The following is a 57,671-nucleotide window of genomic DNA, read 5'->3' as shown; positions in this document are numbered from 1 at the left end:
GCGGAGGGGAACTTCCTGCACACCCCCGCCTTCTTCGTGCCGTTGCGCGGCGCGGAACGGCACGATCCGGCGCCGGTGGCGCTCGGCGGGGTGCCGCAGCCGGCCAGGGGGAGCGATCTGTTCCAGTTCCTGCTGTCCCTGACCCGGGCCACCCTGGACCCGCAGGAGGCGTACGCGCTGTGGGAGCGCGAGGGCAGGCCCCGGCGGGAGCGGTACGGCGTCACCGTCGGCGGCGAGCACGCGTGGGCATGGCTGGACGACCCGGAGGGGCCGTACGCCTGGCCCCTGCCGGGTTAGGACGGGCCCCCGGCCCGTCGGTGGTGTCGTCGTCAGCCGCGGCGGATGGTGATCGTCGTCCAGGCGCCGACGTGGACCCGGTCGCCGTCCTGGAGCGGTACCGGCACGAAGGGCTGGATCGGCTCCTCCGAGCCGTTGACCGTGGTGCCGTTCGTCGAGTTCTGGTCGACGACCGCCCAGCTCCCGTCCGGCTGCTGCACCAGCACCGCGTGCTGGTGGGAGACGCCGGGGTCCTCCGGCGGCACCGACAGGTCGATGTCGGGGGTCTCACCGGTGGAGTGGCGGCGGCGGCCGATGGTGATCTGGTTGCCGGCGAGCGTGCGCTGCTGCTCCGGCGAGTAGGCGGGCAGGTTGAGCCCCGCGGCCTCGGGGCCGGAGCGCTGCATCATCGCCATGAAGTACTCGCGGTCCGGCCCTATCGTCGCCGTCCAGGTGGCCGGCTGCTGCGGGAACGCCGGGCCGGGCGGGGGCGGCGCCTGGGTGGCACCGGGCTGCGGGTAGCCGTAGCCCCCGCCCTGGGGGCCGCCGGGACCGCCCGGGCCGCCGGGGGCGTTGTGGGACGGAGGGGAGATCACCCAGTCGTCGTCACCGCCGAAAGCCCCGCCGGAGGGGCCGCCCGGCTGCGGGCGGCCGGTCTCCTGGGGGAATCCGGGCGGCGCCTGCGGACCGGACGGCTGGAAGGCCTGCGGAGCGCCGGGCGCGGCGCCACCGGGTCCACCGGGTCCACCGGGTCCGCCGTGCGGCGGGCCCGGCCGTGCGGGGTCGCCGCCGAAGCCCGAGGGGCCGGCGGGCGCACCCGGACCGCCCGGGGCGGTGGGCTCGTGTCCGAAGGGCGGCGCGGGGGGCCGGCCGGCCGGCTCGCGGCGGAAGGGGTCCCCGGACGGGCCCGAGGGCTCCCGTCCGAACGGGTCCGCGGACGGCCCGGAGGCCGGACCGCGTCCGAACGGGTCGCCGGGCGCACCCTGCGGACCACCGGCGGGACCTCCCGGACCTCCCGGACCTCCCGGAACGCCTGGTTGCCGCCCGAACGGCTGCTGACCGCCCGGAGCACCCGGACCGCCCGGGCCGCCCGGAGCACCCGGACCGCCCGGCTCATGTCCGAACGGCTGCCGGCCGCCGCCCGGGCCCGTGGGCCGCGACGGCTCGCCGCCGAAGGGCGGGCCCGGCGGGATCGGCTCGGCGGGACGGTTCACCTGGGACGGACGGGAACTCTGGTACTCGAAGGAGTCGCTGCCGCCGAACGACGGCGGCGGCTGGAACCGCGCACCCGGCCCACCCGGCCCGGCACCGGGACCACCGGGGCCGGCACCCGGACCCATGCCCGGACCACCGGGACCCGCGCCCGGCCCGCCCGGCCCGGCACCATGGCCGCCCGGAGCACCGGGACCACCGGGACCACCGGGACCGCCCGGGCCGCCTCCCGGCCCCGAGGGCACCGGCGGGCGCGGGGCGGCCGGGGTGTACGAGGTCGCCGTGTTGGTCAGGAAGTTCCACCGGCACTCCTCGCAGAACGGCGCACCGCCCTCACGGGGCGTACGGCACTGCGGGCACAGCTCCGGCTCGGCGTTCGGTACGGAGGACAGGTGACGGCCGTCGGGACGGCCACCGGGGCCGCCGGGGCCGCCGGGGCTGCCAGGCGGGGGCGGCGGGAAGCCGTACCCGCCACCGGCCGGGGGCGGCGGCGGGGGAGGGGGCGGCGGTACGGCACCGGCCATGCGGTGACCGCAGACCTCGCACCAGTCGTCGGAACCCGACTGGTGTCCGTTCGGGCAGGTCGGCATGTCGGCGCGTCCCCCTTTCCTTCCGTGTCCCACCAGGGTGCTGCGGCGGGTGCTGCTGGGTCACTTCTTTACACGAACAGTCTTTGTGGACCGGGTCTCGAGGGTCATCTCGTCGGCCTCGGCGACCTTCGCCTTCAGTCGCACAGTACCTGTCGTGGCATCGACGACGTCCACCACCTTCGCAAGCAGTTTCGCAGTATCGGCGTTGCCCGAGACGCTGGCGAGCTGAACCGCCCGGCCCAGTTTGGCCGTTGCTCCGTCCATATCGCCCGCTTTGCGAAGGTCCAGCCCCTGCTGGATGACCCGGGCCAGTTCGGCCTGCCCGGTGTAGTGCGCGACCTGCGGGTTGATCGAGGTGGAGGCGGCCATGTCGTCCGTCCACACGGCCCGTACGAGACCCTGGGCGCCCAGGTTCCGCACCGTGCCGTCGGGCTGGGGCACCACCAGCGACACCCGGGCGGCCAGCATCTCCTGCCCGAGGTGGGCGGCGGGGACCTCGACGCACAGGTGGTAGTCGCGGGACTCGTCGCCCCAGGAGCCGGTGGGGTAGTCGCCGGAGCGCGGACCGGACTCGGTGCGCCGGTCGGTCAACTCCTCCACGGTGGGCGCGACTTGCTTGACGAACTTGACGGTGGTGCCGACCGGGGTCCACAGCCGCAGGGCCACGTCCGCGACCTCCTTGCCCATCGCCGTCTCCATCATCCGCGTGAAGTCGGCGGCGAGGCCGGCCGGGTCGGCGACGATGTCGGCGGTGCCGAGCAGGGCCGAGGCGACCCCTGTGACTTCTTTCACTTCCCAGTCGGTGCCCACGCCGCGGGCGTCACAGGTGAACCGCCCGGCGCAGGAGTCCAGGGTGGCCTTGAGGTCCTCGGGTGACTCGTGTTCGTTGCGGCCGTCGGTGAGCAGGATGCCGTGCCGGATGGCGACGTCGGCCGAGGACAGCAGCCGGTCGGCCAGGCGCAGCCAGGTCCCGATCGCGGTGCCGCCGCTCGCGCTGAGCCGGCGCAGGGCCTGCTTGGCCTGTTCCCGGGTGGTGGCGTCGGCGACCGCGAGGCGCCCGCCGCCCGGGTAGACCTCCGTGGCCACGTGCGTGCCGCCGATCACCGCGAAGTGCACGCCGTCGCGGAGGGTCTCGACGGCGGCGGCCGTGGCGTCACGGGCGTTGCGCATCTTGGTGGGCGGGTAGTCCATCGAGCCGGAGCAGTCGACCATGACCGCCACGGCGGCGGAGGGTCCCCGGCCCGGTGCGTAGAGGTGCGGGGCCGCGACGGCGCTGCCGACCGTGCCGCCGCCGGTCGCGGTGACCGTGACGATCGCGTTGACCTCGCAGCCGCCCTCGGGCAGGTACTCGTTCTGGTAGACGTCGACCGAGAACTGCGGCACGTTCGACTTCGAGAAATTGGCCATGCCTACTCACATCCCCCTAGTCCCCACGGCCGTGGGGCGATGACGGTGGGCGGACCGGTCCCCTCCGGTCCGCCGCTGCTTCCCCGTGTGCGGCGTGTGCGAAGCGCTGTGCGTGGCCTCAGGCCGATCCTGCCCCCTGCGCGGGGGCGGGGAACGGCAGGACGGCCACTGTTACGTTGTCGTGCCCGCCGCCGTCCAGGGCGTGTCCGACGAGCACCCGGGCGGCGTGCAGCGGCCGTACGGCGGCGTCGAGCGGGAGCACCTCGGCCATCTCCTGGGCCGCCTCGGCGTAGTTCCACAGCCCGTCGGTGCAGACGACGACCACGCCGGGACGGTCCGGCTTGAAGGACGCGGTGTGCGGCTCCAGTTCGTAGGCGTCGGCGCCGAGCCAGCCGGTGATCGCGTGGGCGCGGTCGTCGGCGTAGGCCTCCGCCTCGTTCATCAGGCCCGCGGCGACCATCTGGGCGGCCCAGGAGTCGTCCTCGGTGAGCCGGGCCGGGGGCGCGCCGCGGTCCGCCGGGACCCAGTAGACGCGGCTGTCGCCGACCCAGCCGACGACCAGCAGGCCGGCGGTGACGACCGCGCCGACGAGGGTGCAGGCGGGGGCGTTCTGGTGCGGGGCGTGCTCGCGGGCCGTGGCGGGTTCCTCGGCGAGGGCGTTGACCGCGTGCGAGGCGGCGACGATCGCGTCGTGCATGGCCTGCTGCGGGTGCGTGCCCTGCGGCAGGGCCGTCAGCAGCGACCGGCTCGCCGCCCGGGACGCGGCGAGGGAGGCGTCGTCCGGGCGGGTCGCGGAGGACACGCCGTCGCAGACGATCGCCACGGACACGGGGGTGCCGTCGGGCAGCGCGGTGTGGCCGACGCCGAACGCGTCCTCGTTGCGGTGGTGGCGCAGACCGCGGTCGCTGACGGCGGCGACGGGGCCCGACTCCTGCTCCATGTGGTCCCGTTCACGCGGCTGGGCGTGCCCGCAGTTCTCGCAGTAGCCGTCGTCGTCGACCCGGCCCGCGCGGCAGGCCACGCACACCTTGCCGCTCCCGGCCACCGCCGCGGCCTCGGCGGCCACCCGCGGGTCGGGCGCCTGGAGCGGGTACTCCTCGGGCTCCGCGGGCCGGTCGAAACGGACACCGGAGGAGGGCGCGGCGGGCGCGGCGGGTGCCCCGGGCACGGCGGGTGCCGCAGGTGCCGCGGGAGGCGGGAGCGGTGCGCCCGGCGGCACGGGCGCGCCGGGGGGCACGGGCGTGCCGGGGGAGCCGTGCCCCTCGGGAGCGCCGAAAACGCCCGGAGCACCGGAGGAGCCGGGAGCACCGGAAGCTCCGACAGCACCGGAAGCTCCAACAGCGCCGGGAGCACCGACAGTGCCGGGGACACCGGAAGAGCCCGGAGCACCGGAAGAGCCCGGAGCACCGGATGCTCCGACACCGCCCGGAGCGCCGAATGAGCCCGGAGCACCGGAAGCACCGAATGCGCCCGGAGCACCCGGAACACCGGGCCCACCGGCGGTCTCCGCCGCGGACGCGCCCCCAGGTTCCGGGGAGTTCATCATGAGGGTCGGGCTGTCGTCCGGGCGGGGCGGTACGGCGGACAGGTCGCATCCGCACGCTCCGCAGAAACGGTCACCCGCGTCGAGCGGCTCCGCGCAGCTCGGGCAGGTCGGCAGGGCGGCCTGCCGGGGCATCTGGGACATCAACTACACCCACGTCCGGGGGCGGTAACGATTGGCACGTTCCACCAGGTCGATCCTCTCCTCACCGCCGGTCGCCAGCCGGGCCAGCGTGCGGTACGAACGCTCCAGGCCGAAGCGGAGCCCCCGCTCGTCCAGGTCACTGCCGAGCAGCACCCGCCGGTGGCCGGCGCCGGCGTCCTGGCCACCGGAGAGTATCCAGTCCAGGGCACTGCCGAGCACCTCCGCGGACAACTGCTCGCGCCGCGTCGGGTCCAGCCCGTACGCGTCCAGCGCCTCGACCTGCGCCGCGGCGGCGGTGAGGTCCTCCAGGAAGGGTACGTCGGCGGCGGCCGCCGTCCGCTGCCGGAGCCGGGCGCGGACGGCCGCGACCCGGGCGGCCGTGTAGTGGATGGAGGACTCCGGCACCGACTCCAGTGTCCGTACGGCGCCGGCCCGGTCGCCGGCCGCGAGCCGGACGCGGGCCAGGCCGAACGCGGCGCTCACATAGCTCGGGTCGGTCGACCACACCAGCCGGTAGTACTCGGCGGCGTTGTCCAACTGGCCCAGCACCTCGGCGCACACGCCGAGCGCCAGCTTGGGCGCGGGCTCGCCCGGGAAGGCGTCGTAGATCGCGTCGAAGGCGAGCGCGGCGATCTCGTGGTCGCCGGTGACCAGCGAGGCCAGGCCCCGGTACCACACCACCCGCCAGTCGTCGGGCCGTTCGTCCTCCAGCTCGGTCAGGGTGGCGAGGGCCGCGCCGGCGTCGCCGTTCTCCAGCCGGGCGCGGACCTGGCGCAGCCGGGTCTCGACGGACGGCGCCGGCGCGGCGGCCAGGGCCGTGAGCAGCTCGGCCGGGGCGGAGGCGGACAGACCGGCGAGGAACCCCGCGTTGGGGTCGCCCGCGTCGACGAGCGGGGCGGGCAGCGCCAGGGAGGCGGCGGGGGCGTCGACGGGCCGGACGAGACCGGGGGCGGCGGGGACCTGTGCGGGGAGGGTGGCGAGCGTCGGCGTGGGACGGCCCGGCGCGGGGGCGGCCGGGAGGGCCGCCGGGCCGCCGGCCGCCCGGCGCGCGGGGGCCTTCCGGGCGCCCAGCCGGGACACCTCGCCGTCCAGCCGGGGGAACAGCTCCCGGTCGGTGACCTTGACCTCCGGCCCGAACAGCGTCGACAGCGCGGGCCGCGCCCGCCCGCTCTGGAGGGAGACGACCTCGCGCAGCACGCCCGTCAGCTGCTCCGCCATCTCCTGCGCGGAGCCGAACCGGCGGGCCGGGTCGGGGTCGGTGGCCCGGACCAGCAGCCGGTAGAAGGACTCGTACTGCCGGAAGACCTCGATGGTGTCGGGGTCGGGCAGCGAGTCGACGAAAACGGTCGTGTAGCCCTGGAAGTCGAAGGTCAGGACGGCGAGGGTGCGGCCGACCGTGTACAGGTCGCTGGCGACCGACGGGCCGACGTCGGCGACCTCCGGGGCCTGGTAGCCGATCGTGCCGTAGATGGCCGACTCCTCGTCGTCCATCCGCCGCACCGCGCCCATGTCGATCAGCTTGAGCTGGTCCTCGGTCTGGATCGCGTTGTCGACCTTGAAGTCGCAGTACAGCAGGTTGCGGCTGTGCAGGTGCCCGAGGGCCTCCAGCGCCTCGATGCCGTAGGCGCACGCCTGCTCCACGGGCAGCGGGTCCCGCCGGCCGTCCGGGGCGCGGCGGGCGTTGGCGATCTCCTTGAGGGACTTGCCGCCGACGTACTCCATGACGATGTAGCCGTCGAGCGAGCCGGTGCGCTGGTCGAGGTGTTCGACGAAGTTGTAGATCCGCACGATGTTGGCGTGCTCGATCTCGGCGAGGAAGCGCCGTTCGGAGATCGCGGCGGCCATCGCGTCCTGGTCGCCGGTGTCCAGCAGGCCCTTCAGCACCACCCAGCGGTCCGCCACCGCCCGGTCCACGGCCAGGTAGATCCAGCCGAGGCCGCCGTGCGCCAGACAGCCCGCGACCTCGTACTGGCCGTGCACGACGTCCCCGGACGCCAGCTTCGGGACGAACGAGTACGGGTGGCCGCACTTGGTGCAGAAGCCCTCCGTGCGCCCGGGCCGGTCGCCCCGCGCGCGGCCCACCGGGGCGCCGCAGTCCGAGCGCGAGCAGAACCGCTTGCGCTCGGGCACCTCGGGGTTCTCCAGGACCATCGCGCGCGGGTCGGGTCTCGGCACCTGCGGCACCGCGACCAGGCCCGCGCCCAGCCGGGCCCGCCCGGAGGAGCCGGCCGTCGAACCGGAGCTGCGCACCGACACGGACCGTCCCGTCGGCCTGCCCGACAGCGACCGCGAGAGCCGTCCGGACACCGAGCGGCGCGACTTCGACGACTGCGAGGACGTACGCGAACTGCGGGCGCTGCGGGCGCTGGGGCGCGAGCCGCCGCTGCCCGACCGGCCCCCGCCGGCGGTGGTCACCCCGGTGGGCGGCGAGCCGACCAGTCCGTTCGCGGCGACGACCGGGGCGAGGCCGCAGGTGTCGCAGTACAGCTCGCCGCCGCCCACGTCCTCGTACGACCCGTCGCAGCCCGGCCGCTGGCACCTCTGCCCTGCCTGACTCATGACCCGTGCTCCCCCCTGTGGTCCTCGGGTCCGCCCCGCTCGGCCGCGTGCGGCGCGGCGAGCAGTTCGGCGGCCGCCCGCTGGTAGCGCAGGACGGCCTGCTCGGCGACGCGCAGGTCGCAGGGCGCGCTCCACAGCATGCGGCGGGCCGCGTCGTACCGCTCGACGAGGAACGCGTCCTCCGCCAGGCCGTGCCGGGCGACCTTCGCCTTGTACGCGTCGAGCCGGCCGCGCAGCTCCGCGCGGACCGCGAGCGGCGCGGTGACCGCGCCCAACGACTCGCGGGCGCGCAGCAGTTCGTCCTCCGCCTTCTGCTCCAGCGACTCCAGCAGCGGGGACAGCCGGTGCCACTGGGCCTGCCGGCGGTACTCGGCGGCGGTCGCCAGCTGCTCCTGGAGGACGGTCGGCGGTCCGCCGACCACCGGCACCTCCGTCGCGGCGATCTTCGCCAGCACCTCGCCGCGCGCGGCCCGCGCCTCGGCCAGGGTGCGGTCGGCGCGGCTGAGCACGTCCCGCAGCCGCACCAGCCGCTTCTCCGCGTCCTGGCGGACCGTCAGCACCGCGTCGATCTCCCGGCGCACGTCCTCCAGGGCGCGCGCCTCACGGTCGTAGACCGTGGTGTCGGGCCGCCCGCCGCCGGGCGCCGAACTGCCCTGTGCGGGCACCCAGAACGCCAGCGGGTCGGAGACGACCTGCTCGCGCAGCCGGGTCAGCGTGTGCGTGATGCCCTCCAGGTCGTCACCGGCCGGGTGCTCGCCCGGGCGGACGCCCACGGAGTGCGCGAGCTGCCGGGTGCGCCGGAGCTCCGCGGCCAGCAGGTCGATCCGGGCGGGCAGCGCCGACCACACCGCGTCGGCGGCGACGACCATGTCCAGCGACGAGGCGTACAGCTCGTTCATCCGGTCGACGACTTCGGTGAGCGAGAAGCTCTGGCTGAGCCTGCCGGTGCCGTGCGGCGCGGGCGCGTTCGCGAGGGCCGCGCCGGCCACGGTGACCGACGCGCCGCGCAGCAGCTCGGTCAGTTCCACCAGGTCCTCACGGCTGGACCAGCGGCGGCGCGAGCGGATCTCCCGGGCGGCGCGCAACGCGTCGGAGTACGCGTCGAAGTACGCCCACAGCAGCGTGACCGACGCCTCCGTGTCCGCCCAGCGTTCCTCGGTGACGCCGGTGAGCCGGGCACCCTCGAGGAGTCTGCGGCCGGCGTGGTCCTGGAGGGCGAGGAGCGAGGTCTCGATCGCCTCGTGCTCCTGGCCGAGCCGCGCCAGCGCACGGTCCACCTCGTCCCGGTCCATCACCGGCCCGGGGGGTCCCGTGACGCCCATCGATCACCTCTCGCTGCTGTGTCGGTTGTCCGCTCGGTCCGCTGCCTGTCGGTTCCTGCCCGCCGGTGGGTCCGTCAACTCGTGCGCAGGTACTGCGGTGCGGGCGGCCTCGACGTCGCCGCGTCCGCCCCCAGTGTCGCCGACAGCCATGTGTCGTACGACGCCTGCCAGCCGTCCGTCCGGTACCGCACCAGGATCTGGTTGACCCGGCGCACCAGATCGTCGGCGTCCTTCTTCATCGCCACCCCGTAGTACTCGGTCGTGAAGGGGGCGCCCTTGAGGGCCACCGTGGGGTCCTGGGCGGCCTGGCTGGCCGCCAGCGCGCCGTCGGTGACGACCGCGTCGGCCTCGCCGAGCTGCAACCGGACCAGGCAGTCGAGCTGGTTGGGGACGGTGGTGGAGATGTCGGTGCTGGCGGGCAGCCGGCCGGCCTCGCGGTCCTCGGTCAGCCGGGTGTTGGCGGTCGAACCGGTCGCCGTGCAGACCTTTTTCCTCGCCAGCGTGTCGTTGTAGCCGGTGATGGTGGACGACTTGGGGGCGAGGACGGTCTGTCCGGTCCTGAAGTAGGGGGCGGAGAACGCGACGTCCTCGATGCGGTCGCAGGTGATGGTCATCGTGCGCACCACCATGTCGACCCGGCCCTCCTGGATCGCGGGGATGCGCTGGTTGGTGGGGATGGCCTTGAACTGCACCGCGTCGGGGTCGCCCAGGATGTCCTGCGCGATCCGCCGCACCAGGTCGATGTCGAAGCCCTCCAGGGCCGCGCCGGTGGTGTTCGGGTCGCGGTAGCCCCAGCGGTAGCTGTTCTGGTCGACGCCGACGATCAGCTTGCGCTTCTCGCCCTGCCGGGCCTTGATCGCGGCGATCGTCGGGCCCTCCGCGGCCGACGGCGCCAGCGTCTGCTTCTCCGGGTCCCGGCACGTGGAGTCGGCCGCCGGGGTGCCCTCGGCGACGCCCCGGCCGCCGGTCCCGGCGCCGCCGCCGTGCGACTGGGTCCACGGCAGCAGCAGGACGAAGGCCAGGGCGAGGGCGCAGACGGCCGCCATCGCACCGACCCCGCCCCAGCCCTTCGCACCGGCCCGTATCCGTCGCGTTCGTGCTGTCACGCCTTCTGTCACCGGAACGCCACCCTCCACCGGTCCGCCCCCTCTCACCGGTACTCCGACAGCCTGCGGCCGATGCCGAGGACCGCGCCCGCGGCGCCCAGGACGGCGAGGGCGGCCGAGCCCGCCGGCAGGCCGCCCATCGCGTCCAGGCCGTCTCCGGCGGCCTGCCTGAACTCGTTCTGCTCGTGTTCGAGCGCGCTCGCCAGGTTGGCGTCCACGCTGTCGAAGCACTCGCCCGTGGCGCCCTTGCCGCCGATCACCAGGGCCAGCGCCTGCTCGTAGTTGCCGTTGTCGTCCTGGGCGCGGGCGGCGGTGTGGCGGTTCTTCCACTCCGCCATGTTGCTCTCGGCCTGGGCGACCGGCGTCGCGCCGTCCCGGTCGTCGGCGAGCCGCCGCGCGAGGGTCAGTCCCTCGCCGAGGGCGCCCATGTCCTCGGTGAAGTCGTGGTCGTAGGCGTCGACCGTCTCCTCGCCGACCTTCACGGTCTCGGCGCCGCGGGCCACCAGGGTGAGGTTCTCGTTGCCGCGGGCCTTGAGGGAGGCGATGCGGGCGTCTTGGAGGACGTTCAGCGAGCGGACGCCGTGCTCGTAGGAGTCGTCGAGGCCCGCGCGGGCCACGGTGTGGCCGACGACCAGCCACAGCAGGACGACGGTGGCGGCCGCCGTCGCCGCGACCAGGCCGTGGTTGAGCACCCGGTGGGTACGGCGGTAGGTGCGGTGCTGGGCCCAGGCCAGGGCGGCCAGCGCGAGGACGCCCAGCGCGATCGCCGCCCAGGGGTAGGGCGTGGCGTCCGCGTAGTCGTCCCGCAGGCGCTGGTTCTCCTTCTTGTAGAGGTCCTCGGCGGCCGGGAGCATCTCCTTCTGCATCTTCTGGTTGGCGTAGCGCAGGTAGGCGCCGCCGACCGGGAAGCCCTGCCGGTTGTAGGTGCGGGCCCGTTCGACCAGGCCCTTGTACTCCGGCAGCAGCTTGTTCAGCTTCGTGACGGCCGCCGAGGAGGGGGAGCCCGGGTCGGAGTTGCCGGCGGCGGTGACGAGTCCCTCGGCGGCCGTGTCGATGTCCTTCTCGTACCGCTCGCGGGACTCGGCCGTCTCCTGCCCGCCGGCCAGGAAGCCGCTGGAGGCCGCGGTGTTGGCGTCGGCGAGGGAGCGGTAGATGTCGGCGGCGGCCGTGGTGAGCGGCTGGCTCTGGTGCAGGACGTCGTCGGCCGCGGCCGCCCGGTCGGACGTCTGCCAGGCCGTGACGGCGCCGAACGCGACGACGAGGAGGGCGAGGAGGGCGCCGATGATGCGGAGGCGGCCGGGCTCGGTGGTCGCGGCGGCCCGCACCTGGTCGACGCCCTCGGCGAACGCCGTGCGGCGCGTGGGCGGCGGTGCGGTGCTGCTAGTTGCCGGGTCTGCCACGTTCTCTGACCTCCCCCATGGTCATGGCCCGTCGCAAGTATCGCTGGCGGGAGGGGAAATGCGCACCGGCCTTCACGGGATCTTGATCGGATCGCACTCACCCCTGCTCATGAGTACGCGGGGGGAATGTGTTCGGTTCCCTGATGGGGGCCGTCGTGGGCGGGTGCCGGGTGCCGGGTGCCGGGGGCAGGGCGCGGGGCGCGGGGCGCGGTTGGTCGCGTCCGCGCGACGGCCCGCGGCTCTCGGGCCCCGCGTGCACGCCGGCCCGCGCGCATGCCGGGCGGTGCGCACGCCGGCCCGCGCGCATGCCGGCCCGCGAGCTCACACCGGCCCACGCGCACGCCGGCCCGTGCGCTCACGTCCCGAAGAAGTCCCGTACCTTCCGGTGTGCTTCGGGCCGCGCGCCCACCCGGTCCAGGCCCAGCAGCGCCGCTCCCAGCACGGGCCGCTCCCGCACCACGCCCACCACCGCCCGCGGCGCCCGTACCGCGAGCGACTCGCGCACCCGGTCGTCCAGTCGGCGGTGACCGGCCGTCAGGACGCCTCCGCCCAGCAGCACCGGCGTCTCCTCCTCCAGCAGGTCGAGGCGGGTCAGCGCCACCACCGCCATCGTCACCACCTCCTCGGCGAGACGGTCGACCACCGCCCTCGCCACGCCGTCCCCGCCGGCCGCCGTCGCGAACAGGACGGGCGCCAGTTCGTGGCGGCGGGCGGGCGGGAGGCGCCGCAGGTGCAGGGCCTCGATCAGGGCGTACATCGTGGGCAGTCCGAAGTGGTCCGGCAGCGTCCGGGCGAGCGCGGTCGGGGCGCCGCGGCCGTCCTCCGCCCGCGCCGCGTGCCACAGCGCCTCCTCGGCCAGCCCCCAGCCGCCGCCCCAGTCGCCGGAGAGGCGGCCGAGCGCGGGGAAGCGGGCGGTGCGGCCGTCGGGACGCATGCCGACGCAGTTGATGCCGGCGCCGCAGACGACGGCCACCCCCCGGGGCTCGGTCACGCCCGCCCGCAGGATCGCGAAGGTGTCGTTGCGGACCTCGACGGCCGCTCCCCACGCGCGCGCGTGCAGCGCGGCCGCCAGCTCCTCCTCCTCGGCCGGCAGGTCGGCGTTGGCGAGACAGGCCGAGACATGGGCCGCCGAGGAGACGCCGGCGGCCGCGTACGCGCGCGTGACGGTGTCGGCGAGAGCGTCCACCGCCGGGCCCACGCCCTCGGCCGGCGGGCGGAAGCCGCCGCCGCGGGCCGTGCCGATGACCTCCCCGTCGGCCGCGACGACCGCGACGTCCGTCTTGCTGTTGCCCGCGTCGACGGCGAGGACGCTCGCGGTCAGGCCCACGCGAGATGCTCCCGGTTGTGCGCGATCAGCATGTCGGTGAGTGTGTCGGCGTACGCGTACTGGCCGACCAGGGGGTGGGCGAGCAGGGCCCGGAAGACGCGGTCGCGGCCGCCGCGCAGCGCCGCCTCCAGGGCCAGCTCCTCGTAGGCCGTCACCTGCGCGATCAGGCCCGCGAACAGCGGGTCGGGGGGCGGGACCGGCAGCGGGGCGGGACCGTCCGGGCCGACCGCCGCCTGGACCTCGATCACCGCGTCGTCCGGGAGGAAGGGCAGCGTGCCGCGGTTGGGGGCGTTCACCACCTGGTACGGGCTGCCGGACCCGGTGAGCAGCGCGGCGGCCAGGTCGACGGCCGCCTCCGAGTAGTAGGCGCCGCCGCGCCGGGCCAGCAGCGCCGGCTTCTCGTCCAGGGCCGGGTCGGCGTACATCCGCAGCAGCTCGCCCTCCATACGGGCCACTTCCGCGGCCCGGGAGGGCTTCGTCCGCAGGTCCTCGACGACTTCGTCGTGCGCGTAGTAGTAGCGCAGGTAGTACGACGGGAGCACGCGGAGGCGGTCCAGCAGGGCGCGGGGCAGGCGGAGTTCGGCGGCGAGGGCGTCGCCGTGCCCGGCGAGCAGCCGCGGCAGCACGTCCTCGCCCCGGGGGCCGTCCAGGCGCACCCCGGTCTCCCAGGTCAGGTGGTTGAGGCCCACGTGGTCGAGGTGGACCGCGGAGGGGGCCACGTCCAGCAGACGGGCGACGGTGCGCTGGAGGCCGATCGCCACGTTGCACAGCCCGACCGCCCGGTGGCCGGCCCGCAGCAGGGCGCGGGTGACGATGCCGACCGGGTTGGTGAAGTCGACGATCCAGGCACGGGGGTTGGTGCGGCGGACCCGCTCGGCGATGTCCAGGACGACCGGGACGGTGCGCAGCGCCTTGGCCAGGCCGCCCGCGCCGGTCGTCTCCTGGCCGACACAGCCGCACTCCAGCGGCCAGGTCTCGTCCCGCGCGCGGGCCGCCTGGCCGCCGACGCGCAGTTGCAGCAGGACCGCGTCGGCGCCGTCGACGCCCGCCTCCAGGTCGGAGGTGGTGACGATCCGGCCCGGGTGGCCCTGCCGGGCGAGGATGCGGCGGGCCAGGCCGCCGACCGGCTCCAGGCGTTCGGCCGAGGGGTCGACGAGGACGAGTTCCTCCACCGGCAGGGTGTCCCTCAGCCGGGCGAAACCGTCGACGAGTTCGGGCGTGTAGGTCGAGCCTCCGCCCACCACGGTGATTCTCATGAGGATTCAACTCCCCGTGGCGCGCGGCGCGGAACCGTTCCGCTACTTGGTGGGCGCCACCGGTGTGATCGGCGTCGCGGCCTGGGCCTGCGGGGAGGCCGTGTTCGCGTACACCGACGGGGCCGCGACGGCGGCCGTCGGGTCCACGTCCGGGTCGTCCTCCGGCGGAACGGTGGCGCCGCCGACGATGCGGATGTCGGCCGCGTCGAAGGCCCGCTTGACGCGCCAGCGCAGTTCGCGTTCGACCGCGAGGGACTTGCCGGGCATCGTCCTCGCGGTGACCCGCACGACCATCGAGTCCAGCAGCACGCTGTCCAGGCCGAGCACCTCGATCGCGCTCCACAGGAGCTCGTTCCAGGGCTCCTCCTTGCCCATCTTGTCGGCGACCTCGACGAGGGTGGCCTTGACCCTGTCCAGGTCCTCGGAGGCCTTCACCGTCACGTCGACGCCGGCCGTGGCCCAGCCCTGGGAGAGGTTGCCGATCCGCTTGACCTCGCCGTTGCGGACGTACCAGATCTCGCCGTTGTCGCCGCGCAGCTTGGTCACCCGCAGTCCGACCTCGATGACCTCGCCGGTGGCGACGCCCGCGTCGATCTGGTCGCCCACGCCGTACTGGTCCTCCAGGATCATGAAGACGCCGGAGAGGAAGTCGGTGACCAGGTTCCGGGCGCCGAAACCGATCGCCACGCCCGCGACACCGGCGGACGCCAGCAGCGGGGCCAGGTTGATCGCGAAGGTGGACAGGATCATCAGCGCGGCGGTGCCGAGGATCAGGAAGCTCGCCACCGAGCGCAGCACCGAGCCGATCGCCTGCGAGCGCTGGCGGCGGCGCTCGACGTTCACCAGCAGACCGCCCAGGGCCGTGCCGTCCACCGCCTGCACGGTGCGGTTCATCCGGTCTATGAGCTTGGTGATCGCCCGCCGCACCACCACCCTCAGCACCCCGGCGATCACCATGATCAGCAGGACCCGGAGGCCGATCGCGAGCCACGTCGACCAGTTCTCCTCGACCCAGCCGGCGGCGTTCGTCGCGCTCTCCTGGGCGTCCTGGAGCGTCGGGACCGTCACCGCCGACGACTCCGAGGGGGACGGCGACGGCGACGAACCGGCGGCCGGCAGGACGGCGGACAAGGACACGGCAGGTACCTCCACGTACGGCACTGCTCCGTCCGGCGCGGCGGACAGGACGTTCCGCGGCGGTCAAGGTGTTCAAGGTGTTCAAGGTCACGAAAAGGTCACCGGACGGGCAGGATCACCACACTAACGGGGCATCGTGTGTGTTTCGGCGGGATGAGCGAAGGAGAGACGGTGCTCACCCCGTGCTTGAACGGGTTGTCAACCCGGGCATGGTTCCGATGTGGTCGAAAACACTCCCAGCCCGTTACCGGGACATGGTGGCGCGTCCACCAGCCAAGAGGGGAGACTGACCACAGATCGTCCCGGCGCGAGCCACGCGCCGCCGACGCCCGAGGAGGCATCCGTGCCGCATGTCCTGGTCCTGAACGCGTCGTACGAGCCGCTCGGCGTCGTACCGCTCCGCCGCGCGCTCGTCCTCGTCCTGGAGAACAAGGCTGTCTCCCTCGAGGAATCCGGCGCCTTCCTGCACAGCGCGACCGTCACAGTCCCCGCACCCAGCGTGGTCCGGCTCAAGCGATTCGTCCGGGTTCCCTATCGGGGGCCCGTTCCTCTGACCCGCCGGGCGCTGTTCGCGCGGGACGGGGGCCGGTGCATGTACTGCGGTGGCGTCGCAACCAGCGTCGACCACGTCATCCCGCGCAGCCGCGGGGGCAAGCACGTCTGGGACAACGTGGTGGCGTCCTGCCGCCGCTGCAACCACGTCAAGGCCGACCGGCACCTCGTCGAGCTCGGCTGGCGGCTGCGCCACAAACCCGCCCCGCCCACCGGTCTGGCCTGGCGCATCATCGGCACCGGCCACAGGGACCCGCGCTGGCTGCCGTACTTGCAGCCGTACGGCGCGGACGACGCACTGGCCCGGATCGACGGCATCTCCGCCTGATGACCCGGGCTTTCGCATCCCCCGTGGCCGGCACCCGGCCACGGGGCCCTCCGGGGTGCCGGGCGGCCCGCCGTGAACGCTTCACGCCCGCCTCCCGAAGCGGTCGGCATGTCATGATTGCCCCACTTTGTCGAGAGTGTCGGCGTGAGGAATGTGACGAGATGCGCGTGGTCGGCTCCTCGGACGTCTGCCGTCGCGCCCACGGGGTAGGGCTGCGGTGACCCGTCAGACTCCGTACCCGACAAGGAGGCCCCCGTGGCCGCATCGACCGCTCTGCTGCTCCCGGCCCACTCCAAACGCCCGGCGGTGCCGACCGCCGACCTCGAGGAGACCCGCCTGTGCGTGTTCAGCGCGGAGGGAACCTGCGCCGAGGCCCCGCTGACCAGCGAGCCGCCGCTGCCCGCCGCCGAACCCCTCACCAGCGAGCCGCCGCTCGCCGCCCTGGACCCCGACGTCACGAGGCCCTAGATGACCGCACCCCGGCCGGCCGGACCCCCCGGCGCGGAGCTGACCCGCCTCGCCGCCCTGCACGGCGTCGCCGTCTCCTACGAGCCCTCCCCCGGCCGTACGGTGACGGCCTCGGCCGGGGCCGTCGCCCGCGCCCTGGCAGCCCTGGACGTCGACGCGGGCACCCCGCGGGCCGTCCGGGACGCGCTGGCCGCCCGGGAGCGGGAGCTGGCCGGGCGGCTGCTGCCGCCGACCGTGGTGTCCTGGACCGACCGCCCCGCGGACGCCCTGACCGCCCTCCCCGACGGCACCCGCCTGCTGGTCGAGACCGAGCGGGGCGGCACCCGCGTGTCCGCCGAGGGGCTCCCGCCCGGTGTCCACCGGCTGACCGCCACCGCGCCCGACGGGCGCACCGCCCACGCCCACCTGATCGTGGCCCCGCCCCGCCTCCCGGCGCCCGAGGGCCGCGCGTACGGGCTCCTCGTCCAGCTCTACTCCCTCCTGTCGGCACGTTCCTGGGGCATGGGGGACCTCGGAGACCTCGCCGAGCTGGCCGGCTGGGCCGCGCGGACGGCGGGGGCCGGGTTCGTCCAGGTCAACCCGTTGCACGCGGCCGTGCCCGGCACACCGACCGACCCCTCCCCGTACCGGCCCTCCTCGCGCCGCTTCCCCGACCCGGTGCACCTGCGGGTGACGGACGTCCCCGAGTACGCCCACGTCGACGCCCCGGACCGGCTGCGGGCGCTGCTGGAACGGGCCGGACGGCTCCGGGAGACCGTGCTGGACAAGGGCGCGTTCATCGACCGCGACGCGGTGTGGGAGCTGAAGCGGGAGGCCCTGGAACTGGTCGCCGCCGTGCCGCTCGGGCCCGGCCGGCAGGCCGCCTACCGCGACTTCCTCGCCGAGGAGGGCGAGGCGCTCCAGGACCACGCCACCTGGTGCGCGCTCGCCGAGGTGCACGGCTCCGACTGGCACCGGTGGCCGGAGGGGCTGCGCGACCCCCGTTCCGCGCGGACCCTGCGGGCCCGCGACGAGCTGAGGGACCGGGTCGCCTTCTGGTCGCGCCTCGCCTGGCTCACGGACGCCCAGCTCACCGCCGCCCAGCGCGCCGCGCGCGAGGCCGGCATGCCGGTCGGGATCGTGCACGACCTCGCGGTCGGCGTGCACCCCGGGGGCGCCGACGCCTGGGCCCAGCAGGACCACTTCGCCGCCGGCATGTCGATCGGCGCGCCCCCGGACGCCTTCACCGCGCTCGGCCAGGACTGGAGCCTGCCGCCGTGGCGCCCGGACCGGCTGGCCGAGTCGGGCTACGCGCCGTTCCGACGCCTGCTGAGGGCGCTGTTCCGGTACGCCGGCGCCCTGCGCATCGACCACGTCATGGGCCTGTTCCGGCTGTGGTGGGTGCCCGAGGGCGAGCCGCCGACCGAGGGCACCTACGTCCGCTACGACGCCGAGGCCATGCTCGCCGTCCTGGTGCTGGAGGCGTCCCGGGCGGGCGCGCTGGTGATCGGCGAGGACCTGGGCACCGTGGAACCGGGCGTGCGGGAGGCGCTGCGCGAGCGCGGTGTGCTCGGCACGTCGGTGCTCTGGTTCGAGCGGGACTGGGAGGGCGACGGCCGCCCCCTGCCGCCCGGCCGCTGGCGCGCCGACTGCCTCGCCACCGCCACCACTCACGACCTGCCGTCCACCGCCGCCCGCCTCACCGGCGAGCACGTCGGACTCCGCGACCGGCTGGGCCTGCTCACCCGCCCCCTGGCGGAGGAACGCGCCGAGGCCGCCGCCGACACGGAGGAGTGGCTGGAGCTGCTCGCCCGGCTCGGGCTCCGCCACGACACCGGCGGGGGCGGCGACGCGTCCCCGGAGGAGGCCGGCATCCAGGCCGTCCACCGCTTCCTGCTGCACACCCCTGCCCGCATGATCGGCGTCTGGCTCCCCGACGGCGTCGGCGACCGCCGCCCCCAGAACGTGCCCGGCACCTGGGACCAGTACCCGAACTGGCGTCTGCCCGTGGCGGACGCGGAGGGACGCCCGGTGACGCTGGAGGAGCTGACGGCCTCGCCGCGGGTGCGGGCGCTGCTGGAGGTGCTGAGGGAGACGGACGGCGCGGGCGGGCCGCCCGGCGAGGCCTGGACGCCCGGCGAGGACTGGACGTCCGGGGAGGCCTGGCCGTCCGGCGGGTGAGGTGTCCCGTAGGGCCTCCCCTACGGCACCCCGGGCGCGCGGGTCTCCGGGCCGTTCGCTAACTTGGGCACCGTGGACAATAAGAACGCCCTGCGCGCCGGCGCCCTGGCCGCCGGTACGACGCTGATGATGCTGCTCATGTCGTCCCCCGCGCTCGCGCTGACCCGCGACGACGGCGACGACCCCGGCACGGGCCTGAGCGTCATCGAGACGCTGGGCCTCTACGTGGTGGCCCCGCTGGTGCTGTTCGCGGTCATCGCCGGTCTGGTGTGGGTCCTCGACAAGTCGAAGGACCGGCAGGACCCGACCAGCTCCAACATCACCGTCAAGGGCGGGAAGGCCAAGGCCGAGGCCTGACCGGCCCGGACCCGCCGCAGGCCCCACCGCGGGGCCTGCCGCAGGTCCCGCCGCACATTTCACGCCGAGGGCGCCGCTCCCTCGCCGTACGCGCGTTCCGCCGTACGGCGACGGGGGCGGCGCCCTCGTGCGTCGCGCCGGTGGGCCAGGGCGGGCCAGGGCGGGTCAGGCCGGGTGCGGGGCGGTCAGGTACCGCTGGACGGTGGGCGCCAGCCAGGCCACCGCTTCCTCCCGGGCCAGCGCCACGGCCGGCGGGAAGCGCAGGACGTAGCGGGTGAGCGCGAGCCCGAGGAGCTGGCTGGCGCAGAGCGCCGCCCGGGCCGGCACCTGCTCGGCGTCCGGGCACACCGCGGCCGCCACCGGCAGGATCTGGTCGCGGAAGATGCCCTGCATCCGCTCGGCGCCCGCCTGGTTGGTCACGCCGACCCGGAGCAGGGCGGTGAGGACCTCGTTCTCCTCCCACATGCGCAGGAAGTGGGTCACCAGGGCGTGGCCGACCGTGTGGTGGGGGAGGGCGGTCAGGTCGGGGAGCTCCAGGTCGACGGAGACGGCCGCCGCGAACAGGCCCTCCTTGCTGCCGTAGTAGCGCATCACCATCGACGGGTCGATCCGCGCGTCCCGGGCGATGGCGCGGATCGTGGCCCGCTCGTACCCGTCGGCGGCGAAGCGCTCGCGGGCCGCGTCGAGGATGGTGGCGCGGGTGGCGTCGGAACGGCGGGGGGCGGGAGGACTCACTGACATGCCAACGATCGTAGGCCAACAGGCGTAGGCCAACAACCGTGGGCGAACGTCCGTGGGTCAACGAACGTGGGCGAACGCTCGTGGGCCAACAAGCGTAGGCCAACAAGCGTTGACATCCCCTGTCGAGCCGTCCTACCCTTGCCAACAAGCGTTGACCAACACGTGTTGACCAGCGCGACGTATCGGCCAACACGTGTGGGCCGACAGGCGTAGGCATTGGGAGGCCACCATGACCGGCACCGCGCACCCGAACTCCGCCCCCCGCTCCGTGATCGTCGTCGGCGCCGGCCCCACCGGGCTGCTCCTCGCCGGGGACCTCGCCGCCGCCGGTGTCCCGGTGACCCTGCTCGAGCGGCGCCCGGACCGGATCAGCAACCTCTCCCGCGCCTTCGGTGTGCACGCCCGCACCCTGGAGCAGCTCGACGCCCGCGGTCTCGCCGACCCGCTGCTGGCCACCGGCGCGACCATCACCGGCCTGCGCCTCTTCCGCCGCCTCACCCTCGACCTGGGGACCCTGCCCTCCCGCTTCCCGTTCCTGCTGATCACTCCGCAGTACGAGGTGGAACGGCTGCTGGAGCGCAGGGCGCGCGAGGCCGGTGTGGAGTTCGCCCACGAGAGCGAGGTGGTGGGGCTGCGGCAGGACGGCGACGGCGTGGACCTCGACGTGCGCGGCCCGGACGGCGCGGTCGTCACCCGTCGCGCCGCCTACGTCGTCGGCACGGACGGCCACCGCAGCGCCGTACGCCAGGCGCTCGGGCTGCCCTTCCCCGGCGTCGCCGTCATCAAGTCGCTGTTCCTCGCCGACGTCCGGCTCGCCCGGGAGCCCGAGGAGGTGCTCACCGTCAACGGCGCGGGCGACTCCTTCGCCATGATCGCTTCCTTCGGTGACGGCTGGTACCGGGTGATGGGATGGAACCGCCGCAACGAGGTGTCCGACGACGTCCCGATCGACCTCGACGAGGTCAAGGAGGTCACCCGCCGCGCCCTCGGCAGCGACTACGGCATGCACGACGCCCGCTGGCTCTCCCGCTTCCACAGCGACGAGCGCCAGGCGCCGCGCTACCGGGTCGGGCGGGTCTTCCTGGCCGGCGACGCCGCGCACGTCCACTCGCCGGCCGGCGGCCAGGGCATGAACACCGGACTGCAGGACGCGGCGAACCTCGGCTGGAAGCTGGCCGCCGCCGTCCACGGCCGGGCCCCCGAGGGGCTGCTGGACACCTACGAGGCCGAACGCCACCCCGTCGGCAGGACCGTGCTGCGCAGCAGCGGCGCGCTGGTGCGGCTGGCGCGGGCGCAGGGCCCCCTGCTGCGCACCGCGCGCACCCTCGTCACGGCCTTCGCCAACGTCGCCCGCCCGCTCCGCAGCAAGGCGCTGGCCCAGATCTCCGGCATCGGCTACCGCTACCCCGCCCCCTCCGGCGCCCACCGCCTCACCGGCACCCGCGTCCCGGACGTCGCCCTCGCCGGCGGCGGCCGCCTCTACGAGGCCCTGCGCGGCGGCCGTTTCGTCCTCGTCGCCCCGAAGGACGCCGACGACGTCCGGGTGGACGCCGCCCCCGCGGACCGGCTGGACCGTGAGCACTGGGCGAGCGACCGGCGTACGGCGCTGCTGGTGCGGCCCGACGGGTACGTGGCCTGGGCCGCCGACACCGCCGACCGCCCGGAGATCGAGGCCGCGCTGACGGCGCACCTCGGCTGAGAAGCCCCCGCCCGGCCCGAGAAGCTCCCCGAGCCCCGCACGGACGGGGGAGAGCCCTCCGGGGCCGCGGCCCCCGGCGGCCACCCGCAGCCGTCGGCAGCCACCCGCGGCCACCCCCGCCACCGGCGTCACCCGCGGCCCCCGGTGGCTACCGGTGGTCGTCCGTGGTGAGCAGCAACTCCCGCAGCAGGCCGGCCAAATGGTCGGCCTGTTCGGCGTCCAGGGCGGCGGACAGCGCCTCCGTCTGGACGGCGAGCCCCGTGCCGACCGCCTCCTCGACGAGGTCCAGCCCCTGCCCGGTGAGCGTCACCTGAAGGCCCCGGCGGTCGTGCGGGTCGGGGGAGCGGCGCAGCAGCCCGGCCCGTTCCAGCTTGTCGAGACGGCCGGTCATCCCGCCGGTGGTGAGCATGAGCGTGGCCGACAGCTCACGCGGCGAGAGGGTGTACGGCGCGCCGGCGCGGCGCAGGGCGGCCAGGACGTCGAACTCGCCGCGCGAGATCCCGAGCGGGGCGTAGGCGCGCTCCACGCGGTCGCCGATCGCGCGCGCGAGCCGTTGGACGCGGCCGAAGACCTCCATGGCGGTGGTGTCGAGGTCGGGCCGCTCGACCGCCCACTGCGCGACGATCGCGTCGACGGCGTCCCTGCGCTGTGCACTCATGGGGCGAGTATCCGCCGGACTTCCGGCCGCCCGCAAGCAAGTGGCTTGACGGCAAGTTGCTTAGGGCTAAGCTAATGACTGCCAAGCGACATGACTACCAAAGCATCATGCCCGCCCAGCGACCTGATGCCCGTCCAGCGACCTCGCTGGCCGTCGATCCGCCTCGGAGAGGGGTGCCGGCCCATGAGACGGCCCGCGACCGTTCTGCTCACCGCCCTCGCCCCCCTCTCCTGGGGCACCACCTTCGCCGTCACCACCGAGTTCCTCCCGGCCGACCGCCCCCTCTTCACCGCGCTGGTCCGCGCGCTGCCGGCCGGCCTGCTGCTGCTCGCCCTCGCCCGGGTCCTGCCCCGCGGCGTCTGGTGGGCCAAGGCGGCGGTGCTCGGCGCCCTCAACATCGGCGCGTTCTTCCCGCTGCTCTTCCTCTCCGCCTACCGGCTGCCCGGCGGCACGGCGTCCGCCGTCGGCTCGCTCGCCCCGCTCTTCGTCGTCGGCCTCTCGGCCCCGCTGCTGGGGCAGCGTCCGACCCCCCGCGCCCTGCTGACCGGCGTCGCGGCCGCGGGCGGCGTGAGCCTGGTCGTGCTGAAGGCGGCCGGCGGGCTCGACACGGTCGGCGTACTGGCGGCGCTCGCCTCCACGGCCTGCATGTCGGCCGGCACCGTCCTGACGAAGAAGTGGGGCAGCCCGCAGGGAGCCGGCCCCCTCGCGCTCACCGCCTGGCAGCTCATCGCCGGCGGCCTGCTCATCGCGCCCGTCGCCCTTCTCGTCGAGGGCGCCCCACCCGCCCTGGACGCCCGGGCCGTCGACGGCTACCTCTACCTGGCCCTGGCCAACACCGCCGTCGCGTACTGGCTCTGGTTCCGCGGGATCGGCCGGCTGACCGCCCCGCAGGCCACCTTCCTCGGCCCGCTCTCCCCGCTCACCGCGGCGGCCGTCGGCTGGGCCGCGCTCGGACAGTCGCTGACGGCGGTGCAGATGGCCGGCATGGCACTGGCGTTCGGCGCCACGGTGGCGGGACAACTCTGGCGCGCCCCCCGGCCGAGCGCCGTCACCGGCCCGCGGCCGCACGGCGCACAGCCCGCCGGAGAAGGCCCCGGCACCACGACGCGCACGGAACGCGTGTCCGCCCGTGTGCCCGCCGGAGTGCCCGCCCGCGTGTCCGCCGGAGTGTCCGCCCGCGTGTCCGCGCACGCGTCCGCCGGAGTGTCCGCCCGCGCGTCCGCCGGAGTCTCCGCCGGCGGCCGGGGCGACGGCGCGGGCGATCGGACGGGCCTCACCACGGGGGCGCGTTCGTCGCCCGACGCGGCGGTCGCGTGGAAGGATGGCGCAATCCACCCATGACGAGGAGATGACCGCGTGCCTGGCACAAACCTGACTCGCGAAGAGGCGCAGCAGCGGGCGAAGCTGCTCACCGTTGACTCGTACGAGGTCGATCTCGACCTCTCCGGCGCGCAGGAGGGCGGCACCTACCGGTCCGTGACCACGGTGCGCTTCGACGCCGCCGAGGGAGGCACGGCGTCCTTCATCGACCTGGTGGCGCCGGCCGTCCACGAGGTGACGCTCAACGGGGAGACCCTGGACCCCGCCGAGGTCTTCGCGGACTCGCGGATCGCCCTGCCCGCACTGCTCGAAGGCCGCAACATCCTGCGGGTCGTCGCCGACTGCGCCTACACCAACACCGGTGAGGGCCTGCACCGGTTCGTCGACCCGGTCGACGAGCAGGCCTACCTGTACACGCAGTTCGAGGTGCCGGACGCCCGCCGCGTCTTCGCCTCCTTCGAGCAGCCCGACCTCAAGGCGACCTTCCAGTTCACCGTGAAGGCGCCGAGCGGCTGGACCGTCATCTCCAACTCCCCGACGCCCGAGCCGAGGGACGACGTCTGGACCTTCGAGCCGACGCCGAGGATCTCGACGTACGTCACGGCGCTGATCGTCGGCCCGTACCACTCCGTCCACAGCGTGTACGATAAGGACGGGCAGAGCGTGCCGCTGGGCATCTACTGCCGGCCCTCGCTCGCCGAGTACCTCGACTCGGACGCGATCTTCGACGTCACCCGGCAGGGCTTCGACTGGTTCCAGGAGAAGTTCGACTACGCCTACCCGTTCGAGAAGTACGACCAGCTGTTCGTGCCGGAGTTCAACGCGGGCGCGATGGAGAACGCGGGCGCGGTCACCATCCGCGACCAGTACGTGTTCCGGTCGAAGGTGACCGACGCCGCGTACGAGCTGCGCGCGGAGACCATCCTGCACGAGCTGGCCCACATGTGGTTCGGCGACCTGGTCACCATGGAGTGGTGGAACGACCTGTGGCTGAACGAGTCGTTCGCCACCTACACCTCCATCGCCTGCCAGGCCTACGCGCCCGGCAGCCGCTGGCCGCACTCCTGGACGACGTTCGCCAACTCCATGAAGACGTGGGCCTACCGGCAGGACCAGCTGCCCTCCACCCACCCGATCATGGCCGAGATCAACGACCTCGACGACGTCCTGGTCAACTTCGACGGCATCACCTACGCCAAGGGCGCGAGCGTCCTGAAGCAGCTCGTCGCCTACGTCGGCATGGACGAGTTCTTCCGGGGCGTGCAGGCCTATTTCAAGGCGCACGCGTTCGGGAACACCCGCCTCTCCGACCTCCTCGGCGCCCTGGAGGAGACCTCCGGCCGCGACCTGAAGGCCTGGTCGAAGGCGTGGCTGGAGACGGCCGGCATCAACATCCTGCGCCCGGAGATCGAGACCGACGCCGACGGCGTCATCACCTCCTTCGCCGTCCGCCAGGAGGCCCCGCCGCTCCCGGCCGGCGCCAAGGGCGAGCCGACCCTGCGCCCGCACCGCATCGCCGTCGGCTTCTACGACCTCGACGACAGCGGCAGGCTGGTGCGCGGGCAGCGTGTCGAGCTGGACGTGGACGGCGAGCTGACCGCCGTACCGCAGCTGACCGGTGAGCGCCGCCCGGCCGTCGTCCTGCTCAACGACGACGACCTGTCGTACGCCAAGGTCCGCCTCGACGAGCAGTCGCTCGCCTTCGTCACCGAGCACCTCGGAGACTTCGAGGCGTCCCTGCCGCGCGCCCTGTGCTGGGCGTCGGCCTGGGACATGACCCGCGACGCCGAACTGCCCACCCGCGACTACCTGTCCCTGGTGCTGTCCGGCATCGGCAAGGAGTCCGACATCGGCGTGGTGCAGTCCCTGCACCGGCAGGTCAAGCTCGCCCTCGACCTGTACGCCGACCCGGCCGCCCGGGAGGCACTGCTGACCCGCTGGACCGACGCCACGCTGGCCCACCTGCGCTCCGCCGAGGCCGGCGGCGACCACCAGCTGGCGTGGGCGCGGGCGTTCGCCGCCACCGCCCGCACCCCCGAGCAGCTCGACCTCCTCGAGGCCCTGCTGGAAGGCACGCAGACGATCGAGGGACTCGTCGTCGACACCGAGCTGCGCTGGGCGTTCGTGCAGCGGCTCGCGGCGGTCGGCCGGTTCGACGAGACGGAGATCGCCGGCGAGTACGAGCGCGACAAGACGGCCGCCGGTGAGCGCCACGCGGCCACCGCCCGCGCCGCCCGCCCGACGCCGGAGGCCAAGGCGGAGGCATGGGCGCAGGTCGTCGAGTCCGACAAGCTGCCCAACGCCGTCCAGGAGGCCGTCATCGGCGGCTTCGTCCAGACCGACCAGCGTGAGCTGCTCGCGCCGTACACGGACAAGTACTTCGACGTCGTCAAGGACATCTGGGACTCCCGCTCGCACGAGATCGCCCAGCAGATCGTCGTCGGCCTCTACCCGGCGATCCAGGTCTCCGAGGAGACCCTGCGCAAGACGGAGGCCTGGCTGACCTCCGCCGAGCCGAGCCCGGCCCTGCGCCGCCTGGTCTCCGAGGCCCGCGCGGGCGTGGAACGCGCCCTGAAGGCCCAGGCGGCCGACGCGCGGTAGCCGTCCGCACGACGGCCCGGCCGTGGCGCTCGTCCACGGCCGGGCCGTCGCGCAGGGAGGCGATGCTCCCTGCGGGGCCGGTGCTACCCGCCGGGTCGGTGCTCCCCGCGGGGTCCGACGGAAGGGGCGGCGGTCAGCCCTGGAGCTCCGCCGCCACCAGCTCCGCGATCTGCACCGCGTTCAGGGCCGCGCCCTTGCGGAGGTTGTCGTTGGAGATGAACAGGGCGAGGCCGTTCTCCACCGTCTCGTCCCGGCGGATGCGGCCCACGTACGACGGGTCCTGGCCGGCCGCCTGGAGCGGCGTCGGGATGTCGGTGAGGACGACGCCCTCGGCGTCCGCCAGCAGCTCCGTCGCGCGCTCGGCGCTGATCGGGCGGGCGAAACGGGCGTTGACCTGGAGGGAGTGGCCGGAGAAGACCGGGACGCGCACACAGGTGCCGGAGACCTTCAGCCCGGGGATCTCCAGGATCTTGCGGGACTCGTTGCGGAGCTTCTGCTCCTCGTCCGTCTCGTTCAGGCCGTCGTCGACGACCGAGCCGGCGAGCGGGACGACGTTGAAGGCGATGGGCCGCTGGTACACGCCCGGCTCGGGGAAGGCGACGGCCCCGCCGTCGTGGGTCAGCTTGTCGGCGTCGGCGACGACCTTCTGCGCCTGGCCGTGCAGCTCGGCGACGCCCGCGAGGCCGGAACCGGACACCGCCTGGTACGTCGCGACGACGAGGGCTTCGAGGCCCGCCTCGGCGTGCAGCGGCTTGAGCACCGGCATCGCGGCCATCGTGGTGCAGTTCGGGTTGGCGATGATGCCCTTGGGGCGGTCGGCGATCGCGTGCGGGTTCACCTCGGACACCACCAGCGGGACCTCGGGGTCCTTGCGCCAGGCGGAGGAGTTGTCGATCACCACGGCGCCCTGCGAGGCGACCTTTTCGGCCAGGGCCTTCGAGGTCGCGCCGCCCGCCGAGAACAGCACGATGTCCAGACCGGTGTAGTCGGCGGTCGAGGCGTCCTCCACCGTCACACCGTCCAGGACGGTGCCCGCGGAGCGGGCCGAGGCGAACAGGCGCAGTTCCGTGACGGGGAAGTTCCGCTCCGTGAGGATCCTGCGCATGACCGTGCCGACCTGACCGGTGGCTCCGACGATTCCGACCCTCACGACGACTCCCTGTCTTTCACGCTCTTCGCGGCTGCCTTGTTCGACCGAGGCTTTTCCATCATGCGGCCGACCCGGGCCCACCTGTCCAATTCTTTGCGGTCGACGCCCGAGGAATGGGACACACCGGTGCGGCCACCGGGTGCGGAACTACCGCCCGCACCCCCGCTGAACTGGAGAAATTCGCCCGCGGACGGTCCCGCGCCGCAAGCTCGCCTGCCCACCCGCCCCCGGCGCACACGGCGGTGTGACGTACGCCTCTGCGTGCTTCCCCGCGCTCACGGCGAACGTTTCGGCGCGCCGCGGCGTCGTAGGGGAAACGCGGGGAGGGGAGGGGTGTCCGTGCTGCGCAGAAGGGCGGCCCGCCGCGCCCGGGGGGACGCGTACGGCGATCCCCTGGACGCGGCGCAGGAACGCCGGGTGCGGGCGGTGCTCGCGCTGGGCGGGGTACCGCAGGCGGACCTGCCGGACGGGGTGCAGCAGGTCCGCCTGCGATTGCTGGAGCGCGCGGCGAAGGGGCAGGAGGCGCCCCGGGACGTCTCCGCGTGGGCGGCGGTCGTCGCCTCGAACCTCGCCATGGACTGGCACCGGGCCAAACGCCGGCAGGAACGCCTCGGGGAGCGGCTGGCCTCGCTGCGCCAGCACGAGCACCCCTCCGGCGAGGACACCAGCGTGCTCTCCCTCGCCGTCGCCCGGGGCCTGGACGAGCTGCCCGACGCCCAGCGCCAGGTCGTCGTCCTGCGGTTCTACGCCGACCTGCCGGTGCGCTCCATCGCCCGGGAGCTGGGCGTCCCGGAGGGCACGGTCAAGAGCCGCCTGCACACGGCGGTCCGGGCCCTGCGCGCCCACCTGCACGAGGACGAGGTGGTGTGACATGCCCACGGGACACGCACCCGGAAACGGGACGCGCGACGGCGACGCCCCGGACCCGCTGATGGCCGCCATCCTGGACGTCCCCCTGCCCGAGGAGGCCCGCGCCGACCCCGCCCTCCTGGCCGCGCACCGCGCGGCGACGGCCGACGTGGCGCTGCTGCGCGCCCATCTGGGCCTCGTCGCGGACGCCCTGACCCGGCCGGACCCGGCACCTGCCCCGGCACCGGCTCCCGTACGGCCGCCCCGGCGCCGCTTCCTCACGCTCGCCCTGCGGACGGCAGCGGTGGCCGCCGCCGGCGCGCTGGTCGTGGGGAGCGGGTGGCTGGTCGTCCAGGTGGGCCGGGGGGCCGAGGACATCGGCGCGTCCAGCGGCGCGGACAAGTCCGTCGCCGACGGGGGCGCGGCCGCGTCCGGCGCCGCCGGCGACCTCTTCGGCGACCCCGGTTACCTCGCCTGCGCCCGGCTGGTGGTCGAGGGCGAGGTGACGCACGTCGACCGGGTGCCCGGCACCACCCGTGAGCGCGTCACCCTGCGGGTGACCCGTTCGTACAAGCCGGCGGCGGGCGGGCAGGACGAGGTCGGCTTCGTGACGGAGGAGGGCGCAAAGCCCCTGCTCACCGAGGGTGACCGCGTCCTGGTCGGCTTCGCGCGGGGGTCGGCGTCCCCGGACGCCTGGGCCGTCGGCGAGGACGGGATCGCCGCCGGGCGGTCGGCCCTGGCCCGCGCGCTGCCGGAGTCGGGCGGCACGGCCTGCGAGTGAACGAGAGAAACGAGGGGCGGGCGCCCGTCCGGACGCCCGCCCCCCTACTTCGTCTGCCGAGGTACTACGACGTGACCTTCTCGATGGCCACGTTGCCGAGGCCCACGACCGTGCCGCGCGCGTTGACCAGCTGGACCTGGCCGAAGAACGCCCGGCCCTCCGGCGCGGGGGCCAGCGCGGTGACGGTCGCGGAGACCGCCGTGGAGGCGCCCGTGGCCAGCTTCACCGGCGCCGAACCGTCGACGTCGACCGTGCCGAGCGAGGACGAGAAGAACACGTCCAGGTAGTCGTACGCGGTCGTCCCCGCCGGGACCGAGTAGCCCGCGACCTCGATGGTGTAGGTGCCGGCGGCGGGCGACGGGATGGAGACCGCCTCCTCCGAGTCGCCGTCGGCCTGCTGCGCGACCTGGTTGCCGTCGGCGTCGTACACCGTCAGGTCGAGGTCGGCGGAGGTGTCGGAGGCCCCGCCGATGGAGACGTCCAGCGAGGCGGCGCCCGCGGGCACCTCGACCGTGGTGGTCTGGTTCTCGTGGTCGGCGATGGTCGGACGGGCCGTCTTGGACGAGCCGAGCGGGCCGCCGGCCAGCGTGCCGTCGACGGCGGCGAAGTCGTTCGTCACCGTCCAGGAGACGGCGGCCGGGGTGCCGACCTTCGCCTCGGGCACGGTCACGGTCTCCGGGTCGAAGGCCGCGCCGTACACGGTGGCGTCCAGCGTGTAGGGGTTGTCGAGCAGCGGCGAGGTGCGGCGCGACTCGACCTCGATCTCCCAGACGCCGGGCTGCGGGTCGGTGTAGGAGCGGGCGTCCGGCCGGCAGCCGTTGCCGTCGAGGTAGTTGTTGTAGCAGTAGACGGTGGAGCTGTCCTCGACGGCGACACCGTAGGGGTGGATGGAGATGAAGCGGGTCTGGCTCTTGTCCTTCAGCCCGCCGATCGCGACCTCCAGCGACGTCGCGCCCTCGGGCACGGTCAGGAAGTAGCTCTGCGAGCTGTTGCGCTGCACGCTGTTCTTCGCGGTGAAGGTGTACGCCACCGGCGTCGAGACGACGACCGTGTTGAGCACCTGCTTGTCGATGCCCTCGGTCCGCGGGTCGTCGACCTCGAGGATCGCGCTCTTGATGCCCGCGGACTGGGGCGCGGCCTGGACCTTGACGGTCACCGGCTGGTTCAGCGGCAGCTTCACCTCGTCCGAGCCGAGGATCCTGAAGGTGCCGGCCGCGTTGTTCTCCAGGTGCAGCTCGTGGCGGATCGCCTTGTCGGCACCGGTCGTACGGGTGATCGTGACGTCGTACGTCTTCTTCTGGCCGGCCTTCAGGCCGCCCTCGCGGTCGTAGATGCCGGTGCCGTGGCCGGGGGTCTCCAGCGCGAAGTCGATCGCGGTGTCGACGGGGGCCTCGACCGTGTACTCGTGGGCGGTGGCCCCGTCCTCGACGGCCTTCCAGGCGTCCACGACGTTGATGGCGCCCGCGCCCTCCTCGTAGGCCTGGAGGCCCTTGATGTGGTCGGCGGTCGAGGTGAGCGCCGTGCGCAGGTCGGCGGGCGTCAGCTCGATGCCCTCGCGTTTCGCGGCGCTCAGCAGCAGCGCCGAGGCGCCCGCGGCCTGCGGGGAGGCCATCGAGGTGCCCTGGAGCATCGCGTAGCCGGCCGGCAGGGTGTAGCCGGCGTCGGCGACCGGGGCGCCCGGCAGCCAGGTCTGGATGGTGTTGATCGCGGCGCCGGGGGCGACGAGGGTCGGGGTGAAGCCGCCGTCCTCGCGCGGGCCGCGCGAGGAGAACGGCAGCAGCGCGTACTTCTTCTCCACCTGCGAGCCGTAGTTGGCGGCCCAGGTCTCCTTGGAGATCGCCGCGCCGACCGAGATGACCTTGTCGGCCAGGCCGGGGTCGCCGATGGTGTTGGCGCCGGGGCCCTCGTTGCCGGCGGAGATGACGAGCTGGACGCCGTAGGTGTCGATGAGGCGGGTGTACAGCTCGGCGCGCGCGTTGTTGCCGTCGTTGAGCGCCGGCAGACCGCCGATCGACATGTTGACGATGTCGACGCCGCGGTTGACGACGAGGTCGATCATGCCCTCGGTGAGGGCGACGTTGGTGCAGCCGGGGCCGAAGACGCAGGCGCGGGAGGAGACGATCTTCGCGCCGGGGGCGGCGCCGTTCATCTTCCCGCCGAACAGGCCGTTGGCGGCGGTGATGCCGGCGACGTGGGTGCCGTGCTCGCTGGCGATGAGGCCGATGTTGACGAAGTCGGCCGTCTTGCCGACCCAGGTCCCGCCGTAGGGGTCCATCGGGACGTCCTTGCGGTACTCCACGACGAACGGCTGCCGCTCGGCGACGTCGGTCGACGGGTCGTCGGTGCCGAAGTACCCGATCTGGAAGCCGTCCTTGTAGGGCTTCATGGCGGTGTCGTCGGTGAAGTCGCCGTTGTTGTTGACGTCGACGGTGACCGTGCCGGCCGCCGCGTCGTACAGCACGCCCCAGACGTCGGTGGTGTCGCCGTCGCGGTTGACGTCACCCTCGGCGTCGCCGCCCGCGGTGGCCGACTCGCGGAAGACGTTGACCGAGTAGCTGCCCGCCGGCGCGGTCCAGGTGCGGCCGGCGTAGGTGAAGGACGGGCCGGAGACGGAGGTGACCATCGGGCGCCAGCTGGCGTCGCCGTCGATGATCGGGTCGGTCGCGGTCACCCAGTCGACGATCTTGCGCTCGCCGGTGGTGGTCTTCTGCAACGCGGGGTGCGCGAGGTCCACGCCCGAGTCCAGGACGCCGATGGTGACGCCGCGGCCGTCCGCCTTCGGGTTCTCCTTCACGAAGTCGACGGCGCCCGTCTCGAAGGACGGGTTGTAGGGGTTCTCGGCGGGGGTCTTCGCGTTCGGCGCCGCGTAGGTCGTCGCGGTGGCGGTGGCCTTCGCGCCCTTCGCGGTGTCCGCGCTCGGCGTCGGGTCGTCGAGGACGATCTCCTGGCGCAGGTCGATGGCGTGGACGGAGGACAGCTTCGCGGCGGCGGCGATCGCCGCGTCCGCCCTGCCCGTCGGGACGGTGGCGCGGACGTAGCCGAGCTTGTCGTAGGAGCGGCCCACGGAACCGCCCTTGACCGCGTCCAGCTCCTCGGCGACCTGCTCGGTGCTGCCCGGGGCGGTCGCGACCATCAGCGTGACGTTCTTGTCGCCGGCCGCCTTGGCGTCGGCGAGGAGGTCGGCGTCGTCGGAGCCGAGCTTGTCGGCGGCGGACTTCACGGCGGGGTCGGCGGCGGCCGGGGTCCCGTCGGCGGAGAAGGCCGCCGGTATCGGGCCGGCCGCGGACAGCGCGGCCACCAGACCCGCGGCCACGGCTATGCGGGCCACTCGTCTCGCGCCCGGTCGGGGTTCGCGCTGGGGGGTGTGGGTCATCGGCATCCCTTGTTGGTAAAGGAACGAGCGTCGCGTGACCGGGCCGGTTTCCCGCCTGATCGCGCGTGTCCGGACGGTGATCCCGGACGACCGCACAGCTTTACGCAAGGAACAGGTGTTTGGGGACAGTTGACCGAATCGCAATGGATGTATGGGGAAAACCCGCGATGCCGATTGCGGGCATCGGCGGCCAACGCGACAAGTCGCTCCAGGCGCCGCGCATCCCGCACATAACCGTCAGGCTCCCCGCCCCCACCGCCGCCCCTCCGTCGGCCGCGCCCTCCCCTGCTCCGGTCCGCCCCCGGATACTCACCTGACGATCCGGACCCGACCGGTTAACGTCCCCCTGTGCGACACAAGTTGAGGGTGGCGGCCTACGCCGTGTGTGTCCGGGACGGCCGGATCCTGCTCGCCCGCTCACCCGCGCCGGACGGCACCCCGGAGTGGGTGCTGCCGGGCGGCGGCATGGAGCACGGCGAGGACCCCCACGACACCGTCGTGCGCGAGCTGGAGGAGGAGACCGGGTACCGGGTCGAGGTGACCGGACTGCTCGGTGTGGACTCCTCCCGTCACGTCTTCCGCCGCGCGGGCCTGCGCGGGCCCGAGGACCACCACGGGGTGCGGATCGTGTACGAGGGGCGGGTCGTCGGCGGTGAGCTGCGCCACGAGGTCGGCGGCTCCACCGACATGGCCGCCTGGCACGACCTGGACGCCGTCGCCGGGCTGACCCGGGTACGGCTGGTCGACGTGGCGCTGCGGCTGTGGCGGGAACGCCCGGTCACCGGGCGGGTGTCCGAGCCGGAGGCGTAGGGCGGCGGACCGCCCGGGTCGCGGGTTCCGGCCCGCACGAGGAACGGCTCGTACGAGGAACGGCTCGTACGAGGAGGGGCTCGTACGAGGAGGGGCCGTCCGGTCGCCGGACGGCCCCTCCTCTCCCCTCCTGATGCCGGTCCCCGGTGCGTCACTACCGGGGCAGCACCACGACGTGCGCGGCCGGATCGCGGTCCCCGGCCGCCATCAGGGCCGTACGCACCACCGTCGCCTGCTGTTCCATCGCGTCGCGGAGCTTCTTGGGCGTGATGTGCACGACCGTGATGCCGAGCCGCTCCAGGTGTTCGCGCTTGCGCGCGTACTCGGACCACAGGGCGTCGTCGTCCTGCCGATGGCCTTGCCGGGGTGCGCGCGTGTCCAGCTCCACCGCCACCGCCTGCTCCGGCCAGTAGGCGTCCAGACCCCCCAGGTGCGGGCCGCCCGGCAGCCGGAGGTCGACGTTCCACACCGGGTCCGGCAGACCGTACTCGCGGACCATCGTGTAGAGGCGGTGCTCCGCGATCGCCCGGCCCTCGGCGAGCAGCGAGTCCACCGCGTCCACCACGTGCGGGCGGCCCAGCAGCTTCGCCCGGTTCAACTCCGCGACGACCGCCGCCGGTTCGCAGTGGCCCCCGCGCACCGCCTCCGTCAGCAGCCGCCGGACCGCCACCGCGTCCGTCAGCCACGCCACCGCGTCGGCCAGCGCGCGCGGCACCGGCGCCACCGGAACGCCCGTCACCTGCTCGGCCGGGGGCAGCGCGGGGGTGCGGACGACGTGCGCCCAGCCCGCCGGGCGCAGCCGGCGCAGCCGGGGGACCAGGACGTCGATGCGCTCCAGGGAGAGCAGCGGGGGCGTGGTGGTGAAGCCGTGCAGCGTGAGCGCCGCGAGCCCCGTGATCACCGCCTCGGTGTACACCGGGCGGTGCGGTTCCCCCACGCCCGGCTGGACCGGCACCGCGGGCGCCGGCGCCTCGCGGGCCGCGTACAGCAGCGCCGCGTGCAGCCGCTCCTCGCTGGTCGGCGGGCCGGGGTGGAGCAGGAACACCCCCGGGAGGATCTGCTGCCAGGGGCCGCCGGGGCGGCACTGCTCGACGGTCTCGGCGGACGACACGCCGTGCGTGCGCAGTTGGGCCGCCGTCATGACGCGGCGCTGTACGTCCGACAGGTGGCACACGGGGCGGCGGGGGGTGGCCGGGGGGAGCGGGGTGTTGTGGTTCATGCCCCGGACATTCCCTCGTCCGATCCGCCCCTTAACCCCTGTTACACGTCTGTCGACAAAAGCGGACAAGCTCGCCCTAAAGGACGCGTGTTCGGATGCCGAGTAGGCACCGAAACCCCTGGTCCCGCCGGGTAGGGCCAAGGGTTACGGTTCGGATGGAATGAATTCCGTAACGGTCACGGTCCGCCGGAGTTCAGGCCAAAGGTCGGTCCGCCCGGGGCAGCCGGACCCCGAGGGCTGGGCCGGGGCAGCCGGACCCCGAGGGCTCGACCGGCCGGCCGGGGCCCCGAGGGCTTGACCGCGCGGCCGGGCAGCCGGGGCCCCGAGGGCTCGGCCGGGCAGCCGGGGCCTCGCCACCGACCCGCGCCGCGCCGGCTGCCTGCCCGCCCCGAGGGCTCGACCAGGCGGCCGGGCAGCCCGGTCCCGAGGGCTCCACCGTGCGGCCGGGCCCCGAGGGCCTCAGCCGGCGTCGGCCGCCGCGTCGCACGCCTGTCCGCGCAACGCCCGCGCCAGGTCGTCCCGTGCCTCCACGACCAGCCGCCGCAGCGCCGGAGGCGCCGACGCGTGCGCCGCGAGCCAGGCGTCCGTCGCCTCCAGCGTCGCGGGGGAGTCCTGGGCGGCCGGGAACAGTCCCCTGACCACGTGCATCGCGATCTGGATGGACCGCTGCTCCCAGATCCGCGCGATCACCTCGAAGTACTTCGGCGCGTACGGCGCGAGCAGCTCGCGCTGCGAGGGCCGCGCGAAGCCGGCGATCGTCGCCTCGACGAGCGCGTTGGACAGCGCGTCCGACTCCACGAGCTGCGCCCACGCCTGCGCCTTGACCGCCGCCGACGGGCGGGCGGCGAGACAGCGGACCTGGTGGCGCTTGCCCGAGGCAGTGTCGTCGCGGGCCAGTTCCGCGGCCAGTACGCCCTCGTCCGCCACCCCGTGCGCGGCCAGCGGCTCCAGGAACGCCCAGCGCAGCTCCTGGTCCACCTCCAGGCCGTCGATCTTCGCCGAGCCCTCCAGCAGCCCCTGGAGCAGGCCGAGGTCGGCCGGTCCGGACGCCACCGACGCGAAGAACCGCGCCCACGCCAGCTGGTGCTCGCTGCCCGGCCGGGCCGACCGCAGCTCCGTCAGCGCGCCCTCCGCCAGCAGCCGTTCACCGGCCGCCCGCCACGCGGGCGCCGCGTAGTGCACCAGCGCCGACTCCGCCCAGGCGTGCAGCATCTGGAGCACCCCGATGTCGGACTCGCGCCCCGCGAACCGCAGCACCAGGTCCACGAAGTCCCGGGCGGGCAGCAGCGCGTCCCGGGTCAGGTTCCACAGCGCCGACCAGCACAGGGCGCGCGCCAGCGGATCGGTGAAGTCCCCCAGGTGCTCCCGCAGGGTCTGGAGCGAGGTGTCGTCGAAGCGGACCTTGCAGTACGTCAGGTCCTCGTCGTTGACCAGGACCAGGTCCGGAGCCTCGGCGCCGGCCAGCTCCGTGACGACCGTCCGCGGCCCGTCGACGTCCGTCTCGGCGCGGGCGTACCGCACCAGCCGGCCGTCCGCCACGCGGTACAGCCCGATCGCCACCCGGTGCGGCCGCAGTTCGGGGTGGGACTCCGCCGCCTCCTGGAGCACCGCCAGCTCCGCGACCCGGCCCTCCGGGTCCAGCAGCACCTGCGGGGTCAGCGCGTTCACACCGGCCGTCTGGAGCCAGGACCGCGCCCACGCGCCCATGTCCCGGCCGCTGGTCTCCGCCAGCACCGACAGCAGGTCACCGAGGCGCGTGTTGCCGTAGGCGTGCCGCTTGAAGTAGCGGCGGGCGCCCTCCAGGAACGCGTCCTGCCCGGCGTACGCCACCAGCTGCTTCAGGACCGAGGCGCCCTTGGCGTAGGTGATGCCGTCGAAGTTGAGCTTGGCGTCCTGGAGGTCGCGGATGTCGGCGGTGACCGGATGGGTGGAGGGGAGCTGGTCGGCGCGGTACGCCCACGCCTTGCGGCGGTTGGCGAAGGTGATCCAGCCGTCGGTGAAGCGGGTCGCGCCGACCAGCGAGAAGGCCCCCATGAAGTCCGCGAAGGACTCCTTCAGCCACAGGTCGTCCCACCACTCCATGGTGACCAGGTCGCCGAACCACATGTGCGCCATCTCGTGCAGGATCGTGTTCGCCCGCCCCTCGTACGACGCCCGCGTCACCTTGCCCCGGAAGATGTACTCCTCCCGGAAGGTCACCAGCCCCGGGTTCTCCATCGCCCCCAGGTTGTACTCGGGCACGAACGCCTGGTCGTACTTGCCGAAGGGGTACGGGTAGTCGAAGCGGTCGTGGAAGAAGTCCAGGCCCTGCTTGGTGACGAGGAAGACGTCGTCGGCGTCGAAGTAGGGCGCGAGGCCCTTGCGGCACAGGGCGCCGAGGGGGATCTCCAGCCGCGTACCGTCCTCGAACACCCGCTCGTAGGAATCCGTCACGTAGTGGTAAGGCCCCGCCACCACGCACGTGATGTACGTCGAGATCGGCTTCGTCTCCGCGAACCGCCACACCCCGTCCGTCCGCTCGCCCGCGCCGTTGCTCCACACCACCCACTCCTCGGGCGCCCGCACCTCGAAGCGGTACGGGGCCTTGAGGTCGGGCTGCTCGAAGTTGGCGAAGACGCGGCGGGAGTCGGCCGGTTCGTACTGCGTGTAGAGGTAGACCTCGCCGTCCTCCGGGTCGACGAAGCGGTGCAGGCCCTCGCCGGTACGGGAGTAGGCGCACCGGGCGTCCACCACCAGTTCGTTCTCGGCGGCCAGGTCCTCCAGCAGGATCCGGGAGCCGTCGAAGACCTGGCCGGGGTCCAGGTCGCGGCCGTTGAGGGTGACCGCGGTCACGCTCGGGGCGATGAGGTCGGCGAAGCTCGACGCGCCCGGCTCGTTGCAGCGGAAGCGGATCGTGGTGACCGAGCGGAAGGTGCGCGGACCGTCCCCGGCCGCCTCGCCCACCGCCGACCGCACGTCGAGCGACACGTCGTACCCGTCGACGGACAGCAGGGCGGCCCGCTCCCGGGCCTCGTCGCGGGACAGGTTCTCACCGGGCACGGGCGGTACTCCCTCGGGGTCGGCCGGATGGCGCTGGACAGTACCGATCCTGCCATGCGCCCCTGACGCCGGGCACCGGGGAATGCGCCGCACGGCCGGAGGCGTTCACCGGGGAAACGGTTCGCCCCGAGGAGAGACATGTCGGAGAAGACCCCCGTCGACTTCTGGTTCGACCCCCTGTGCCCGTGGGCGTGGATGACGTCCCGCTGGGTGCTCGAAGTGGAGAAGGTCCGCGACATCGAGGTCCGCTGGCATGTCATGAGCCTCGCCGTCCTCAACGAGGACAAGCTCGACGAGCTGCCCGAGGAGTACCGGGAGATGCTCGCCACCAAGGCCTGGAAGCCGGTCCGCGTGGTGACCGCCGCCTGGCAGAAGCACGGCGACGACGTCCTCGGCCCCCTCTACACCGCGCTCGGCACCCGCTTCCACAACAACGGCGAGGGCCCGACCCTGGAGGCCATCGCCGGTGCCCTGGCCGACGCCGGACTGCCCGCCGACCTGATCGACTACGCCGACCAGGAGGACTTCGAGTTCGACGCCGAGCTGCGCGCCTCCCACAAGGAGGGCATCGAGAAGGTCGGCCAGGAGGTCGGCACGCCGGTCATCGCCGTGCCCGGCCCCGACGGCGAGCAGATCGCGTTCTTCGGCCCCGTCGTCACCCCCGCCCCCCAGGGCGAGGAGGCGGCCCGCCTCTGGGACGGCACCCTCGCGGTCGCCTCGGTCCCCGGCTTCTACGAGATCAAGCGCACCCGCACCAAGGGCCCGGACTTCAGCAACCTGTAGGCCCGCCCGGTTCCCCGGCATCGGGCGGGGCGGGTCCGCGCGGCACCTCCGGCGGACCCGCCCCGCCCCCTCGTGTCCGCGCTGTCCGGCCGGGGAAGCCTTCGTGACGGTGAGTCGGACCGGCCGGTACTTCCGTATCCGCCGGTGCGACGAACGATCGCCGACACCGGGGAGGGCACCGTGACGACCGTGGACACCGGCCGGGCCGCAGAGGCCGACGACACCGAGGACGAGCAGCCCGGAGCGACGCTCCGGCTGCGGACGGCCCTGCTCCTGGCCCGCCACGGGGAGACCGTGTGGCACGCCGAGAACCGGTACGCGGGGCTGACCGACGTGGCCCTCACCGAGCGGGGCCGGGCCCAGGCGGAGGCGCTCGGCCGCTGGGCCGCCGCCCACGCCGTGGACGCCGTCTGGACGTCCACCCTCTCCCGCGCCACCGCCACCGCCGAACCCGCCTGCCGCGCCCTGGGCCTGGCCGCCCGGCGCGAACCCGCCCTGCGCGAGTGCGACTTCGGGGTCGTCGAGGGCCGTACGCTCGCCGAGTTCGCCGTGACGGACCCGCGGCGCGCCGAGGCCTTCCTGGCGGACCCGGTCGGGCACCCGTTCCCCGAGGCCGAGGACCCGCGCACCGCCGCCGCCCGGGGTGCCGCGGCCCTGCGCCGGATCGCCGCCGCCCACGAGGGCGGACGCGTCCTGGTCGTCGCCCACAACACCCTCCTGCGGCTGGCGCTGTGCCGGCTGCTGTCGCTCCCCGTCGAGCACTACCGCCGCCTCTTCCCCCGCCTGCGCAACGCCGCCGTGAGCGAGATCCGCCTGGAGGGACCGACCGTGTCCCTCATGTCCCTGAACGTCCCCTGCGAGCCGTAGGACCGGCCGGCCGGCCCGGGAAGGCCCCGTGCGTCACGTCTGGTCCCAGGTCAGGGCAGGGCGGTCAGGGCAGGTCAGGGCAGGGAAAAGGCCCTCACGTGTCTCACGTGAGGGCCTCGGACGGGATGCGGGACGGGGGTCAGTCCCGGGCGAGCCGGCGCTGCCGGAGGTACCCGGCCACCGCCAGGATCGCCGTCATCGCGCCCGTGGAGTAGAGCTGCACCCGGGTGTCCGGCTCACGCGCCATCAGGACGAACACCGCCGCCATGCCGGCCAGCGCGACCCACGTCAGCACCGGGAACGCCCACATCCGCACCACCAGCTTCTCGGGGGCCTCGCGCTCCAGACGGCCGCGCAGCCGCAGCTGGGAGACGGCGATGAAGATCCAGACGACCAGGATGACCGCGCCGATCATGTTCAGCAGCCAGGTGAACACGTCGTCGGGCCGCCAGTAGCTCAGCAGCACGCAGACGAAGCCGAAGACGCAGGAGACGAGGACGGCGATCCGGGGGACCCCGGCGGAGACCCGGCCCAGCGCCGTGGGGCCCTGGCCGCGCCCCACCAGGGAGTAGGCGATGCGCGAGGCGCCGTAGATGTTGGCGTTCATCGCGGACAGCAGGGCGACCAGCACGACCACGTTCATCAGCTGGCCGGCGCCGGGGATGCCGAGCCGGTCGAGGGCGGCGACGTACGGGCCCTTCTCGACGACGTCCGGCGCGTCCCAGGGCACCAGGGTGACGATGACGGCCATCGAGCCGACGTAGAACAGCGCGATGCGCCACATCGCCGTACGGACCGCGCTCGCCACGCCCCGCACCGGGTTCTCCGACTCGGCCGCGGCGATGGTGACGGTCTCCAGGCCGCCGTAGGCGAAGACCGAGGCGAGCAGGCCGACGACCAGGCCCTCACCGCCGTGCGGGAGGAAGTCGGTGAGGTGCGAGGCGCCCGGGGAGTCCGTGCCCGGCAGCACCCCGGCGATCGCCAGCACGCCCAGCACCAGGAACAGGCTGATCGCCCCGACCTTCAGGGCCGCGAACCAGAACTCGAACTCGCCGAAGTTCTTCACGGCGGCCAGGTTCGTCCCGCAGAAGACGACCATGAACAGCGCCACCCACGCCCACTCGGGCGTCCCCGGCAGCCAGCCCGTGACGATCTTCGCCGCGCCGATGCCCTCCAGCCCGACGGCCGTGCACAGCAGCACCCAGAACGACCAGCCCGCGGTGAAGCCCGCCCAGGGGCCGATCGCCCGCTCGGCGTGCGCCGAGAAGGAGCCCGAGGACGGATACGCGGCCGACATCTCGCCCAGCATCCGCATCACCAGCATCACGAGGAGGCCGGAGAGGGCGTAGGCGAGGACGATCGACGGTCCGGCGGCGGCGATACCCGCGCCGGACCCGACGAAGAGGCCCGCGCCGATGACGCCGCCGAGGGCGATCATCGACAGATGGCGCTGCTTGAGGCCGTGGGAGAGGGAGACGTCCGCTTCTGGCGGAGTCCCCGTGGTGATGTGGGGCATGGGCGCGGCTCGTCCAATGCGTGAGAGGTCAAAAACCCCCACAGTCTGGGCGGCCCGTCCGCTCCAGGCAAATGGGCCGCCCAGTATCCGGACACGTCCGGAACGCCCCGTGGCTACTCCGCTACGGAGGTGTAGTGCGCCGCGTCCCCCTGCACCGACCAGCTCTCCTTGCCGTCGATGCCGACCGGGATGTCACCGGCGACGGTCACCCGGTGCAGCCGGCGCGGCTGCCGGTCGTAGTTGTCGACGGCGTAGTGCTGGGTGATGCGGTTGTCGAAGAGCACCAGCTGGTTCGGCGACCAGCGGTGCCGCAGGACGTTCTCCGGCCGGACGACGTACGACTGGAGCAGGTCCAGGATCGTGCGGGACTCGCCCACCGACAGGCCGACGATCCGCTGGGCGAACCCGCCGATGAACAGTCCGCGCTCGCCGGTCAGCGGGTGGACGCGGACCACGGGGTGGGCGGTGCGGTACTTGATCGACGTGAACTGGGCGCGCTGCGCGGTCCGCTCCTCGTCGATGTCCTCGGCCGGGACCGCGTAGTCGTAGTCGTTGGTGTGCTCCGCCCACAGCCCGTCGGCCAGCCGGCGCAGCGGCTCCGGCAGCTGCCGGTAGGCGGCCGCCGAGCTGGCGATCAGCGTCTCGCCGCCGTACGGCGGGAGCGTCAGGCTGCGCAGGGTGCTGGCCTGCGGCGGGTTGAGGACGAAGGTGACGTCGGTGTGCCAGTGGTTGGCGATGCCCTGCTCGCTGTCGACGGGCAGCACGTTGGGGGCGCCGTCCACGGCGGGCACGGTCGGGTGGGCGGTGGTGAGGTCGCCGAAGTGACGGGCGAAGGCCTGCTGGCCCTCGTCGTCGAGGTCGACGTCGTCGAAGACCAGGGCCTTGTGGACGTCGAGGGCCTCGCGCAGGGCGGCGACCGTCTCCCCGTCGAGCGGCCGGGCGAGGTCGACGCCGGACACCTGGGCGCCGATGTGCGCGGTGACCTTGCGGATGTCGAGGGACATGGGTGGGTCCTTTCAGACGAGGGCGGGGGCGGCCGCCCCGGTGCCGGTGGCGTACTGGTTGGCGGGGCGGGGGAGGCCGTAGCGCTCCCGGAGGGTCTGCCGGGGGCCGTAGTCCGTGCGGAACAGGCCGCGGGCGCGCAGGAGCGGGACGACGTGGTCGACGAAGGCGTCGAGGCCGGAGGGCAGCAGCGCGGGCATGATGTTGAAGCCGTCGGCGGCTTCCTGCGTGAACCAGGTCTCGATCGCGTCGGCGATCTGCTCGGGCGTCCCGGCGAAGGTGAGGTGCCCGCGCCCGCCGCCGAGCCGTCCGATCAGCTGCCGCACGGTGAGCCGCTCGCGCCGGGCCAGCTCCACCACGAGCGTGTAGCGGCTCTTGGCGCCCTCGACGGCGTCCTCGGGCGGCAGGCCGGCGGGGAGCCGCGCGTCCAGCTCCAGGGTGCCCGGCTCCAGTTGCAGCAGGCTCTCCAGCCGGGACACCCCGTGCGCGTACACGATGTGGTCCTCCAGCACCCGCTCGTTCGCCCGCGCCTCGGCCTCCGTGGAGCCGATCACCGGGACGATGCCGGGCAGGACCTTCATGTGCCCGGGGTCGCGGCCGGCCGCCGCCGTACGGGACTTCAGGTCGGCGTAGAACGCCTGGGCGTCCCCGAGGGTCTGCTGGGCGGTGAACACCGCCTCGGCGTACCGGGCCGCGAACGCCTTGCCGTTCTCCGACGAGCCGGCCTGCACCAGCAGCGGATGGCCCTGCGGGGTGCGCGGCACGTTGAGCGGACCCTCGACGCTGAAGAAACGGCCCCGGTGCCGGGGCGGGTGGATCTTCGCGTCGTCGGCCCAGAGCCCGGACGCCTTGTCGGCGACGACCGCGTCGTCCTCCCAGCTGTCCCAGAGTTTCAGCGTCACGTCGAGGAACTCGGCGGCGCGGGCGTAGCGTTCGGTGTGCGCCGGTTCCGCGTCGAGCCCGAAGTTGCGGGCGGCCTCGGCGCCCGCGGTGGTGACGACGTTCCAGCCGGCCCGGCCGCCGCTGATGATGTCCAGCGAGGCGAACGCGCGGGCCAGGTTGTAGGGGAGGTTGTAGGAGGTGGACGCGGTGGCGATCAGGCCGATGTGCTCGGTCGCGGTGGCCAGCGCGGTCAGCAGCGTGAGCGGCTCCAGCGCGCCGGCCGGGCGCTGCGCGACCGTGCCCCACAGCTGCGGGCTGTCGGCGAGGAAGAGCGAGTCGAAGGTGCCGCGTTCGGCGGCCCGGGCCAGCCGCACGTAGTGGGCGAGCTCCACGTGGGCGTACGGGTCGCTCTCGGGCAGCCGCCAGGACGCCTCGTGGTGGCCGGTGTTCATGAGGAACGCGTTGAGGTGGAGTTGCCGGGGCATGGGGGTCCTTCGGGTGGGACGGGGCCGGACGGCTGTGTCCAGCCCGTCCGGCGTTCGAGGACGAGGCCCGTTCAGGGCCGAAGCGGGGGGCCGGGGGCGGCAGCCCCCGGTGGACGGTCACCGTGGTGGGCGGTCACCGTGGTGGGCGGTCACCGTGGTGGACGCTCACGCGACGTCCTCCGTGACGCCGAGCGCCGCCAGCAGCCGTTCGCGGTACTCGCCGAGCAGCGGGTCGCGGTACGAGCGCGGGTGCGGGCGGGCGATGGTCAGGTCGAGGCCGATGCGGCCGTGGTCGAGGACGAGGACCCGGTCGGCGAGCACGATGGCCTCGTCCACGTCGTGGGTGACGAGCAGCACGGAGGGCCGGTGGTGCTCCCACAGCTCGCGCAGCAGGGTGTGCATCCTGATGCGGGTGAGCGCGTCCAGCGCCCCGAAGGGCTCGTCGGCGAGGAGGAGTTCGGGCTCGCGTACCAGCGAGCGGGCCAGGGCGGCGCGCTGGGCCTCGCCGCCGGACAGTTCGCTGGGCCAGGCCCGTTCGCGGCCGGCGAGCCCGACCTCGGCGAGGGCCTCGCGGCCCTTCTCCTCGGCCTCCTTGCCGTCCAGTCCGAGCAGGACGTTCGGCAGCACCCGCCGCCAGGGCAGCAGCCGGGAGTCCTGGAAGACGACCGACACCCGCTCCGGTGCCGTCAGCTGCCCGCTGCCGGTGACCTTGTGGTCGAGGCCCGCGACCGCCCGCAGCAGGGTGCTCTTGCCGGAGCCGCTGTGCCCGAGCAGGGCCACGAACTGGCCGGCGGGTATGTCCAGGTCGATGCCGTCGAGGACGGTACGCCCGTCGAAGGAGCGGGTGAGTGCCCTGAGCCGGACGGCGGGACGGGTCAGCTGCTCAGTGTGCGGCGCCACGACAGCACCCTCCGTTCGATGAGACGGACCGCGCTGTCGGAGATCAGACCGAAGATGCCGTAGACGACCAGGCCGACCAGGATGACGTCCGACTGGCCGTAGTTCTGCGCCTGGAACATCATGTAGCCGAGGCCGCTGGTGGCGTTGATCTGCTCCAGGACGACCAGACCGAGCCAGGACCAGGTCACCCCGAGCCGCAGCCCCACGAAGAAGCCGGGCAGCGCGCCGGGGATGACGATCTCCCGGATGAACCGCGCCTTCGACAGGCCCTGGACCTCGGCGAGTTCGACGAAGCGGTGGTCGATGCCGGACAGCGCGGCGTGCGTGTTGAGGTAGATCGGTATGTAGACGACGATGGTGATGATCGCGATCTTGAAGGTCTCGCCGATGCCCAGCCAGAGGATGAACAACGGGATGAGGCCGAGGGTCGGGATCGCCCGGTTGAGGTTGACCGTCCCGTCGATCAGCGCCTCGCCGGTGCGGGTGAGCCCGGACGCCAGCGCGAGCACCACCCCCGCGGTCAGGCCGATCACGAAGCCGGACCCGGCCCGTTGCAACGAGGTGAGGATGTCGGTGGTCAGCGTACCGTCGGTCCACAGGTGGGCGCCGGTCTCCAGCACCGTCCAGGGCGCCGGGATCGCGTTGGGGTCGAGCCGGCCGGCGGCGGAGGCCGCTGCCCACAGGGCGAGCAGCAGCAGGGGCCCGGTGAGGCGGGCGGCGGGCAGGCGCCGGCCGGGGGTGAGCCCTCGGCGGCGGGTGCGGGGGCGCTCGTCGTCGGCGACGACGGGAGCCTTGTCCAGGGTGGTCGTGGTCATGGTGGTCACTTCCGGTACTCGGCCGGTACGGACTGCGCGGCGATGCCCTCGAAGCGGTGGTCGAAGAGCTCGCCGACGTCGAACTTCTTCACGAAGCCGCCCTCCGCGAGCAGGTCGGCCGTCTCCTGCTCCCACGCGATCGCCTCGTCCCAGCTCGGCGGGAACAGCGGCTTGTTGGCGAGGGCGGTGACGGCCTCGGCCTGGGCGAGGGTCAGGTTCTGCGTCTTGACGTAGAACTCCTGGTTCCAGACGTCGGGGTTCTCGTACTGCCACACCTGGCTCTGCGCCCACTGCGGGACGTACGCGGCGATCGCGGCCGCCTTCGCCCGGTCGTTCAGCACGGACACCGGCGCCCAGAGCAGGTTGAGCAGGTCGACTACGTCGGTGGCGATGGTGCGGGCGCCCTTGGACCCGTACTGCTGGAGGTAGGAGGGCGCCTGGGTGTTGCCCAGCGGGGCGATGTCCACCTGGCCGGACTGGAGCGCGGTGAGGAACTGGTTGCTGGTCAGCGGGACGAGGTCCACGTCGTCGTACGCCAGGCCGGCCTTCTTCAGTGCCCGCAGCAGGACGACGCCCTGCGCCTGGCCCTGCGAGAACGCCAGTTTCCTGCCCTTGAAATCGTCGACGCTTTCGATGTCGCTGCCGGGTTTGGTGGCGAAGAGGTAGTTCGGCTTGCGCGTGATGTTGATCGCGACGATCTTCGCGTCGAATCCCTGGTAGTGCGCCTGGATCGGCGGGATGCCCGCATTGTTGGCGACGTCCAGGGATTTGGCGCGGAAGGCGTTGATGACATCGGGACCGGCGCCGATGTTCAGCCAGTTCGACACCTTGAACGGCAGCTCGGGCAGTTTCGCCAGCTTGAGCTGGAGTTCCTGCGCGTTCTGATAGGAGGCGATCTTCAGACTGGTGCCGGCGGGCACCTTGTCGGCGAGCGGAGCCGTCGAGGCGCCCTCGGACCCGGTGGCCGCGCTGCTCTCGGCGCAGCCGCTCAGACCGGCCGCGGCGGCGGTCACTCCGAGCAGGGAGGCGAGGAAGAGGCGTCGGTCGACACCGGGCGCACGGGAAACGGGCATGGGAGGACCCCCAAACAGGAGCGGCGGAGAGACGGCGGCAGGCCGCGGCGGCAGGGCGGCGGCCGTGGGCCGTGGGAGACGGGCGGAATTCCGGGCAGGAAAGGAATCCGGCGCGGAAAACCGATACGGTGACGCGGGGAACTGGATGCACCCGAGGAATTCACGCAGGGAACTGATGCGAAGGTCTCGCACAAGGAACTCACGCTGCGCATGTGCCCGGACAGGGAACTCGCGCGGAGAGTCACGTACGGAATTCACTCGGGGGTGGGGAGAAGTGCGCGCTCCCGGCGCGCCGGGGCGTCAGCAACAGAAGGTGCGACAGCTCATGAGGTAGATATTCCCCGCCACGTCGGGCTCCTGTCAACATTCCGAGTTTCTGAATTAATTCCCGTCGTGCGGCACGGCGAGCGGATCGCGGTAGAGCACGTCCAGGGCCACCGCGCCGCCCGCCACCGCCAGCACGGAGTCCGCGAAACTCGTCGGCGCCACCGAGGCCGCGCGCGCCGGCCCGGCCTCCGCGCGGATCGCCGCCAGGCAGTCCTCCCGGGCGAGCGCTCCGACCTCCGTCACGACCACGCGCTCCGGGTTGAGCACGTCCATCAGCAGCGCCACCGCCCGCCCCACCGTCCGGGCCCGCTCCAGCAGCAGCCGTACGGCCACCGGGTTCCCGCCGGCCGCCGCGGCGACGACGTGCATCGGGTTCGTCCCGTCGGTCACCCCGGCCGCGCGGGCGCGCCGGCACAGCGTCCGTTCGCTCAGCTCCGCCTGGAGGCAGCCGGTCCGCCCGCAGGCGCACGGCTCACCGCCCCCGGCCAGCGGCAGATGGGCGATGGCGCCCGCCTGCGACCGCGGCCCGTGGTGCACTTCGTCGCGGGTGGCGAACGCCGCGTCGACGACGTTGCCGACGAACAGGTGCAGCACGCTGCCGCTGCCGCGCGCCCGCCCGAACAGCCGCTCCGCGTTGACCAGCGCCCGCGCGTGCCCATCCACCTGGACCGGCAGCCCGGTGCGGTCGCCGATCGCCTCCCGCACCGGCACGTCCCGCCACCCGAGCAGCGGATGCTCCACGACGGTCCCGGCGTCCCGGTCGACCCAGCCGCCGACGGCGACCCCCACGCCCAGGGCCCGGCGGCCGGGAGCGGAGGCGAGCAGCGCCGCCAGCCCGTCGGCGGCCCGTGTCAGCACGGCGAAGGGGTCGGTCCCGCGGTGCCTGGCCTCCCGCCGCGCCACCACCCGGCCGCGCAGATCGAGCAGCGCCACCGTCGTGTACGGCACGGCCACGTGCACGCCGCCCACCACGAACCGCCCGTCGTCCAGATCCACCGGGACGTGCGGCCTGCCCGCCCCGTTGCCGCGCCGCGGCGCGTCCGTCTCCCGGATCAGCCCGAGCCCGCTGAGGTGGGCGCAGTGGCCGGTGACGGAGGCCGGGGACAGCCCGGTCAGCCGGGCGATGGTGCTGCGCGCGACCGGTCCGTGCTCCAGCACGGACCGCAGGATCACGCTGGCGCTGGTCCGCCGCCGGTCGCTGTCGGCGACCCGGGGGACGGGGGAGGGGGTGGGAGGGAATGCCGTGGTACGGGACATGGAGGAGTTCCTCGGGGCCGGTCCGACACTGCGCCGTCTGCGAAGGAGGCGTGACGGATCGGCTCCGCCCGCCTCACCGGGGCGAGCGACAGGCGGCCGCGCCGACGCGCCGCAGGTCGACGTGGCGACGCGACGAGAAGTTCCGGGCCTGGGCAACCATGGGCCCGAAGCTAGCAAAGCGCTCCACCGCTGCCCAGACGGCGACCGACGGGCGAGACGCTGGGGGTGGTGGCGGGGGAGACCGGCGGTGGCGACGGGGGGAATGGCGGCCGCACCGGGAGATGCCGGCCGCACCGGGCGGTGGCGGCCGCACCGGGCGGTGCCGGCCGCACCGGGCGGTGCCGGTGGTCTGCGGGTCGCGGTGGTCCGCGCGGTCTCGGTGGTCTGTACGGCCTCAGCGGTCAGGCCGTGCCCGATTGGCGAAACCCTACAGACGCCCGCCGCTCCCTCCCCGTAGGCCGCACGACGTCACCTCAGTGACCAGCGTCACGCCGTACCGGGTGTAACCACGGCATGTTGTCCAAATCCCACCAAGTCCCCGAACGGCCGTTTGTCGACCCGTGACGGTGATGGGCCCCACTCCCCTGGGATAGCGTCACGGTGTCCCGAACCGCCCCCGACCCCGCGGAGTCCCCATGAGCACCGCTGCCGCCACCCCCGCCAGCCCCGGACAGGTCCTCGCCGACCTCCTCCCGGCCTCCCGTGTCCGGGACGTCGCGCTCGTGCTCGGCGGCGCCGCGCTCACCGGCCTCGCGGCCCAGATCGCGGTCCCGGTGCCCGGCTCCCCGGTGCCGGTGACCGGCCAGACCTTCGCCGCGCTGCTCGTCGGCACGACCCTGGGCGCGCGGCGCGGCTTCCTCTCCCTGGCCCTCTACGCCGTGGCGGGTGTCGTGGGCGTGCCGTGGTTCGCGGACGGCGCGTCCGGCGCGGCCGCCGTCTCCTTCGGCTACGTCCTCGGCATGATCCTCGCCTCCACCGCGGTCGGCGCCCTCGCCCGCCGCGGCGCGGACCGCAACATGTGGCGCATGGCCGGCACCATGCTCGTCGGCGAGGCGATCATCTACGCCGTCGGCGTCCCCTACCTGGCCTACGCCGCCGACATCTCCGTCTCCGCCGCGATCGCCGCCGGCCTCACCCCGTTCCTGATCGGCGACGCCCTCAAGGCGGCCCTGGCGATGGGCCTGCTGCCCACCGCCTGGAAGCTCGTTCGCCGCTGACCCCGGGGGTCGGTACGAGAAGGGGCCCGCCCGGCCGTCCTACGACGGCCGGGCGGGCCCCTGCCGTTCCCCCTCGCCCCTCACCCCCCTGCACCCCGCCGCTGCGACCACCACAGTCCGGCCGCGCCGGCCGCGAGCAGCGCCGCCCCGGCCGCGCCGAGCGGCACGACCTCGCGGCCTGGCCCGGTCCTGGGCAGCTCGTCGCCGCCCGGCCCCACGGGCGTGTTGTCGGTGCCGAGGAGCAGTGGGGTGGCGGGCGCGTTCGGTGACGGGTTGGTCGTCCCGAACGGCACCGGCCCCTGCTGCCAGAACGTCTTCGACCCGTCCGTGGTCTGGACGGGCAGACAGATCTTCCCGGTCTTGCCGAGATCAAAGCCGGCGTCGATGGCGTACGACGTCGACGCCCCGGCCGCCAGAGAGCCGACGGGGCACGAAAAACCGCTGTTCGAGCCCTCGGGGAGATCCTTCTCCGCGATCCGTGAACACCCCTGGACGTTTTCGACCGTCAGCCCGTCGAATCCGACGACCAAAAGCCTGACCGCACCGCTTTCCTCGGTCCCCTCGTTCTTCACCGTGGCGGTGATCGCCGTTTCCCCGGAGTCGTTGTCGACCGAGATCCGCTCCGGCAGGAGCGTGGTCAACTCGACGCCGTCCGGTGCCTGGTCGACGGCCTTTCCCCCCTCACTGCTGCCGGGCCCCTGGTCGTCCGCCCCGGCGGGCACGGAAAGCACCAACACCGCCGAGAAAGATGCTACGACCAGCGATCCGGCGACAGCCGTCATACGACGAGAACTCATGTTCGCCCCCCTTGGCTGCGCCTGAATTCGCAGTACTTGAAGAGGTACCACAAGATTTCTCCGCACTATGCTGGTGCGGCACCAAGTGTGACCATTGTTTTCAGGAAGCGGGCAATGGAGGGGGTGACGTGAATTGCCGGGTGATGCGAGGAATGCGGGAGGAGCGGGGGGCCCGGGAAACGCGGGCGGTCCGGGAAACACGAGTGGTCCGGGAGACGCGGGCGGTCCGGGAAACACCAGGAGTTCCGGGATTCCGGGTCTTGTGGTGGCGGGACGCTATCGGCTGGTCGAGAGTATCGGCCAGGGGGGAATGGGGCGGGTGTGGCGGGCCGCCGACGACATGCTCGACCGGCAGGTCGCCGTGAAGGAGATGCGCATCGACGGCCTCGACGCGGAGGACGCGCGCACCCGCCGCGAACGCACCCTGCGCGAGGCGAGGGCCACCGCCCGGATCGACCACCCCAACGTCGTCCGCGTCTACGACGTCGTCGACGAGGGAGAACGCCTCTGGATCGTCATGGAGCTGGTCGCCGGCCGCTCCCTGGAGCGGATCACGGCCGAGGAGGGCCCCCTCGACCCGCGCGCGACGGCCCGGATCGGCCTCGGCCTGGTCGCCGCACTGCACCAGGTGCACGCGCGCGGTGTCCTGCACCGCGACATCAAACCGGGCAACGTCCTGGTCGAGGACGGCGGCGAACGCGTCGTCCTCACCGACTTCGGCATCGCCGCGATCCAGGACACGACGGCGCTCACCATGGCCGGCATGCTGGTCGGTTCCCCCGACTACATGGCCCCCGAGCGCATCTCCGGCCGCCCGCAGGGCCCGCCCTCCGACGTGTGGTCCCTGGGCGCCACCCTCTGCGCCGCCCTGGCCGGCCACTCGCCCTTCTCCCGCGACACGACCCTGGCGACCCTGCACGCGGTCCTCTACGAGGAACCCGAACTCCCGCCCACCGCAGGGCCGTTGCGGGACATCCTGGCCGCGCTCCTGGAGAAGGAACCGACGGTCCGCGCACGTCTCACCGACCTGGAGTCGGTGCTGCGGCCGGTGGCCTTCCCGACACCCGCGCCGCCTACGCAGATATCGCCGGTACCGCCGCCTACACCGCCTACACCGCCTACGCCGCTTTCGCCGACCCCGGTGACTCCGGCGGCCGGCGGAGCCCCACCCCCCTCCCGCCCCGGCGTCTCACTCACGCGGTCCCAGGCACCCACCGAGCGCAGGCCCGCCGCGCCCACCGAGAGCGGGCCCGCCGCGCCGCCCGCCCCCGCACCCCGTCCCACCACCGGGCGCCGCCCCCGTCTCCCCGTAACCCTCCGCCTCCCCGCCGCCCTCCGCCGCCGCACGGCCCTCGCGGCCGCCACCGGCGTCACGGCCGTGGCCGCCGCCGTCGCGATCGCGCTGGCGTCGCCCGGATCGGGCCACGGCGGGAACCAGGCGGGTTCCTCACCCACGCACCACCCGGCCACCACCCCCGCCACCACTCCCACGCCCACCCCCACCCCCACCGTCGAGGGCACCTCCAGACCGCCCAGCCTGCCGCCCGGCGCGCACCAGGAGGCCGGCGGGTACGCGTGGGCGCCGCCCGAGGGCTGGCGGCGGGACGTGAAGACGGGCGCCGAGGTGCACTACACGTCCCCCGACGGCACCCAGGAGCTCGTGGCCCGTTCCTCCCTGGCCCGGGGCGACCTGCTGGACACCTGGCGCACCTCGGAGCGCAACGCCCACCAGGGCCGGGACTACCGCAAGATCCGCCTGGAGGAGACGACGTTCCGCGGCAATCCGGCGGTCGTCTGGGAGTACACGTTCACACTCCAGGGCACCCCGTGGCACGCCCGTCTCCTCGGCTTCGACGAGGGCGGGACGTCGTACCAGATCAACACCTGGTACCAGCCGCACGTCGAGGCGGCGGCGCTGCGCACGTACGACGAGGTGAAGGAGAGCTTCACCGTGCTCTGAACGGAAGGCCGCCTGCCGGGCGGACTACCGGACGGCGTCCTGCGGAACGGCGTCCGCCCCGCCGCCGATGCCGCTCCCGCCGCCGCTCCTCGTGACGCCCCTCGCCCTCTGCCGTGCGAAGGCGACGACGAGGACGACGGCCGCGACGAGCAGCGACAGCAGGACGGTTTGGCGGCCGTCGTGCTCCGTGTCGGTCAGCATGTAGCCGAGGACGAGAACGATCAGGGCGGCGGTGGCCCAGGTCAGGTACGGGTACAGCCACATCCGTACGACCAGCTTCTCCGGCGCCTCCGCCTCGATGATCTTCCGCATGCGCAGCTGCGAGAAGCAGATGACGAGCCACACGAACAGCGCGACGGCACCGCTGGAGTTCACCAGGAACAGGAAGACGGAGTCCGGGAACTTGTAGTTGAAGAAGACGGCGACGAACCCGAAGACCACGGAGGCGACGATCGCCGCCATCGGCACACCACGGCGCGTCGTCCGCGCGAACGCCTTCGGCGCGTCGCCGCGCTCACCGAGCGAGAAGGCCATGCGGGAGGCGGTGTAGAGCCCGGAGTTGAGGCAGGAGAGCACCGACGTCAGCACGATGAAGTTCATGATCTGACCGGCGTGCGCGATGCCGAGGGAGTCGAGGGCGGCGACGTAGGAGCCCTTCTCCTTGATCGAGGGGTCGTTCCACGGCAGCAGGCAGACGACCACGAAGATCGACCCGAGGTAGAAGACGGCGATGCGCCAGATGATGCTGTTGGTCGACTTGGTGACGGCGCGCTGCGGGTCCTCGGACTCACCGGCGGCCAGGGTCGCGATCTCGCTGCCCATGAAGGAGAAGACGACCAGCAGCACGCCGGTGAGGATGGCGCCGGCCCCGTTCGGCAGGAACCCGCCGTGGTCGACGAGGTTGCCGAGCCCGGCCTTCTCGCTGTCGGCGCCGGGCAGCACACCGAACACGGCGAGCGCGCCCACCACGATGAAGGCCCCGATGGCGACGACCTTGATGCCGGCGAACCAGAACTCGAACTCGCCGTAGGAGCCGACGGAGACCAGGTTGGTGGCGGTCAGCACCACCATGACGATGAGCGCCCACCCCCACTGCGGAACGGCGGGGATCCACGACTCGAGGATCGCGGCGCCCGCGGTGGCCTCCACGGCGAGCACGACGACCCAGAAGAACCAGTACAGCCAGCCGATGGTGAACCCGGCCCAGGGGCCGAGCGCGCGGTCGGCGTGCGCGGAGAACGACCCGGAGGTCGGATGGGCCGCGGACATCTCGCCGAGCATCCGCATCACCAGCACCACGAGGGTGCCGACGAGGGCGTAGGACAGGAGGATGCCGGGCCCGGCGGTGGCGATCCCGGAACTGGAACCGACGAACAGTCCGGCCCCGATGACGCCACCGATGGCGATCATCGACAGGTGGCGGTTCTTGAGGCCCGCCTGAAGCCCGGAACCGGGCTCACCGGGCCCGCCGGGGCCGTGGCCGGCCTTCGTCAGGGTCTGCTGCGAAGTCATGGAACGGGTTTCCTTTGCGCCGCGTGGGGGTGTCTCACATACGTGCGGTGTTCGGGCCGTACGGGGTGGGTACGAGCCGGTCCAGTGAATCCGAGGCATTCGAATTCGGGAACCTTCGAATCCGTATTGTTATTTGAGCTCTCCCTGAGGTTCTGTAGCGCACCTCACGGTTTTCGGCCACGACACCCGGCGCTGCTACCCGGTGGCGCGCGTGTCACACTCGTCCCATGCGCGTGTATCTCGGCTCGGACCATGCAGGCTTCGAACTCAAGAACCACCTCGTCGAATGGCTCAAGGCGGCGGGTCACGACCCGGTCGACTGCGGCCCCCACATCTACGACGCCCAGGACGACTACCCGCCCTTCTGCCTCCGCGCCGCGGAGCGCACGGCCGCGGACACCGGCTCCCTCGGCATCGTGATCGGCGGCTCCGGCAACGGCGAGCAGATCGCCGCGAACAAGGTCAAGGGCGTCCGCGCCGCCCTCGCGTGGAGCGAGGAGACGGCCTCCCTGGGCCGGCAGCACAACAACGCCAACGTCGTCGCCGTCGGCGCCCGCATGCACACCGAGGAGGAGGCGACGAAGTTCGTCGAGACCTTCCTCAACACGCCGTTCTCCGGTGACGAGCGCCACATCCGCCGCATCGACATGCTCGCGGCGTACGAGACGACCGGCGACCTGCCGCCCATCCCGGCGCACCACCCGCAGCAGGACTGACGCACCGCACCCCGGCAGCAGGGCTGACGCACCACCACCCGCAGCGAAACTGACGCACCACCCCCCCGGCAGCGGGACTGACGCACCCCACCCCGCAGCGGGACTGACGCACCCCACCCCGCAGCGGGGCAGGTGCACCCCACCCCGCAGCGGGACCCCACGCAGAACCCACCCGCCCGCGCCCCCTCCCGGGGCGCGGGCGCGACGGCAGGGCAGGAAGGACGCCGCACCGTGCCAGAAGGGCACACCATCCACCGGCTGGCCGAGGACTACGCCGCCCGCTTCCGGGGCGGGCCGGTCCGCCTCAGCAGCCCCCAGGGCAAGTTCTCCGACGCCGCCGCCCTCCTCGACGGCTCGGTCCTCCACGCCACCGAGGCGCACGGCAAGCACCTCTTCCTAGGCTTCGGCGCCGACACCTGGATCCACATCCACCTCGGCCTCTTCGGCAAGGTCGCCTTCGGTGACGCCCCCGCGCCCCCGCCCACGGACACCGTCCGCCTGCGCCTCACCAACCCCACCGCCCACGTCGACCTCCGGGGCCCCACGACCTGCGCGCTGATCACGGACGACGAGAAGCGCGCGATACACGACCGCCTCGGCCCGGACCCCCTGCGTGCCGACGCCGACCCGGACGCCGCGTACCACCGCGTCGCCCGCAGCCGTACGACGATCGCCGCCCTCCTCATGGACCAGAAGGTCATCGCCGGCGTCGGCAACGTCTACCGCGCCGAGGTCCTCTTCCGGCACCGCATCGACCCCTACCGCCCGGGCCGGGACATCACCCCCGCCGAGTGGCGGGCCGTCTGGTCCGACCTGGTCGCCCTCATGCGCGAGGGCGTCCGCACCAACCGCATCGACACGGTCCGCCCCGAACACACCCCGGAGGCGATGGGCCGCCCGCCCCGCGTCGACGACCACGGCGGCGAGGTCTACGTCTACCGCCGCACCCACCAGCCCTGCCACCTGTGCGGCGACGGCATCCGCACCGCCGACCTGGCGGCCCGCAACCTCTTCTGGTGCCCCACCTGCCAGAGACCCTGACCCCGCCCGGACCGCGGGGCGCACGCGCGGCCGCGGCGGCCGTCACCGACCCGCCGCCGCAATCGCCACGAACCCGCGCCCAACGGCCGGATGCGGGACGAGTCAGGGAATTTCTCCCTCTCAGCGGCACGAACGCTTTCCATGCCGTTCACTGTGAAGTCGAGCCTCGGACGGGGGACAAGTGGGACCTCCCGTGCCAAGCGGCGGGTTGGATGGATAGGGTCCCGAACTAATGGCAGCAGGACGACAGCGGCGCTCGGAAGCCGAGACGTTGACGGCCCGGTTCAAGCACCTGGTGCACCGGGTCCGCACCGGCGTGCGCAGAAGCGCCGTGGACTACTTCCGCGGCGACGGTTCGGACTGGATCGCGCTGGCCGGCCTGCTGCTCACCGTCCCCCTGATCGCGGTCACCACGCTCGCCAACTCGGTCTGGTGCTCACCGGCCGCGCTCGTCCTGCCCATCGTGGCCGGCGGTCTGCTGCTGCGCCCGGCGAGCCTGCTCAGCCTGTACGCGGCGGCGGCCACGGCCCTGATCGTGGAGTCGGTGCAACTGGGCCCGTACACGGAGGGTCCGTCCCGCGTCACCCCCGGCGTGGTCCTGGTCGTGGCGGCCTGCGGGTTCTTCGGCCTGCTCATCGCCCAGTTCCGCAGCCGGGTCGGCGTGCCCTGGCGGCGCGGCGGCACCATGCTCTTCGACCTGCGCGAACGCATCCGGGTGCAGAGCAAGCTGCCCAAACTGCCGCAGGGCTGGCACCGCGAGATGGCGCTGCGGCCGGCCGGCGGACAGTCGTTCTCCGGCGACTTCGTCGTCGCGGCCCGCACCAACGGCGGCCGCACCATGGAGGTCGTCCTCACGGACGTCTCCGGCAAGGGCATGGACGCCGGCTCCCGGGCCCTCCTGCTGTCCGGCGCCTTCGGCGGCCTGCTCGGCTCCCTGCCCCCGCACGCGTTCCTGCCCGCCGCCAACGGCTACCTCCTGCGCCAGGACTGGGACGAGGGCTTCGCGACCTCCATCCACCTCGTCCTCGACCTCGACTCCGGCGACTACGAGCTGTACTCCGCCGGGCACCCGCCGGGCCTCCAGCTCAGCTCCGGCACCGGCCGCTGGGAGGAGAAGGCCGCGGAGGGCCCGCTCCTCGGCGTGTACGAGGGTGCCCAGTTCGACCCGGTGAAGGGCTCGCTGCGCCCCGGCGACGTGCTGATGCTCTTCACCGACGGCCTGGTGGAGACCTCCGACCGGGACATCATGGAAGGCATCGACCGCCTCACCGGCGAGGCCGACCGCTATGTCGCCGGCGGCTTCCAGGGCGCCGCCTGGCACCTGATCGAGGCGGTCGCCAAGGACGTCAACGACGACCGGGCGCTCCTGCTCGTCTGCCGCGAGGGCCCGACGGCGGCCATGTCCCGCTGACGACCGGTCGGTCGTGTCCCGCCGGCGATCGGTCGCTGATGTCCCGTTATGCCCCCATGGGTCGGTCATACGTTTGTGCCACCTCCGTAACTGCGCACGCTTCCCGATTGCCCCGCCAGGCGGGGAGTTGCTACAGATGGAGTGCATACAGGTGTGACAAGCAGGTCCCAACGGGGGAGGCGGGTTCGGTATGAAGTTCGACATGGGTACGCAGACGCTGTCGACGCTGATGCGTGATTCGCGTGGGTCGAGCGATGACCTGGGGTCGTTGGTGCGGCAGCTGGTGCAGGCCGCGCAGCCGTTGGAGGGCAAGTTCAACGGTACGGGCCGGGTGATGTTCGACCAGTTCAAGGCGCGCGCGGAGGAGATCGCGAACGACCTGAACTCGTCACTGTCGGCGATCCTGGGCGGTCAGTCGGGGATGGAGTCGGCGTTCTCCTCGGGCGACCAGGAGCAGGGTGACAACGCGCGGCAGCAGATGGCGGCGGCGAACTTCGACGCGGCGCGTTTCGGCGCACGTTGAGTGCGCGTCTGAGTCCGGTCCGGTTCTGTTTCTTTTCACGGGGAGTGTGTGATGGCTGGTGCGGGTGCTGATCGTCGTTCGTACGACTCGGGTGCCTCGGCGGATGCGCAGGGGAACATCCAGTCGGTGATCGCCCGGTTGGAAGAGGTGATCGGGCAGCGTGACCGTCAGGTGAAGACGGCGATGGCGGACTTCACGGCGGACGGTGTCGCGGACGAGTACCACGGCAAGGAGCAGCGGTGGAACAACGCGTCCAATGAGGTGCGGAACATCATCGGTCTGCTGAAGTCGACGCTGGAGAAGAACGACGGTACGGCGCAGTCGACGGCGCAGCGGGCGAAGGCCGCGGTCGACAACATCGGCTGACGTACCGGTACGGCAGTCGGATCCGGAGAAGCGCGTTCCTGACTTACGGGGGTTTCGTAGTGCCCGGCTGGGATTTGAAGCCGCAGGGTATTCAGCAGGTGCTGAAGACGACGGGTGAGACGGCGTCGGGCCTGCAGAAGCAGGCGACGGCGTTCGGTGAGCATCTGACGTCGGCGGCGTCCAGTGCGGGCACGATCTCCGCGGACGCGCCGGCCGCGGGTGGTGAGCAGGCGCAGGGGGGTCTGGTGGCGCTGGCGTTGTCGCAGTTCGCGGAGCGGGCGTCGAAGGACCTGGAGTTCGTGGCGGCGCGTGCGGGCAAGTCGTTGCAGGGAGTGGTGGACGCGACGACGGCCTATCTCAACGGTGACGAGGAGATGGCGGCGGAGGCGCAGCGCAACACGTTGAAGGCTCCGAAGCTGGACGCGCCGGGAGTCGGCAAGGCGTGATCGATCCGGAACAGATCCCGCAGTTCACGGGCGATCTGGCGCAGTTGGAGCTGGACCACGCGGCTCTGAAGAAGGACGCCGAGAACGTCCGGGACACGGGCAAGGACATCAACTCCCGGTTCCAGGGGTTGTCGGCGTTCTACCAGGCTCCGGAGGCGGAGCAGTTGTTCGCCACCACCAAACCGGTGCAGGACCGTGCCGACGACTTCGCCGGCGACCTCGAGACCGTGTCCTCCGCGCTGTCCTCCTACGCGACGGAGATCCGCCCCCTCGTCTCCAGACTGAAGTCCCTGAAGACGAAGGCACACACGTTCGTCGACTCCGTCAAGGACGACGACGAGTGGGAGTACGACGAGGACAAGGTCGGGGAGCACAACCGGCTGCGGGACGA

At 73.3% G+C, this 57,671-nt stretch carries 46 protein-coding genes and 1 pseudogene (2 of these 47 only partly in view); 22 read left to right on the top strand and 25 right to left on the bottom strand.

Annotated features, from left to right (window positions below):
* Positions 1-297 carry the end of a methyltransferase domain-containing protein gene (locus ACFYWQ_RS03785; RefSeq protein ID WP_389512454.1) on the top strand. Its footprint begins 687 nt before the window's first position, so the window shows 297 of its 984 coding nt (coding positions 688-984); its start codon lies off the left edge, out of view; its stop codon occupies positions 295-297.
* A gap of 32 nt (positions 298-329) precedes the next feature.
* Here ACFYWQ_RS03785 and ACFYWQ_RS03780 read toward each other — a convergent pair whose 3' ends face one another.
* The 10 genes from ACFYWQ_RS03780 to ACFYWQ_RS03735 all read right to left on the bottom strand — a co-directional run bounded on the left by ACFYWQ_RS03780 (position 330) and on the right by ACFYWQ_RS03735 (position 15,279).
* Positions 330-2,078, bottom strand: a complete 1,749-nt coding sequence (locus tag ACFYWQ_RS03780) for an FHA domain-containing protein (protein WP_389512453.1) — start codon at positions 2,076-2,078, stop codon at positions 330-332.
* 60 nt (positions 2,079-2,138) lie between these two features.
* Positions 2,139-3,485 carry a VWA domain-containing protein gene (locus ACFYWQ_RS03775; RefSeq protein WP_389512452.1) on the bottom strand — a complete coding sequence of 449 codons (1,347 nt, stop codon included), beginning with the start codon at positions 3,483-3,485 and terminating at the stop codon, positions 2,139-2,141.
* Positions 3,486-3,603: 118 nt separating this feature from the next.
* Positions 3,604-5,172, bottom strand: coding sequence for a PP2C family serine/threonine-protein phosphatase (locus ACFYWQ_RS03770; protein ID WP_389512450.1), 1,569 nt, complete (start codon positions 5,170-5,172; stop codon positions 3,604-3,606).
* 3 nt (positions 5,173-5,175) lie between these two features.
* Complete coding sequence (locus ACFYWQ_RS03765; protein ID WP_389512448.1) at positions 5,176-7,731, bottom strand: tetratricopeptide repeat protein; 2,556 nt, start codon at positions 7,729-7,731, stop codon at positions 5,176-5,178.
* A complete protein-coding gene (locus tag ACFYWQ_RS03760; RefSeq protein ID WP_389512446.1) occupies positions 7,728-9,053 on the bottom strand; it encodes a hypothetical protein in 1,326 nt (441 codons plus the stop codon). Before ACFYWQ_RS03760 ends, ACFYWQ_RS03765 begins: the two co-directional genes overlap by 4 nt.
* Before the next feature lie 74 nt (positions 9,054-9,127).
* Positions 9,128-10,099 carry a glutamate ABC transporter substrate-binding protein gene (locus tag ACFYWQ_RS03755; protein WP_389512874.1) on the bottom strand — a complete coding sequence of 324 codons (972 nt, stop codon included), beginning with the start codon at positions 10,097-10,099 and terminating at the stop codon, positions 9,128-9,130.
* Between the two features lie 104 nt (positions 10,100-10,203).
* Positions 10,204-11,559 carry a hypothetical protein gene (locus ACFYWQ_RS03750; protein WP_389512444.1) on the bottom strand — a complete coding sequence of 452 codons (1,356 nt, stop codon included), beginning with the start codon at positions 11,557-11,559 and terminating at the stop codon, positions 10,204-10,206.
* Between the two features lie 355 nt (positions 11,560-11,914).
* Positions 11,915-12,886 carry an N-acetylglucosamine kinase gene (locus ACFYWQ_RS03745; RefSeq protein WP_389512442.1) on the bottom strand — a complete coding sequence of 324 codons (972 nt, stop codon included), beginning with the start codon at positions 12,884-12,886 and terminating at the stop codon, positions 11,915-11,917.
* Positions 12,877-14,142, bottom strand: a complete 1,266-nt coding sequence (locus ACFYWQ_RS03740) for a 6-phospho-beta-glucosidase (RefSeq protein WP_389512440.1) — start codon at positions 14,140-14,142, stop codon at positions 12,877-12,879. The genes ACFYWQ_RS03745 and ACFYWQ_RS03740 overlap by 10 nt, the downstream gene beginning before the upstream one ends.
* A gap of 42 nt (positions 14,143-14,184) precedes the next feature.
* Positions 14,185-15,279 carry a mechanosensitive ion channel family protein gene (locus tag ACFYWQ_RS03735; RefSeq protein WP_389512438.1) on the bottom strand — a complete coding sequence of 365 codons (1,095 nt, stop codon included), beginning with the start codon at positions 15,277-15,279 and terminating at the stop codon, positions 14,185-14,187.
* Between the two features lie 343 nt (positions 15,280-15,622).
* Here ACFYWQ_RS03735 and ACFYWQ_RS03730 point away from each other — a divergent pair, with 343 nt between their 5' ends.
* The 4 genes from ACFYWQ_RS03730 (at position 15,623) to ACFYWQ_RS03715 (ending at position 19,144) form a co-directional block, all read left to right on the top strand.
* Complete coding sequence (locus tag ACFYWQ_RS03730) at positions 15,623-16,159, top strand: HNH endonuclease (protein WP_018545075.1); 537 nt, start codon at positions 15,623-15,625, stop codon at positions 16,157-16,159.
* A gap of 255 nt (positions 16,160-16,414) precedes the next feature.
* The gene (locus ACFYWQ_RS03725; protein ID WP_389512435.1) at positions 16,415-16,627 is read left to right on the top strand and encodes a hypothetical protein; all 213 of its coding nucleotides are present in this window, start codon (positions 16,415-16,417) and stop codon (positions 16,625-16,627) included.
* The gene (malQ, locus tag ACFYWQ_RS03720) at positions 16,628-18,787 is read left to right on the top strand and encodes a 4-alpha-glucanotransferase (RefSeq protein ID WP_389512434.1); all 2,160 of its coding nucleotides are present in this window, start codon (positions 16,628-16,630) and stop codon (positions 18,785-18,787) included.
* Positions 18,788-18,859: 72 nt separating this feature from the next.
* Positions 18,860-19,144 (top strand): hypothetical protein, encoded by a 285-nt coding sequence (locus ACFYWQ_RS03715; protein ID WP_389512433.1) that lies wholly within the window; start codon positions 18,860-18,862, stop codon positions 19,142-19,144.
* Positions 19,145-19,309: 165 nt separating this feature from the next.
* On the opposite strand, the gene ACFYWQ_RS03710 is transcribed toward ACFYWQ_RS03715, so the two are convergent.
* Positions 19,310-19,885 carry a TetR family transcriptional regulator gene (locus ACFYWQ_RS03710; protein ID WP_389512432.1) on the bottom strand — a complete coding sequence of 192 codons (576 nt, stop codon included), beginning with the start codon at positions 19,883-19,885 and terminating at the stop codon, positions 19,310-19,312.
* A 229-nt stretch (positions 19,886-20,114) separates the two neighbouring features.
* Between ACFYWQ_RS03710 and ACFYWQ_RS03705 the strand changes: the two genes are divergently transcribed.
* Positions 20,115-21,584: an FAD-dependent monooxygenase gene (locus ACFYWQ_RS03705; RefSeq protein ID WP_389512430.1), complete on the top strand. Its 1,470-nt coding sequence runs from the start codon at positions 20,115-20,117 to the stop codon at positions 21,582-21,584.
* A 148-nt stretch (positions 21,585-21,732) separates the two neighbouring features.
* Here ACFYWQ_RS03705 and ACFYWQ_RS03700 read toward each other — a convergent pair whose 3' ends face one another.
* Positions 21,733-22,242, bottom strand: a complete 510-nt coding sequence (locus ACFYWQ_RS03700) for a MarR family winged helix-turn-helix transcriptional regulator (protein WP_389512428.1) — start codon at positions 22,240-22,242, stop codon at positions 21,733-21,735.
* A gap of 183 nt (positions 22,243-22,425) precedes the next feature.
* Here ACFYWQ_RS03700 and ACFYWQ_RS03695 point away from each other — a divergent pair.
* Positions 22,426-23,301: pseudogene (locus ACFYWQ_RS03695) on the top strand (EamA family transporter); the annotation flags it as partial.
* 297 nt (positions 23,302-23,598) lie between these two features.
* Positions 23,599-26,163 carry an aminopeptidase N gene (gene pepN / locus ACFYWQ_RS03690; protein ID WP_389512427.1) on the top strand — a complete coding sequence of 855 codons (2,565 nt, stop codon included), beginning with the start codon at positions 23,599-23,601 and terminating at the stop codon, positions 26,161-26,163.
* Positions 26,164-26,296: 133 nt separating this feature from the next.
* On the opposite strand, the gene ACFYWQ_RS03685 is transcribed toward pepN (ACFYWQ_RS03690), so the two are convergent.
* Positions 26,297-27,313: an aspartate-semialdehyde dehydrogenase gene (locus ACFYWQ_RS03685; RefSeq protein WP_389512426.1), complete on the bottom strand. Its 1,017-nt coding sequence runs from the start codon at positions 27,311-27,313 to the stop codon at positions 26,297-26,299.
* A 333-nt stretch (positions 27,314-27,646) separates the two neighbouring features.
* On the opposite strand from ACFYWQ_RS03685, the gene ACFYWQ_RS03680 reads away from it, so the two are divergent.
* The gene (locus ACFYWQ_RS03680; RefSeq protein ID WP_385067973.1) at positions 27,647-28,183 is read left to right on the top strand and encodes an RNA polymerase sigma factor; all 537 of its coding nucleotides are present in this window, start codon (positions 27,647-27,649) and stop codon (positions 28,181-28,183) included.
* A 1-nt stretch (position 28,184) separates the two neighbouring features.
* Complete coding sequence (locus tag ACFYWQ_RS03675; RefSeq protein WP_389512424.1) at positions 28,185-28,943, top strand: hypothetical protein; 759 nt, start codon at positions 28,185-28,187, stop codon at positions 28,941-28,943.
* Positions 28,944-29,007: 64 nt separating this feature from the next.
* Here ACFYWQ_RS03675 and ACFYWQ_RS03670 read toward each other — a convergent pair whose 3' ends face one another.
* Positions 29,008-32,316 (bottom strand): S8 family serine peptidase, encoded by a 3,309-nt coding sequence (locus ACFYWQ_RS03670; protein ID WP_389512423.1) that lies wholly within the window; start codon positions 32,314-32,316, stop codon positions 29,008-29,010.
* Between the two features lie 348 nt (positions 32,317-32,664).
* On the opposite strand from ACFYWQ_RS03670, the gene ACFYWQ_RS03665 reads away from it, so the two are divergent.
* Positions 32,665-33,126, top strand: coding sequence for an NUDIX hydrolase (locus ACFYWQ_RS03665; protein WP_389512421.1), 462 nt, complete (start codon positions 32,665-32,667; stop codon positions 33,124-33,126).
* Positions 33,127-33,280: 154 nt separating this feature from the next.
* On the opposite strand, the gene ACFYWQ_RS03660 is transcribed toward ACFYWQ_RS03665, so the two are convergent.
* Both ACFYWQ_RS03660 and pepN (ACFYWQ_RS03655) read right to left on the bottom strand, forming a co-directional pair.
* Positions 33,281-34,345: a hypothetical protein gene (locus tag ACFYWQ_RS03660; protein ID WP_389512420.1), complete on the bottom strand. Its 1,065-nt coding sequence runs from the start codon at positions 34,343-34,345 to the stop codon at positions 33,281-33,283.
* A 459-nt stretch (positions 34,346-34,804) separates the two neighbouring features.
* Positions 34,805-37,384, bottom strand: a complete 2,580-nt coding sequence (gene pepN / locus ACFYWQ_RS03655) for an aminopeptidase N (protein ID WP_389512418.1) — start codon at positions 37,382-37,384, stop codon at positions 34,805-34,807.
* A gap of 138 nt (positions 37,385-37,522) precedes the next feature.
* Between pepN (ACFYWQ_RS03655) and ACFYWQ_RS03650 the strand changes: the two genes are divergently transcribed.
* Together ACFYWQ_RS03650 and ACFYWQ_RS03645 are read left to right on the top strand one after the other, a co-directional pair.
* Positions 37,523-38,167 (top strand): DsbA family protein, encoded by a 645-nt coding sequence (locus tag ACFYWQ_RS03650; RefSeq protein WP_389512416.1) that lies wholly within the window; start codon positions 37,523-37,525, stop codon positions 38,165-38,167.
* A gap of 255 nt (positions 38,168-38,422) precedes the next feature.
* Positions 38,423-39,034, top strand: coding sequence for a histidine phosphatase family protein (locus tag ACFYWQ_RS03645; RefSeq protein ID WP_389512873.1), 612 nt, complete (start codon positions 38,423-38,425; stop codon positions 39,032-39,034).
* Positions 39,035-39,173: 139 nt separating this feature from the next.
* Here the strand turns inward: ACFYWQ_RS03645 and ACFYWQ_RS03640 are convergent, their stop codons facing one another.
* From ACFYWQ_RS03640 to ACFYWQ_RS03610, 7 genes are all read right to left on the bottom strand, one after another.
* Positions 39,174-40,550 (bottom strand): amino acid permease, encoded by a 1,377-nt coding sequence (locus tag ACFYWQ_RS03640; RefSeq protein ID WP_389512415.1) that lies wholly within the window; start codon positions 40,548-40,550, stop codon positions 39,174-39,176.
* Positions 40,551-40,663: 113 nt separating this feature from the next.
* Positions 40,664-41,554 carry a TauD/TfdA dioxygenase family protein gene (locus tag ACFYWQ_RS03635; RefSeq protein WP_389512413.1) on the bottom strand — a complete coding sequence of 297 codons (891 nt, stop codon included), beginning with the start codon at positions 41,552-41,554 and terminating at the stop codon, positions 40,664-40,666.
* Between the two features lie 12 nt (positions 41,555-41,566).
* On the bottom strand, positions 41,567-42,919 hold the full coding sequence (locus ACFYWQ_RS03630) for an LLM class flavin-dependent oxidoreductase (RefSeq protein WP_389512411.1): 1,353 nt from the start codon (positions 42,917-42,919) through the stop codon (positions 41,567-41,569).
* A 165-nt stretch (positions 42,920-43,084) separates the two neighbouring features.
* Positions 43,085-43,819: an ABC transporter ATP-binding protein gene (locus ACFYWQ_RS03625; RefSeq protein ID WP_389512409.1), complete on the bottom strand. Its 735-nt coding sequence runs from the start codon at positions 43,817-43,819 to the stop codon at positions 43,085-43,087.
* Positions 43,795-44,634 (bottom strand): ABC transporter permease, encoded by an 840-nt coding sequence (locus ACFYWQ_RS03620; RefSeq protein WP_389512407.1) that lies wholly within the window; start codon positions 44,632-44,634, stop codon positions 43,795-43,797. The genes ACFYWQ_RS03625 and ACFYWQ_RS03620 overlap by 25 nt, the downstream gene beginning before the upstream one ends.
* 5 nt (positions 44,635-44,639) lie before the next feature.
* Positions 44,640-45,707, bottom strand: coding sequence for an ABC transporter substrate-binding protein (locus ACFYWQ_RS03615; protein ID WP_389512406.1), 1,068 nt, complete (start codon positions 45,705-45,707; stop codon positions 44,640-44,642).
* A gap of 381 nt (positions 45,708-46,088) precedes the next feature.
* Positions 46,089-47,291 (bottom strand): ROK family protein, encoded by a 1,203-nt coding sequence (locus ACFYWQ_RS03610; protein WP_389512404.1) that lies wholly within the window; start codon positions 47,289-47,291, stop codon positions 46,089-46,091.
* A 635-nt stretch (positions 47,292-47,926) separates the two neighbouring features.
* Here ACFYWQ_RS03610 and ACFYWQ_RS03605 point away from each other — a divergent pair.
* The gene (locus tag ACFYWQ_RS03605; protein WP_389512402.1) at positions 47,927-48,508 is read left to right on the top strand and encodes a biotin transporter BioY; all 582 of its coding nucleotides are present in this window, start codon (positions 47,927-47,929) and stop codon (positions 48,506-48,508) included.
* 80 nt (positions 48,509-48,588) lie between these two features.
* On the opposite strand, the gene ACFYWQ_RS03600 is transcribed toward ACFYWQ_RS03605, so the two are convergent.
* Positions 48,589-49,305, bottom strand: coding sequence for a hypothetical protein (locus ACFYWQ_RS03600; RefSeq protein ID WP_389512400.1), 717 nt, complete (start codon positions 49,303-49,305; stop codon positions 48,589-48,591).
* A 310-nt stretch (positions 49,306-49,615) separates the two neighbouring features.
* On the opposite strand from ACFYWQ_RS03600, the gene ACFYWQ_RS03595 reads away from it, so the two are divergent.
* Positions 49,616-51,265, top strand: a complete 1,650-nt coding sequence (locus ACFYWQ_RS03595; RefSeq protein ID WP_389512872.1) for a protein kinase — start codon at positions 49,616-49,618, stop codon at positions 51,263-51,265.
* A 24-nt stretch (positions 51,266-51,289) separates the two neighbouring features.
* Here the strand turns inward: ACFYWQ_RS03595 and ACFYWQ_RS03590 are convergent, their stop codons facing one another.
* Positions 51,290-52,777 carry an amino acid permease gene (locus ACFYWQ_RS03590; protein ID WP_389512398.1) on the bottom strand — a complete coding sequence of 496 codons (1,488 nt, stop codon included), beginning with the start codon at positions 52,775-52,777 and terminating at the stop codon, positions 51,290-51,292.
* Positions 52,778-53,004: 227 nt separating this feature from the next.
* Between ACFYWQ_RS03590 and ACFYWQ_RS03585 the strand changes: the two genes are divergently transcribed.
* From ACFYWQ_RS03585 to ACFYWQ_RS03555, 7 genes are all read left to right on the top strand, one after another.
* On the top strand, positions 53,005-53,493 hold the full coding sequence (locus ACFYWQ_RS03585; RefSeq protein WP_389512396.1) for a ribose-5-phosphate isomerase: 489 nt from the start codon (positions 53,005-53,007) through the stop codon (positions 53,491-53,493).
* Between the two features lie 231 nt (positions 53,494-53,724).
* Positions 53,725-54,534, top strand: a complete 810-nt coding sequence (locus ACFYWQ_RS03580) for an Fpg/Nei family DNA glycosylase (RefSeq protein ID WP_389512395.1) — start codon at positions 53,725-53,727, stop codon at positions 54,532-54,534.
* A gap of 232 nt (positions 54,535-54,766) precedes the next feature.
* Positions 54,767-55,945, top strand: a complete 1,179-nt coding sequence (locus ACFYWQ_RS03575) for a PP2C family protein-serine/threonine phosphatase (RefSeq protein WP_389512392.1) — start codon at positions 54,767-54,769, stop codon at positions 55,943-55,945.
* Between the two features lie 190 nt (positions 55,946-56,135).
* The gene (locus ACFYWQ_RS03570) at positions 56,136-56,468 is read left to right on the top strand and encodes a hypothetical protein (RefSeq protein WP_389512391.1); all 333 of its coding nucleotides are present in this window, start codon (positions 56,136-56,138) and stop codon (positions 56,466-56,468) included.
* 51 nt (positions 56,469-56,519) lie between these two features.
* Positions 56,520-56,834 (top strand): pore-forming ESAT-6 family protein, encoded by a 315-nt coding sequence (locus ACFYWQ_RS03565; RefSeq protein WP_389512389.1) that lies wholly within the window; start codon positions 56,520-56,522, stop codon positions 56,832-56,834.
* Between the two features lie 98 nt (positions 56,835-56,932).
* Positions 56,933-57,280 (top strand): DUF6507 family protein, encoded by a 348-nt coding sequence (locus tag ACFYWQ_RS03560; RefSeq protein WP_389512388.1) that lies wholly within the window; start codon positions 56,933-56,935, stop codon positions 57,278-57,280.
* A protein-coding gene (locus ACFYWQ_RS03555; RefSeq protein ID WP_389512386.1) for an ADP-ribosyltransferase crosses the window boundary here: on the top strand, positions 57,277-57,671 show its beginning. Its footprint extends 2,137 nt past the window's final position; 395 of the gene's 2,532 nt are visible here — the first part of the coding sequence; its start codon is at positions 57,277-57,279; its stop codon lies off the right edge, out of view. Before ACFYWQ_RS03560 ends, ACFYWQ_RS03555 begins: the two co-directional genes overlap by 4 nt.

It is taken from the genome of Streptomyces sp. NPDC003247, from assembly GCF_042888135.1.
In the GTDB taxonomy this organism is placed as follows: domain Bacteria; phylum Actinomycetota; class Actinomycetes; order Streptomycetales; family Streptomycetaceae; genus Streptomyces.
The sequence above is the reverse complement of the archived record's forward strand: the minus strand, read 5'-3'. Positions and strand labels throughout refer to the sequence as shown.

Coding starts and splice junctions, on each gene's coding strand:
- ACFYWQ_RS03780 (WP_389512453.1), bottom strand. CDS start 2,078: ATGCCGACCTGCCCGAACGGACACCAGTCGGGTTCCGACGACTGGTGC.
- ACFYWQ_RS03775 (WP_389512452.1), bottom strand. CDS start 3,485: ATGGCCAATTTCTCGAAGTCGAACGTGCCGCAGTTCTCGGTCGACGTC.
- ACFYWQ_RS03770 (WP_389512450.1), bottom strand. CDS start 5,172: ATGTCCCAGATGCCCCGGCAGGCCGCCCTGCCGACCTGCCCGAGCTGC.
- ACFYWQ_RS03765 (WP_389512448.1), bottom strand. CDS start 7,731: ATGAGTCAGGCAGGGCAGAGGTGCCAGCGGCCGGGCTGCGACGGGTCG.
- ACFYWQ_RS03760 (WP_389512446.1), bottom strand. CDS start 9,053: ATGGGCGTCACGGGACCCCCCGGGCCGGTGATGGACCGGGACGAGGTG.
- ACFYWQ_RS03755 (WP_389512874.1), bottom strand. CDS start 10,099: ATGGCGGCCGTCTGCGCCCTCGCCCTGGCCTTCGTCCTGCTGCTGCCG.
- ACFYWQ_RS03740 (WP_389512440.1), bottom strand. CDS start 14,142: ATGAGAATCACCGTGGTGGGCGGAGGCTCGACCTACACGCCCGAACTC.
- malQ (WP_389512434.1), top strand. CDS start 16,628: ATGACCGCACCCCGGCCGGCCGGACCCCCCGGCGCGGAGCTGACCCGC.
- ACFYWQ_RS03710 (WP_389512432.1), bottom strand. CDS start 19,885: ATGTCAGTGAGTCCTCCCGCCCCCCGCCGTTCCGACGCCACCCGCGCC.
- ACFYWQ_RS03705 (WP_389512430.1), top strand. CDS start 20,115: ATGACCGGCACCGCGCACCCGAACTCCGCCCCCCGCTCCGTGATCGTC.
- ACFYWQ_RS03700 (WP_389512428.1), bottom strand. CDS start 22,242: ATGAGTGCACAGCGCAGGGACGCCGTCGACGCGATCGTCGCGCAGTGG.
- ACFYWQ_RS03675 (WP_389512424.1), top strand. CDS start 28,185: ATGCCCACGGGACACGCACCCGGAAACGGGACGCGCGACGGCGACGCC.
- ACFYWQ_RS03670 (WP_389512423.1), bottom strand. CDS start 32,316: ATGACCCACACCCCCCAGCGCGAACCCCGACCGGGCGCGAGACGAGTG.
- ACFYWQ_RS03660 (WP_389512420.1), bottom strand. CDS start 34,345: ATGAACCACAACACCCCGCTCCCCCCGGCCACCCCCCGCCGCCCCGTG.
- ACFYWQ_RS03650 (WP_389512416.1), top strand. CDS start 37,523: ATGTCGGAGAAGACCCCCGTCGACTTCTGGTTCGACCCCCTGTGCCCG.
- ACFYWQ_RS03640 (WP_389512415.1), bottom strand. CDS start 40,550: ATGCCCCACATCACCACGGGGACTCCGCCAGAAGCGGACGTCTCCCTC.
- ACFYWQ_RS03635 (WP_389512413.1), bottom strand. CDS start 41,554: ATGTCCCTCGACATCCGCAAGGTCACCGCGCACATCGGCGCCCAGGTG.
- ACFYWQ_RS03630 (WP_389512411.1), bottom strand. CDS start 42,919: ATGCCCCGGCAACTCCACCTCAACGCGTTCCTCATGAACACCGGCCAC.
- ACFYWQ_RS03620 (WP_389512407.1), bottom strand. CDS start 44,634: ATGACCACGACCACCCTGGACAAGGCTCCCGTCGTCGCCGACGACGAG.
- ACFYWQ_RS03615 (WP_389512406.1), bottom strand. CDS start 45,707: ATGCCCGTTTCCCGTGCGCCCGGTGTCGACCGACGCCTCTTCCTCGCC.
- ACFYWQ_RS03610 (WP_389512404.1), bottom strand. CDS start 47,291: ATGTCCCGTACCACGGCATTCCCTCCCACCCCCTCCCCCGTCCCCCGG.
- ACFYWQ_RS03605 (WP_389512402.1), top strand. CDS start 47,927: ATGAGCACCGCTGCCGCCACCCCCGCCAGCCCCGGACAGGTCCTCGCC.
- ACFYWQ_RS03600 (WP_389512400.1), bottom strand. CDS start 49,305: ATGAGTTCTCGTCGTATGACGGCTGTCGCCGGATCGCTGGTCGTAGCA.
- ACFYWQ_RS03595 (WP_389512872.1), top strand. CDS start 49,616: ATGGGGCGGGTGTGGCGGGCCGCCGACGACATGCTCGACCGGCAGGTC.
- ACFYWQ_RS03590 (WP_389512398.1), bottom strand. CDS start 52,777: ATGACTTCGCAGCAGACCCTGACGAAGGCCGGCCACGGCCCCGGCGGG.
- ACFYWQ_RS03585 (WP_389512396.1), top strand. CDS start 53,005: ATGCGCGTGTATCTCGGCTCGGACCATGCAGGCTTCGAACTCAAGAAC.
- ACFYWQ_RS03575 (WP_389512392.1), top strand. CDS start 54,767: ATGGCAGCAGGACGACAGCGGCGCTCGGAAGCCGAGACGTTGACGGCC.
- ACFYWQ_RS03570 (WP_389512391.1), top strand. CDS start 56,136: ATGAAGTTCGACATGGGTACGCAGACGCTGTCGACGCTGATGCGTGAT.
- ACFYWQ_RS03565 (WP_389512389.1), top strand. CDS start 56,520: ATGGCTGGTGCGGGTGCTGATCGTCGTTCGTACGACTCGGGTGCCTCG.